Origin of the sequence: Vibrio mimicus CAIM 602 (genome assembly GCF_000338875.1) — a bacterium.
Taxonomy (GTDB): Bacteria; Pseudomonadota; Gammaproteobacteria; order Enterobacterales; family Vibrionaceae; genus Vibrio; species Vibrio mimicus.
On the sequence record NZ_AOMO01000025.1, the window covers coordinates 1 to 51,065 of the forward strand.

Consider the following 51,065-nt stretch of genomic DNA (forward strand, 5'->3'; position numbering starts at 1 on the left):
CTTCTCATCCAGTACGAACAGTTTACCCGCCCCCCATTTGTGCCAACACCATAGGCAGCTCGCTGCGATTAAGTTCTTTCACTGCGGCTTGAGCACCTAATTTAGCGATCACTTGCTGTCTATCTGGCGTGAGTTCAAGAATCTCTTTCCACATAACGCTTTATCTTTTACGGTACAGAATATCCATGAATTCAGTGTATAAGAAGAATGCGAATTGCTGAACTTCATAGCCCGCAAATTCAGGCTTATGTCACTCTGTGAATAAGGGAAAAAGGTTTTTGAAAATCAAAGTTAAGGCTAGGCATGTTTCAGGCCACATGGCATGACACTTAAACTTAAGCAGCATAAATGGAGGTTTACACTGTAAACAGCAAGCAAACCGCTTACGTGCTTACAACAGGATGTCTTTGTGAACAAAAGAATAGACTGCCGTAACGCGGCGGCCTTGATTTGAGTATTCCAGTGATTCGCACAACTGTTTTGCTAACAGAATGCCTCGACCATAGGTTCTTTCATTGGGCACTTCGTTCACTATGCTGCAATCAAACCCTTTGCCACTGTGCTCTAAATCTATCTCTATACGCTGCTTTTCAGGTTGGTAATTTACTTTGAGGATCAACCAGTGATAGTCAGGTAAGGTTTTTAAGCGTCTATCTCTTAATTGATAGAATTCAAAAAAGCCATCTGGTGTATCTTTCAGTGACGAATCCAGTTCCAATAAGCCATGTTCAATCGCATTAGCAAATAGCTCGGAGAGCACAGAACAGAGCAGGTCGAGGTGTTCTCCGCCGCTCACAATCCCCGTCAGGAAACGACGTACTTCATTCATCAATGTGATTTTGCGTAAAACATCTGCCGGGAAATGCAATTCGGTTTGCAGCGGGATACAACTCTGCACCACTTTAGGTAAGGCTTTATCACTCTGATTACTGTTGGTGATAGGGAAAGTCATGGTCAAAATGGACAGATCATCCCCTTTGCCTCGGTTGGAGAACTTTTTAACGGCATCATAAAGCGTGGGGATTAAGGCTTCCGAGTAGGCTTGTGTGAGCACTTGTTCAAGGCGGCCTTGACCAAAATGTTCACCCTTCTCATTCATCGCTTCGATGATCCCGTCCGTGTAACAAACCAATTTTTGGTTCGGCTCTAATTTGAAGTGCTGCACATCCGCTTCAAACTCATTAGAAGGCAATACGCCCAGCGGCATGTGATTTGACATCAGACGGCTGACAATTTTTCCTTCATGATCGATCAAATACGCTTCAGGCAATCCACCTCCCCACCAAGAGATTTCAAAGCCGTTTGCGCGCACTTCAAACACACTAGCGGCAAGCATCATGCCCATGGGTAAGAAGCGTTCCAACGAGTGATTAAGCTCAATCACCATTTCCCCAAGCGATAAGCCTTTTTGCGCGGTTGAGAAGAAAGTGCGTGTCGCCGGAATAGTCGAAATCGCCGCAGGTAGCCCGTGGCCGGTAGCATCCGCGATCATCACATACACACCGCCATGGGGTCGGTTAGCCACCACGATCAAATCACCATTGAAAATGGTCGAAGGGGTCGAAATGTAGTGAATACCGAAGATGTGCTCGACTTGGTGACACATCTCCTCCATCAGGTTGGTAAAAATCGATTCTGAAATGGCGTAGTCATACTGAACTTGTTCACGAAAATGACGCAGTTCATCACGCTGTTCCATCACCTCATTGTGCATTTTCACAATGCGATAATGCGCCTGAACTTTGGCAATCAGCACACTGCGTTCAACGGGTTTGAGGATAAAGTCGTCGCCCAGTGCCAGACATTTTTCAAATGAATCGCGATCATCCAATACGGTAAGGAAAATAATCGGGATATGGTGCTTTACAAACCCGTGACGGATCTCCTTCGCGGTCGTAAATCCATCTTTAATCGGCATCATTACATCGAGCAGAATCACATCAGGGAGGGCTTCCATATCACGCATCGCGTCCAGTGCTTGCTGCCCATTTTCATAAGTATCAATATGTGATGCGATGTGCGCCAAGATGAAGCGACACAATTCACGATTCGTAGCATGATCATCAACAATCATTACTCTCACAAAACAGCTCCTATGGCTCTCTGTCACTCGATATCGAATTTTTTATCAAAGCGCGATATCAACAGAATTTTCCTCACTTGAGGCAAGATATTGACGATTCGGATCATGCCGTCACCCTGTTCTAGGTATTTCTGCATATTGAGCAGCATGCCAAGCCCTGCGCTATCAATATAGTCGACTTTACGCAGATCAATCGTGAAACGATGATCATGGCGTTTTGCATAACTCGCACGAAAATCATGCACAAGGTTGAAGCAAAAAGCGCCTTCGATCGAAACGGTGATGTGTTTATTATGGCTATCGATATTGGTATGGATTGTCATCTCGTTCTCCCTAGAATAGCTCGACTTCGCCTTCATCTATGCAATGTTGATTGGCTGCTAACGCACTACGATTACGAGAGCGTTCCTGTAAAGCAGCAATGCTTTCCGTGATTTGATGGATATTTCGTGAGCTAGAATGAACGGCTTTAAGCAAACTCGTTGCTTCTTGTAAAAAGGAGAGAGAACCCAATGCATACTCCCCTTGCTGAGAAACAATATCGGTGAACTGTAATGCCCGTGTGCCATCACGAACTTGTAGCGTAAGTTTTTGCCCCAACTGCTGAAGTTTATTCACTTCTTGTTCTATTTCGGTATTAAGCTGCTGAACACCACGCAGCATGTAATCCACTTTTTCTTTTGATTCTATTGCCTTGGTCATATCGAATGAGCCATCTCGCCCACGGTGCGATTGGCGATGGAAACCGTGTCTTGAGCCACCATCATTTCTTTTTCAATTTGGCTGTTTAGGCTGTCCGCCTTAATCGATAGATCACGGACTTCTTGTGCCACCACGGCAAAACCGCGTCCTGCCTCTCCCGCTCGCGCGGCTTCAATTGCCGCATTGAGGGCGAGCAAGTTCGTTTGCTCTGAAAGACCACGCACTTGTCTCAGCAGTTTGAAAACCACATCCAGTTTCTGTGACATATCGTGAATGCTATGCACGGCCGAAATACTCTTCTCCGAAACATCCACCAGAATTTGTACGAATTGCTGAATGATCGCTTCGGTTTTGGGCAGCACTTCCATTAAGTCAAATTCACTGCCTTGGTTGGCCATTAAGTTATCCACCAACTGGGTCGATACTGCCGATTGTTCTTCACTGACACTTTGCAGACCAAAGAAGCTGTGATTGATGGTTTCGGCGGATGTGAGAACAATTTGGCGCTGCCTTTCCAAGGGATCCGAAATGCGCTGAATATTGTCTTTTAAAATCTGTTCAAGCTGACTTAATGCCTGTTTTTGATCCGCAGACAAAGGGGTGTCGGTAGCTTGTTGAGTAGCATTCCCAATAGCACTGGCGGGTTGAGATTCAAAGCTCATCCACCAAGGCAAAGCCGCACTCAGTGCCGCAATCAAGATCAGCCACCAAACAACTCCAAACTGAAAAAGCCCCCACAGTAGGAGGATTTGCCCTATTAGTATCAGCGTAATTTTATTTTTTCTGGTTATCATCCTGAACCTCGCGACGCCCTACTGAAGTGATTTGGGTCTTTTTTGTAATTGCTCAACGATCCATGGAGCCATTAAGCCTAAAGGTTTTACGGCACTTGCTGCCCCTAACTCAATCGCAACTCGCGGCATACCCCACACTACGCTTGATCGCTCATCCTGTGCTGCCGTCACTGCACCTTGTTGATGCATGGCCAGCATGCCTTTCGCACCATCTTGCCCCATCCCAGTCAGCAAAATTCCCAAGGCTTTATTACCAACACTTTGGGCGATGGAATCAAACATGACATCGACAGACGGCTTGTGCCGATTCACCGCAGGTCTATCGTCAAGCTCTGCATATAATTTTCCGGAACGTTTCACGATCACGATATGTTGATCGCCGGGGGCGAGATAGGCACACCCCATCTCCAATGGCGTGATCTGCTGTGTGACTTCTTGAACATGCACAGCACTGCTGTCATTGAGTCTTTTGGCTAAAGAAGGGGTAAACAGAGCACTGATGTGTTGAGTCATCACAATCGGTGGTAAACCCGCAGGTAATGCAGACAACACCTGTTTTACTGCCTCTGTGCCCCCCGTCGATGAACCAATTGCAATCAACTGATAATCGCTAGCCACCTGACCTGAAATATGGTGTGAAGGTGCAGCACTCTGCGCGCCTACGTTAGCTTGTGCCGCCACCTTAATTTTTTCGTTAACCAAGGCTTTGTAACTGAGCATCTCTGCCGGGTTATCCGATGATGGTTTGGGGAAATAATCCACGGCCCCCAACTCCAGTGCCGCCAAGGTTGCCTCTGCACCGTGTTGAGTTAAGGTTGAAATCATCACGACAGGCAGAGGGTGCAGACGCATCAGGTTTTTCAAAAACTGCACGCCATTCATTTTGGGCATTTCCACATCCAAGGTCAGCACGTCGGGTTTGTGGAGTTTGATCAACTCGCGAGCTTGATAAGGATCTTCCGCACTGGCAATCACGATCAACTCAGGATCGCTATCAATGAGCTGAGTGAGCAGTGCTCGAAATACAGGGGAGTCATCAACAATCAACACTTTGATTTTTTTCATTGAAACAGCTCCACATCATCGGAAGTGATCTGTTTGTCGATAGTGTGCTGATACTCTTCTTCATCATGCTTAATGGCATGTGCAGAGCTAAACCCAATCCGTTTAATCCACGCTTGACCAGTTTGCGGATCAAACAGCACTTTTCTCGGCAAAGAACCCCCTAAGTCTTGAGCAACCACATGCAAGTTTTCACGGTGGGCATACTCAAGAACAAACTCGACATTCTTCTCTCCAACCTGAGATTGGTAGCCCATCAAATGAGCGCCACCAAACAACTTAAAACTCAACCTTTCCCGTTCTGCACCCATGGACAATAAACGATTAATCAGCAACTCCATGGCATAGCATCCATAACGAGAGGTATCCGACAGTAAGGCTTGAGGGTGCCAATGATGACTCTCAAACTGGCTGTGAAAAGGCAGCAGAAAATGATTCATTCCCCCGACCCCGATCTGAACATCCCAAGCACAGACTGAAACGCAGGATCCTAATCCAGTGTGTATGATTTCGTGATCGGCAGTAGCATAAACACCGCCAGGCATCACTTTTACCCAATGCCGCAGATCGCTAGGATGATTGAAGCGATGGTAATGACCATTTGCCTCTTCCTGCTTCAGTTTACGTTTGGTGGCGAGTTTACTGTCTGACATAAATGGTGTGCCCCAGATGATGGAAAAGAGAGAGGCAACGCCCCACGCTTTCCGAATGTCCCAACATTAAAATCCCACCCGGCTTAAGTTGCTGATGAAAGCGTTCAATCAGCTGTTCTTGGGTTGGCCGGTCAAAATAAATCATCACGTTACGGCAGAAGATCAGATCCAGCGGTTGTTTAAATGGCCAGTCTTGGATCAGGTTTAACTGACGAAAATCAATGTAACGCTGCAGCTCCTGTTTAATTTTCATCTTGCCCTGCTGCCCTTTCACGCCACGAACAAAGCAGCGGCGCAGGTAAGGAGCCGGAATAGAGTTTTGCAATTCGATCGGATATATCCCCGAACGCGCTTTTTCTAGCACTGCCGTATCCAGATCCGTCGCCCAAATCTTCACATCAGGCAAAAGCCCATGACACCCGCATTTTCGAGTACTGAAACGAGGGTATAAGGCTCCTCACCCGTCGAGCATCCGGCTGACCAAAACCGTAACTGGCCAACGCGCTCTTTACGCCACTCTTCAACCAGTACTTTTTCAATGAAATCAAAGTGGTGACTCTCACGGAAAAACTCTGTTTTATTGGTGGTCAAGGTATTAATGAAGTGAATGCGTTCCTGCTCATCACTTTCAATAAGATCCCGGAATTCTTTAAAGCGACGCAGCCCCCTGCGGCGCATCTGCCGACTCAGGCGGCCATACACCATGGCACGCTTTGAGTCCGGCAGATAGATCCCGACCGTCTTATGCATAAACCATTGAATGAATTTGAAATCCTTATCGGTGAGTTCAAATTCTTGCTCATTGACCGCCAACATACCTTATCCCTGCATTAGAACTCTTCCCACTCATCACCCTCTTCCGCAGCCCGAGGTGGCATTTTGTGCACGGCTTGATGAACCGGTGCTTTATGCATACTGACGGCAGGCTTCGCTTTGGGAGGCGATGTGGGTTGACGTGTTTTTCGCTCAAATGTGGTGACGTTGTTTTCTGTCACAAAAAAGTTCATCAGATTAAGCAACTCTTTCCCTTCATCTTTCAGTGACTGACTCGCCGCAGAAGTTTCCTCAACCAAAGAAGCATTTTGTTGGGTCATTTCATCCATCGCGGCAATCGCACGGTTGATCTCATCAATACCGGTCGATTGTTCAACGCTGGAAGCGGCAATCTGCGCGATCAAATCTGACACTCTCGCCACCGCTTCAACGATCTCTTTCAATGTGGATCCTGATTCGTTCACTAAGCGTGAACCTTCATTCACCTTGTCGACGCTGTCGTTGATCAACCCTTTGATCTCTTTGGCCGCTCCGGCGCTTCGTTGCGCCAGATTGCGCACCTCGCCCGCTACCACAGCAAACCCACGGCCTTGTTCTCCGGCACGCGCCGCTTCAACTGCGGCATTGAGCGCTAATAGATTGGTTTGGAAGGCAATTTCGTCAATCACGCTAATAATGTCGGCAATTTTCTTACTCGCCGTGTTAATGGCCCCCATCGCACTGATGGCTTCACCGACCACTTCCCCACCGCGCGTCGCTTTTTTCGCGGCATCGGTAGCAAGAACATTGGCATCCTTCGCGTTATCAGCGTTTTGGCGTACCGTTGCGGTGATCTCTTCCATACTCGCAGCGGTTTCTTCTAGGTTAGAAGCTTGAGCTTCCACGCGTTGGCTCAAATCGTTGTTGCCATCCGCAATTTCGGTGGAAGCCGTAGCAACGCGAGCAGAAGAAACGGTAATTTTGTCGACCATGTTGCGCAGGTTCACGATGGACGCATTGACTGCGCTCGCTAGCCGACCAAATTCGCCTTGGTACTCTTCAGACATACTGGTATTGAGATCGCCTTCTGCGACTCGGCTCATCACGGTAATACATTGTCCTAAAGGTTCGACTAAAGTGTTGAGCAAGTTATTGATGCCGTCACCGAGTTCACGCATGAAGCCGGAGTAAACGCTCGTGTTGATTCTGTCATGCAAATCGCCCTTGATGGCCTTTTGGATCAAGGTTTCCACTTGGCGCTGCCCGTCACGCTGCTCGGTAATGTCCACCCATTGCAGCGCAGGGCCAATGTATTCACCTTTGGCGTTCCGCATGGCGATACAAGTGAGGTTAAATTCCAAAGAACCCACTTTGATCATCGAGCTAAAAGGCAAGCGATCGGGGTTATTGATAATAGAGCGCTGATGCGCTGGGTTTTTATGGAAAATATCGATATTTTTGCCCACCAGATCGGAGGCTTTAAATCCAGGAAAGGCTTGAGCCAATTCCGGTTCGCGATGGGTCAAAAGCTGTAACAGTGCCGGATTAAGATACTGAATAATCCCGTCTTTATCGGCCATCATCAGGTTAGTGGTCATCCCTTCCACGGCAGAAGCCAGGCGACCAATTTGCTGCTCACGTACGATTTCTTCTGTCACATCACGCCATTCAAGGGTGTTACCGATATAGGAACCACGATCGTCGATGATCGCTCCAACATTGAGCTCAATTTTGACCCCTTTGATGTTGATCACCGTGGTGTAGGGAAGATTTTTGGGATCGGCGAGCATACTCCGCTGGTGGCGAGGATTGATATGGAAATTATCGATACAGTAGCCCTGTAAAAAATTGGCTTCGGCTCGAAAATCAGGCCATACGCTGCGAAACAGAGTTTCATGCACTTTGAGCAACTTGAGTGTTTGATGATTGAAATAGGTGATTCGAAAATCACGGTCGATCATCATCAAGGCTGTTTGCGCCGCATTGAGTGCGGACAAAAGCTGGTAGTTGGATATCCCACCACTTGTCTCTGTTTCCTCAAACTCACTGGTTGCACTCTCTTTGGCTGGCTCAACAAACTGAGGCACAACCTGTTGCTTACGATTCCAAAATGCCATGTGTCTTCCCTCATTGTGTGCTTTCAGCAATGGTGCTTAAGCGCAGCGCCTCAACATCAAACAGCGCATCAATATCAATTAAAACTAAGTGTCGGTTTTTGATTGCCGCAATCCCTTTCACGTATTGATTGCCAATCACTGTTGAAATACTGGGTGCGGGCTTAATCTCTTGCTCAGACAACGCATAGACTTCTGCCACGGCATCCACAATCAGGCCTAACGGCTGCTGGTTAGCAGCATTGATCACCACCACCACGGTAGTGGCATTGATCTCCACAGGTACCAATCCCAAACGTCGCTTGAGATCGACGATCGGAATGTATTCCCCCCGAATATCCAGCAACCCCAGCACAAAAGGTGGTGCGTTAGGCAGAACGCGTACCGGGTTCCAACCTCTCACTTCACGCACTTCCAGTATTGGGATGCCATACTCTTCATCATCTAAAACGAAGCTCAGAAACTCTCGCTGTATCATGCCTGTCCCTCACTGAGGATTCTGTCCATATCCAGCAACGCATCACCATCAAGCAGGGACATCACTTCGTCCCCAACATTCAAAATTCCGCTTAAGAAAGGCACGACAACACTCTCACCTACCGCGGGGTGCAGGGAGGCATCCCCTTGCCCAAGAACATCGCTTACGGAGTCCACCACTAAACCCATGAGGCGTTTTTGCTCTTGTTGGTAAGCTCTCAGAATCAGCACCACGGTTGTCGGTAAGTAATCGTATTGGTCTAAACCAAAGCGCTGGCGCAAATCTATGATGGGGACAATCATGCCGCGTAAGTTAATCACCCCTTTGACAAAATCAGGCGATCTTGGGATTGGTGTGGGCTTCTCCCACACTCGAATTTCTTCAACATGGGAGAGCGCCACTCCGTAAAGTTCCATACCGAGAATGAAGCTCAAAAAATCCGCGCCACCAGTTAACCCCATATCCATCGAAAGAACTGGCATGGGCTGCGAGGCTGGCGATGTATTGAGATCCGCTGAATTCATACCTGCTCCTTACGCCGCTTTGCCTTTGTTGGTGGAAGTGGCCGTCCGCTTCATAAAGTGCGTAATCAAGCCGGGAATATCGAGGATCAACGAGACAGAGCCATCGCCTAGAATGGTGGCACCAGAAATGCCAGCGACTTTGGCGTAATTGGATTCAAGGCTTTTGATCACCACTTGTTGCTGATCGAGCAAATCATCCACCAACAACCCAACACGATGCCCTGCAGATTCCACAAAGCAGAGCAGGCGTTTTTCCAAGCTGCCACTGCGCCCCATGGCGAGTTCATCTTGCAAACGCAGAATCGGGATGTTTTCTTCACGCAGACGATAGAGTTCAATCCCACCGGCGGCGTGTTTCACACTACCGATGTTGATTTGAATGGATTCCACGATAGTCAGCAGCGGGATGACATAAACCTGATCGGCAACTTTCACTAACTGACCATCCAAAATGGCCAATGTCAGCGGAAGACTGATGGTAAAGCGACTACCGCGACCAAGTTCTGATTCCACTTCGATTTGGCCACCAAGCTCTTCAATATTGCGTCTCACCACATCCATGCCGACGCCACGGCCTGAGATATCCGAAACTTGCTCTGCGGTGGAAAAACCGGGCGCGAAAATCAAATTGATGATTTGTTTGTCAGTCAGATCGCTGCGCTGGGTCTGCGGCTCCAGCACACCTTTTTCTACGGCTTTGCGCCACAATTTGTCACAATCAATACCAGCGCCATCATCACTGATTTCTACGATGATGGAGCCGCCTTGATGGAAGGCTTTCAGGGTAATCACCCCGGTTTCTGGTTTGCCTTTGGCAAGCCGAACTTCTGGCATTTCAACCCCGTGATCGATGCCATTTCGCACCAGATGCACAAGTGGGTCGACAATACGTTCCAGCACCGTTTTATCCAGCTCGGTCTGCTCACCTTGGATTTGTAAATCGACTTTCTTGCCTAAGCGACCACACAAATCGCGCACTAAACGTGGAAAGCGGCTGAAAGCAAAACTCATCGGCAACATGCGAATATTCAGCACGTTTTCCTGCAAGTCTTTGCTGTTTTGCAGCAGTTGCGCCAAACCCGCTTTTAACTTATCCAGCTTGTCCATCGAGAAGTCATTACCCAGCTCAGTCAGCATGGATTGCGTAATCACTAACTCACCGACAAGGTTGATCAGGTTATCCACTTTCTCAATATCGACGCGGATCGAAGAAACACTCGATTCCATTTTGGCAGGTTTATTCGCAGCCTCGGTTTTGCTTGGAGAGGAAGCGACTTCAACCAGTGGAGCTTTTTCAGGTGAGGAAGGCTCACACGCCACCACGGGATGAGGTGGCTCTTCGGGTTCAGTTCTAGCGGAGGCGAGTTCGGTTTCCGGTGTTTCAGCACGTTCACTGGCTTCGGTATCGGCAAGCTCTTGCTCTGAGGAATGCAAAGGCTGTAAGGTTAAGTCGCACTCATCCTCAACCCATTCGAACAGTTCACGAACCTCATTTTCGGATACATCACCCGTTAAACGAATCGTCCAGCTCAAATAACACAGTTCGGGATCCAGCTCCGCCAGTTCAGGCAAGGCCTGATGGTGCATCTCAATTTGGCATTGCGCACCCAATTCACGTAGCTCACGCAAAATCCGTAACGGGTCATTGCCGCTATAGAACAGAGTTTGATGAGGAACAAAATGAACTTGCCAGCCTTCTGTGGCCATGGAATCAGCGGTGTCCGTCGCAGCAGCGGAATGGGGTTGATCTGGTTCTAATTCTGCTGAGACGGTAGAAGTTTCCGCTAACAGAACTTGTAACTCAGCACTGACTTGCTCTTTTAAAGCTTCATCAATCTCCGTCTGCTGTTCACGGCTATCAAGCATGTCACGGATCACATCACAGCTTTTAAGTAGAGTATCAATGCCTGGAGTGGTCAGCTGTTTTTTCTGGGTACGGATCAGGTCGAGGTAAGTTTCAACGGCGTGGGTAAATTCGCTGATTTCGTGCAAATTAAAAGTGCCCGCTCCCCCTTTGATGGAGTGAGCAGCACGAAAGATAGTATTCAGCACTTCAAGATCCATCTCAGAAGGATCCAGTTGCAGTAATTCCCTTTCCAATGTCTCAAGATTTTCCCTGCATTCAACATGAAAAATCTTACGGAGTTGCTCCATATCTAAAGCCATAACTCACCCGCCGACTGAATTGTTTTGATTATTTTTAGAGCTCAGCTTTTTATAAAACGCGCTGCAAAGTTTTTAATAATGTCTCTGGGTTAAAAGGCTTTACTAACCATCCGGTTGCCCCTACCGCTTTACCTTCTTGTTTTTTTTCAGGGCTAGTCTCTGTCGTTAGCATCAAAATGGGAGTGAACTTGTACTGGCTTTGCATACGAACGGCTTTCACAAATTCAAAACCACTCATCACAGGCATGTTGACGTCTGAAATAATCACATCAAAGCGCGATTTTTGCGCCTTGGTTAATGCATCACGCCCATCTGTTGCGGTTTCCACTTCATAGCCCGCATCCTGAAGGGTGTGAGAGACCATTTGTCGAATCGAAATTGAATCATCCACTGCCAAAACTCTAGCCATAACGTTTCCCTCATTCACTTTCAGCTTGCATCAGGTGTGTCATCCCCAATAGAACAAGCCCTTCCTCTAATACGTCAGATAATTTTTCTAAATGGATCTCAAGCCCATTGTGTTGTGCAGTCATAAATAAAGAAGCAAGCAACTGAACTCCCGCAGCGTCGACTCGCACCACCGCCGAACCATCAATCAGAATTGGCTCACCTTTGGCAATCCAAGGCAAAAAGAGCTCTTTACACTCCTGCACATGCGCAATGTCCAATGCTTCATTCAATATCAACATGAAAAATCCGATCTTTAAGATGAGATGAATAATCAACCATTTTCGTACTTCACGATTTGAGTTTAGGAGGGATTAGCCAATTATCAAACTCAACTAAAATATCTCGTACCAAAGAGGTATTCGGCTTGGATTTCCTGAGACGACCGATGAAATTAGCCATGAACAAAAGAGTTCTGTTTTTTCCTCTCACAGATATAGACATGATTTTTATTCTCATGATTTAATTGATTGTTATGTTATAACATTTCAATTAAGGATTTTTTGATGAAAAAACCGATGTTGCTCAGCCTGATTACCGTATTGGCGGGCATAACTTTTTGGCTAACCAAAGCGGAGCCTGCACCAACTTCTCTAGAAATTTCAGGCCCTTTTGAGTTCAACAGCCAAGATTTGGCCAAAGATGGATACCTATTTTCGCGCTTACAAGTGGTTGAAGCCTTGGTGGGGATCGATGAAAACTCACAACCCTACCCTTTGCTGGCAAAAAGCTGGAACGTGAGTAACCATGGATTAGTGTGGCGCTTTACTCTGCGTTCTAGTGTGCAATTTCATGACGGAACCCCTCTGACAGCAGAGGCCGCAGCCAATGCGCTCAATCACGCATTAAGTAAGCCGGGCGTTGTTAAACAAGTGCCCATCAAATCCATTCGTGCTGAAGGCGATGAAGTGGTGATTGAGTTGAATTCCGTCTATCGCCCAATGACTGCGGTGTTGGCTCACTACTCACTCGCGATTGCTTCGCCTGATTCTTATGACGCAAACGGCAATATCATCCAACTTTCAGGAACTGGCCCTTACAAAATTGCCGAGTTACAAGTCCCTCATAAAGCGAGTGTGGTGCGTTTTACTCCGTATTGGGGGACACCAGCCAGCATAGAAACGGTGAATTACTTAGCCGGACACCGTTCAGAAAGCCGTGCGTTGTTAGCCCAAACCGGACAGGCCGATCTGGTTTACACGCTTGATCCGATCAGTATTCCTTCTCTGCAACAGAGCCAAGATTTGGATCTGTACATTGAATCTATGCCTCGCACAGTGCTGATCAAACTGAACAATGAACATCCGTTGCTGAACCACCCCGATGTTCGTCAAGCCATCAGTCTGGCGATCAACCGTGAAGGCATTGCTCAATCTGTTTTGAAATTGCCGGGTTCTGAAGCTTATCAACTCTTCTCTCCAGCACTCGGAGCATGGCATTTACCAGAAAAAACACCGCCTCAACGTAATTTGGATACCGCGAAAACGCTTTTAGCCAACCAAGGCTGGACGATGAATTCCCAAGGTTTACTGGAACGTGAAGGCCAAGTTTTTCGAGTCCAATTACTGACTTATTCCGATCGCCCCGAACTGCCTTTAATTGCCACCGCTCTGCAAGCTCAACTGAAAGAAGCGGGAATTCAGGTAGATATCTCGATTGATAACTCAAGCGCTATCCCAGCCAAACACCATGATGGCACCCTACAAATGGCGCTGATTGCGCGCAATTTTGGGACTATCGCCGATCCACTGCCACTCTTGCTCAGTGATTTCGCGACTCATCAAGGCTCTGACTGGGGGCCGACCAATTGGTCATCGCCACAATTTAGCCAATTGCTGGCAGAGCTTTCGACGGAGTCAGACAACGCGCGTTACCAGCAACTTACTGGCCAAGCTGCTCAGCTATTGGCTAATGAAATGCCGCTTATCCCAGTCACCTACTACCGCCAGATTGTTTCGGTGAATAAACGAGTCGCAGGCTTTTCCTTCGATCCTTTTGAAATTAACTACCGCGTCGCACAGATGAGTTTCAATGACTAAAATTCTTCTTCATCGTTTTTACCAAGCCCTTTTTGTGGCCTGGTCAGTGGGCACACTGACGTTTATCTTAATGCGTTTTATCCCGGGCGATGTGGCTTACCGCATTGCGGCAGGTCGTTATGGCTATGATTACGTGAATGCGGAAGCCGCTCTGGCCGTGCGTGCTGAACTGGGGTTGGATCGTTCGGCCTTTGAACTTTATTTGCAGTGGTTGTGGGATCTACTGCATCTCAACTTGGGAAATTCTTTGGTCAGTGGTGAGCCTGTCATCCATGCCATTGTGCATAACCTTGGGCATAGCCTTTTGCTGGCGTTTGCGGCCACGCTGATTTCGCTCCTCATCGCGATCCCGATTGGGGTGTATTGCGGTAAACGCACCAATCAGTGGGCCGATCACCTTGCCTTACTGATGTCGATAGTGATCAAAGCACAACCCGTTTTTTTGATTGGTTTAGGCCTAGTCATCCTCTTCGCGTTACAACTGAACTTGTTGCCCGTTGCTGGTTTCGGACACCCCAAATTCCTGATTCTGCCCGCATTGGCATTAGCACTGGGGATGGCGGCCATGTCGAGCCGGATGATCCGTAACTCCACCGCACAAGTGCTGCGCTCCCCGTATTACGCTTTCGCACGTTTAAAAGGCCTAAATGCCGAACAGGCTTTTCAGCGTCACGCACAGCGTAATATCGCCCTTCCCGTCATGGCATTTGTCGGTATTCAAGCTGTTAGCTTGGTAGAAGGTATTGTGATGATTGAATCGCTCTTCTCTTGGCCGGGAGTCGGTCATGCCCTATCCCATGCCATTTTCCAGCGTGATATTCCGATGATCCAAGGCTCAGCACTTTTAATGGGTTTGCTGTTTGTCGCCCTCAATACGCTGGTGGATTTAGCCCAATACGCACTCGACCCTCGTTTGCGCTTAAGCCGCCATTCACAACAGGAGGCCAGAGGATGAAACCCCATTTCTCTCCATCACAATGGGTAGGGTTTAGCCTACTCTTCTTGTTGCTTTCACTCGTCGTTATCGAAAATCTGGTATACGGCGGCGATCCAGCCCAACAAGATTTAAGCCAAGCCTTAGCCACTCCCACTTGGGATGAGCCGCTAGGAAGAGATCACTACGGGCGCAGCAATTTCGCGCGTTTAAGTTCAGCCATCGCCACCTCTTTCGCCATGGCAGTAGCCTGCGTTTTCAGTTCTGCTTTACTCGGTTTAATCACGGGCATCGTTGCCGCATGGAAAGGAGGCTGGTGGGATAAAAGCTTCTCTTGGCTACTCAATATGCTGCTGGCAATGCCCGGTTTAATTTTGGTGTTGCTGTTTGGCGCTATGGTGCCAGGCTCCTTTTTCATCCTCTATCTCGCGATTGCATTAATGCTTTGGGTGGAATTTTTCCGCGTGGTACGCAGTAAAACACTCTCTTTGCTGGAGCAACCACAAATCGAGGCATCACGCCTGTATGGTTTCAATGCTTGGTATCTGTTTCGTCGCCATCTTTGGCCTGAGCTGCGTGAAGACTTGTTTACGCTCGGCTGCTTTGGTGCCGGAAACGCGATTTTAGCTCTCGCCTCTATCGGTTTTCTTTATGTTGGGCTTAAGCCGCCACAAGCGGAATTAGGCATGATGATGGTGGAACTGTTTCGCTACTACCACCAAGCGCCTTGGGTGCTCGCCCAACCGATTTTGGTGGTGTTTACCTTAGTTCTCAGTTTTCAATTGCTCGCGAAAGGAAGAATATCGTGACTGCTTTACTTTCTGTACAACAGCTTTCCATCTCGAGCGTGCAAGAAACTCTGGTTGAAAGCTTGTCGTTTGATTTACACCCTCATCAAGCACTCACCATTTTGGGGGAAACAGGATCCGGAAAAAGTTTATTGGCGAATGCCATCATCGGAAATTTGCCGGATGGAGTGCGTAGCCAAGGCAGTGTGAGGCTGTTTGGACACTACCAGCATTTACGTTCGCAAGCTGAACGCGAAGCACTATGGGGTAAACAGTTAGCCGTATTGCCACAAGAACCATGGCACGCTTTAAACCCCATTATGCCGGCGGGTGAACAAGTAGCAGAAGTTCATCGATGGGTGATGGGTAATCACGATGGCAGTGCTGAATTAACGGATTATGCTTTTCAGCAGGTCGCGTTAGCTCATGACCAAGCCAAATATCCGCATCAACTATCTGGTGGAATGGCGCAGCGTGTCGCTTATTTATGTGCCACTCAAACTAAAGCGCCCTTGCTGATTGCAGATGAACCAACCAAAGGGCTCGATGCAAGCCGTCGCGATCAAATCATCCACCTGCTACAAGCGCAATTGACCCGTGGCGCTTTGCTAACCATTACCCACGATATTGAAGTGGCCGAGAAATTAGGCGGCACGATCATGGTGATGCGTAAAGGCGTGATTCAAGAGCAAGGGCCGGCGCAGCAGGTGTTGAGCAATCCGCAATCGGATTATGCGAAAGCGTTAATCAACGCCGATCCCAGACATTGGTCAGCAACGCAGCTCTGCACTATGGGTTCGCCACTGCTTAAGGCAGAAGATCTCGCGATGCGCTGGGGAGAAAAACGTTTATTTGATTCATTGAATTTCACCCTCCATGAAGGCGAAATTCTTGGGATCAGTGGTGATAGTGGTTGTGGAAAATCAACCCTCGCTGACTTATTGCTCGGGCTGCTCAAACCAACGCAAGGCAAGGTAACACATTTGCAAAAACTAGAACTGGGTAAGGCACTTAAGCTGTATCAAGATCCGCCAAGTGCATTAGCCAGAAGCGTGACTTTGCACACCTTGTTGGATGATGTTTGCCAGCGGCACCGTGTAGACAAAAGCCAAATTCCGCACTTACTTGAGCGGTTAGGTTTATCCCCCAAACTGCTGTCACGCAAAGCCAACCAAGTCTCGGGGGGAGAATTACAACGCTTTACCATTCTGCGAGCTTTACTGACTCGCCCTAAGATCTTAGTGGCGGATGAACCTACCTCTCGGTTGGATCCCATCACAGCCACCAGCACCCTCAAACTGATTATCGAATTAACTCAAGAAATTGGCTGCGCATTGGTGTTAATTAGCCATGAAAAAACCATGCTTGAGAAAACTTGTCATCGCATCCTCACTTTATAACCCACATGAGGCCAAACGGCCTCATTCATCATCCCACCCTTTTACAGTGTAAATGGACTGAGATCATGTACATAGATTGCAGTTATTTTTGCAAATCACACCACTTATCAATTTATATGTGAGCAAACGCATAGGCCGCAATTGATTTCTGGTTTCTTAAGGTTTTATTAAGAAACCGTTGCTAAGTTTCTAATTAGTTTAGGTGAATTTACTCATATGGGTTCATGTGTAAAAGCTCATGTTGAAAATTTCCCACCTCATTCGCTTGTACGGAGATCTTCTTTACCACTCTTCGTTGAGTTTTTCAGTGTTGTATCGCCAGGAAACCGTTGGGAGTCAGCATCTATCAATGGAATCGCAATTTTGAGGTATGCATGCGAATCATGAAGCTAAAAGCCTTTTCATATAATCAGTTGGTATTTCTGCTGGCAGTCTATTTCGCATTGCCGATCAATCTACCGGTTTACGCCAAGTTAGAGCAAATCTTCACTCAGGCTTCTCAAATTCATTGGGGGTTTGCTCTTTCTATTCCGCTTTTTTTCCTGTTTGCGCTGAACTTTATTTTCCAAATATTTAGTTGGCCTTACCTGTTCAAGCCATTCTTCGCCGTACTCTTGGTGGTATCGGCCTTGATAAGCTTCGCGGGTTATCAGTATGGCACCATTATCGATCAAGACATGTTGGTCAATGTGTTGGAAACCAACAGTAGTGAGGCGGGTTCTTATCTCACTATTTACTCTGTGCTGTGGTTGCTGTTTTTAGGTGTATTGCCGGCGCTCTGGTTGCTGTTAACCCCCATTCGCCAAGAGAAAGGCGCGCTTCGCTTTTTGGCGAAAAAGGGGTTATCGATGCTGATCTCTCTACTGGCGGTTGCACTGATCGCTGGGCTTTATTACCAGAATTACTCTTCAGTGGGACGCAATAACAGTTCCCTCAAGAAAATGATCATCCCAACCCATTTCATCTACAGCACTTTTGGCTTGGTGAAACAGCGCTATTTCACCGAACCTTTGGTTTACAAAATGATTGGAACGGATGCGAAACAAATACCGAGCGCAGTACCGACTGGTGAAGCACAAAAACCAACTTTAGTGTTTTTCATACTTGGCGAAACAGCACGGGTTCAGAACTATCAATATTACGGTTACCCACGAGACACCAATGCGTACACCGAGCCTTATCAACCGATTTTCTTTAAAGATGTGGCCAGTTGTGGAACAGCAACAGCCATCTCCGTTCCTTGCATGTTTTCCAACATGACGCGCCATGACTTTGATCGCAACCGAGCAGATAACCAAGACAATGTGTTGGACATTTTACAGCGTGCTGGCATCAGTTTGCTGTGGAAAGAGAATGACGGTGGCGATAAAGGTGTAGCCAAAAATATCCCCTTCATAGAGCTGGCAAGAGATAAGCGAGAAGGATTCTGTGATGGCGATACTTGCTACGATATCGCCATGTTAGAAAATTTGGATCAAGAGATCGCTCAAGCAAAAAGGCAACCGCATGATCTTCATGCACTTCATTGGTAGCCATGGCCCGACTTACTTTCAGCGCTACCCGAAAGAGATGGCCACTTATCAACCTGACTGCCCAAGAGCGGATATTGAAAACTGTAGTGTTGAACAGATCGTCAATACTTATGACAACACCATACGCTACACCGACTATGTAATGGGGCAGCTGATTGGCAAACTGGAATCACTGCAAGATCGCTACAACACGGCGTTGGTTTATGTTTCCGATCATGGTGAATCACTGGGTGAAAATGGGCTGTTTTTACACGGTATGCCTTATAACTTAGCACCGGATTACCAAACTAAAGTGCCGCTGTTGGTTTGGATGTCGAAAGGCTTTAGCCAAAGCAAGGGCATTGATACTAACTGCCTGCGCAGCAAAACAGAGTCATCATACAGCCACGATAATCTGTTTCACTCATTGCTCGGCATGATGGATATTTCGACGGAGGCTTACCAGCCTAATTTGGATCTGTTTGCGCAGTGTAGGGCAACGAAGTCTTAACACCACCAATATGGACTGGATCTGCAGTGCCGGACTCGGAATCATTTTCCGAGTCCGTTTTTTTATTCGATATCTCGAAAACGAACCACTAAGGTATTACGCTCATCGCTACGTGGCAAAAGCATAACCTGCCCACCATGCAGCGCGGCAATATCACGGCAGATGGACATACCAAGCCCAGCGCCATCCCCTTTTTGGCTGTTGGCACGATAGAAGTTTTCAAACATTTTTTCGCGGGTAAGGTCATCAATCGGTACGCCAGTATCCGACACTTGTACCTCAATCTCATCATCATGGTAGCTAAGCTGCACTTCTATCTGGCTGGCATGGCCGGAATAGCGGATTGCATTATCCAGCAGGTTTTTAAATAAAATCCCCAGCAGTAGTTCATCCCCCCACAAACGCGGGCTTTCACCACTAAAACTCAACTGTTGATCCTGCTTAAATGCAATGGGAGCCAAATCAGCAATCACTTGTTTGATCACGTGTGCCAGATCGACGGGCTGTTTCGCCAAGGTTTGTGTGCTTTCTACTTTAGCTAGCATCAAGAGTTGATGAATCAGACGATCGGTACGCTCAATCCCTTTCAAAATGCGATCTAAATCGTGTTTGAGCTGTTCCGGGTTGGTGCTGCGCAGTGCATTTTCGGCATTCAATCTCAGTACAGTGAGCGGCGTTTTCAGTTCATGTGCCGCCATACGGGTAAACCGTTTTTCGCGTTCCCATGCTTGTTCTAACTCACTGAGCAGTTGGTTGAGTGTTTCCACCAAAGGGGATAACTCAACCGTTGGCTCTTCAACATAGATGCGATCCAATTTGTGTACACTGCGAATAGCAATAGCGGATTGGAGTGATTGTATAGGTTGAAAGCTGCGTTCAATCAGCACAATCAAAACCACAATCAAGCAGAAGATTAGAATCAACTGAGGAAGCGCTGTCGAAGACGCGATCTCATTAACCGCTTCATCGCGGATGCTTTGCTTTTCCGCTACCAAAACATACTCGTCGTTATACCCTTCCGGCTGTGAGAGTTGAAAGTAGCGCCAACGTTCACCATTGAGGTTGATATCGAAAAAGCCCATCGCTTCTTTGTCTGAACTCAACGGAGGTAAATGAGCATCAGAGCTGAACAGCAGCTTTCCATCGCGATAAAACTGAAACAGGAAATATTGCTCGTAAGGGTGACCAAATAAGGTGGCAACATCATCGTTGGCTTTGGAAAGGCGCTGGATGTTCTCCATCCACTGATCGAAATGTTTTCGCTGATCTTGGGCGGCAAGTGCTTTGCCCGAGACGGAAGTTGCCATGAGTAACAATTTGGCTGATTGCCCAAGGCGGGCATCATACACTTCTGCCACTTCATGTTTTGCGTTGGTATAACTGAAATAGAGGGAGATCAGCATCAACCCCGTACTAAGCAGCACAGAGGTCAGGGTGAGTCGACGTTTAATAGAAAATAGGCGTTTATTTTTCAATCATATACCCCACACCTCGTACGTTTTTAATCAGATTGTCCGGCAGTTTTTTTCGCAGATTATGAATGTGCACTTCTATCGCGTTATCACTGCTGCCTTCATCCCATCCGTGTAAAGCTTGCTGCAGCAGCTCTTTGCTCATCACTCTTCCGGCTTGCGTCATCAAACTGGCGAGGATTTTGTACTCATTGCGAGTCAATTTAAGGGCTTGCTGAGCGTAATAGATTTCTTGTTTGGAGAGTGAAAGATTGAGTTCCCCGACAGAGATCAGCTCTTCCGCACTCCCGGAACTGCGCCGAATGATGAGCCGCAAACGGGCAAGCAATTCTTCTAGGGCAAAAGGCTTACCTATGTACTCGTCTGCCCCACCATCCAGACCTTTAACACGATCACTGATGTCATCACGAGCGGTCAAAATCATCACAGGTAATGTATACCCCGCGCGCCGGATTTGGCGGAGCACTTCCAAACCATCCATATCCGGTAGGGTGAGATCCAAAATCAGCGCGGTAAATTGTTCGGTTTTCAATGCGCTGGCAACACCAGCGCCTCTTTCCAACCAATCTACCGTGTATCCTTGTCGGCTCAAGGCCACTTGCATCGATTCGCCGAGTAGCGTGTCATCTTCAACTAATAATAAACGCATAACTTTATTTGAGGCTCTCCAATAAATGCGCGATTTCTTTCTGGCGTCCGGCATCCGCTACCTCTCGTTGAGGTCTCGCGGGAGCCTGTTGTGCTTGCAGCAGGTAGTGCTTCGCTTCGGTATCACGCCCTTGCTGCACCAAAAAATCACCGTAAAAATAATTGGCATCAATGCCATTAGGATTCATGTCCAGCGCTTGCTTTAGTAACTGCTCGGCTTTTTTATCATCACCAAACGCTACTGGCCAGCCTGGCACTTTATAGTATAACGTTCCCAAACTTGTGTAAGCAGAGCCATCTAATGTGCTGGGCGCTTGTGCAATCACTTCTTCAAATAAGCTTTTGGCTTCTTTCACCAAGGATAGTGCGCCTAAGCCGCCTTTAACACCCGCTAATGAAGATTGGTTGATCGCAAGCCATACTTTCAACTCAGGATTGTCTCCGGCCATATTCAGCTCTAAACGAGTACGAGCAATAGTCCGTTCAAAACAACTTTCTTGCTCATCAGCCGAAGGGGTTTGGTATTGGCATTTGGCCCAATCTTTCTGCACTTGTTCTAATGGGGTAATCGCGTAAGCCGCGGTAACATTCCCTACTAGCAAAGTGCTGATACTCATCCATTTAAACATAGTGTTCATACACTGATCTCCTTGAACTATCACGCTTTAGTGATTTAAAGCCTCAATGGTTTAAAACTTTAGTGGTTTAAAGCTTTAGCGGTTTAAAAATGACAATAGAATGTGTTGCTGCTTTTTAATGGCTCGGGAAACCAAGCTCGGCAACAGTTGATTTAGACGGACAAACAGCTTTTCAGGCCACCCGATCCACATGACGGTTTGCTCAGTTTCAATCATTTTCGCGACTTGTGCTGCAACGACTTCTGGCTCATCACTCTGATTGCCAAGGGCACGATTCAACTGGTTAACCGCTTCGGTATTAAGTGACGTGTTGGTGGCTCTCGGAGCTAGATAGAGTACGTTAACTCCCGTGCCTTCTAACTCACGGCTCATCGCTTCACTGAATCGGTGTAACCCTGCTTTGGCCGCACAATACGTGGCATAACCGGGATAACCAATGGCTCCCAAGCTTGAACCAATGTTCACAATCAGTTCCGGTTTACTTACCCACTGCAAAGCCAAATGGGTAATTTGGATCGGCGTAAATAAATTGAGTGCCAGTTCGCGTTGCACTGACTCCATCGGGCGTCGGGCAAACAAGCAGAACTGATTGGTTCCGGCGTTATTGATGACCACGCTGATCCGCTCGCCACGCTGACTAAACTGTTCAGCCAAAGTCTGAAGCTGGGCAATTCCTTCTTCGCGACTTAAATCAGCACTGAGGGTGAGGTGCTTTTCAGCCATCGGCAGTGATTGGCGCAGTGATTCCAGCTTTTGGCTGTCGCGAGCCACCAAAATCAGCCATGCTCCACGCTCTGCCAATACACGGGCAATTTGCTCACCAATTCCGCCGGTCGCTCCGGTCAACAACACGTATTGCTGTTTAATGTCCATCGCTTGCTCCTACGCAGCCTTCTGATTGGTGAGTGGTACTAACTCACGCAGCATCTGGCCATAGAGGTAAAACACCTGATTAGCCGAATGGATAATCGCTTGCTGATCTTCTTCCGATTCAATCTTGTTCATCAGGGATTCGAAAAAGCGAATATGATCCTGATCGAGCTCACTGTGTGAGGTGAGATAACTCATGGCTTTATTTGGTAAATTCAATTGCTGTTTGACCAAACGAGCAATATTGCCGCCTACGCCAACACTGGTTCCTTCAAGCACCCAAACCATGCCAAAAAATCCCATAGGATTGCCGCGATCAATTTGGTGGTACAGATACGCCACCATCAACTCAATCGGAGTACTCACTCGGCCTTCACCTTGGTTATTCCGCACCGCTTGCGCATCACTCCCACAAGCTTGAATGTCATTGAGTATCCACTCTTGGTGGCCTTTTTCTTCATCAATGTACTCGGCAATCGCCGTACGCACCCATTCATAGCGATCATTCAATCGACTGCCACAAGCCATCAAAAGCGGAACGGTGTGCTTCACGTGATGGTAGGCTTGCGTCAAAAAGCGTACGTACATGCTCAATGTGATTTCACCTCTGGCACACGCTTCAAACACAGGGGCTTGTAACATTTGCTGCTGTGCCGCTTGAGTCTCGATTTGTAAACGTTGAAAAAATGAAGTCATGATCATTCTCCTAACTGTGAAGAGGTTGAGGTTGTGAACGACAACTGTTGCCAGCCACAACTGGGAGCAATAAGGCCAGTGCGAAAATCTCGCTGCGCTTGTTCAATCAGTGCACGCTTTGGGCGACCATTGGCGGTTAACCAGGTTTGCCAAGTGCTCGGCTGATTCACTAAAAGTAAACTTTGGATTTGAGCGTAATCGGGCAAACTGCGATTAAGCTGCTGTACTCGTTGTTCCATCTCAGGCAAAGGTCGGTCGATAACTGCGGTTAACCCCTCGTCATCATCCCCTACCACCACCAAACGGCATTCAGGCATCCACACTAAAGCGCGAGATTCGACCCACTCTGGTGCGATGTTGCGACCAAAACGCGTGATGATGAGATTCTTCTTACGCCCAACAATGCACAGATAGCCGTTCGTATCGAGAGTGGCGAGATCACCCGTTGCGAGCCATTCGTCCGTAAATGGTTCACCGATATAACCCAGCGCGCGGTTACCACGCACCCACAATTCGCCATCATCCGCCAATTTGATTTGCAGATGGCTCAGCGGCTTGCCACAACTGCCCGGTTGATCCTGTTGCGGAGTATTCATGCTGACGACAGAAGCACATTCTGAAAGCCCATAACCTTCATAAGCGGGTATACCCAATGCGCGGGAGGAATGAATGAGTTCAGCCGCAACTCGGGCGCCGCCCACTGCCACCCACTGCAAGGATTGAGCAAGCTCTGGGGCTTGCTTAACCACATGAATCAAGGCAATCAACAAAGCAGGAGTGAGCACTAAGCTGGAAGGCTGGTATTGCCCGAGAGCCTGAGCAAAGCGAACCGGAGAAAACTGGCTGGAACCCGATAAGCCCACTTCGTCCCCAAACAGTACTGTCGAAGTGACTCCCAAGAACAGCGGCACATAAATTCCTGTAATGTTTTCCAGCAGTGTCGATAACGGCAACATGACTAAGTGCTGCTTGACTTGGGCACACATCTGCTCCGCAATGGCGATGGTGACTCGTTCTAAGTTCTGCTCACTCAGACACACACCTTTAGGCGTCCCTGTCGAACCCGATGTGAAGGTAATTTTTTGAGTATCGGGCAGAACACGATTCGGTTTATCACTTTGATAGTGCCAAGCGTTATACCCTTCTAACTGCACGGTTGGCTCACCCAATTCTGACCAATCACCCATACAGAGATCGACATCCGCTTCATTGAGCAGATGCGAGACTTGCTCAGGCGTAAAGAAAGTGGGGACGGGAACCATGACGATGTGTGACCACATAGCGGCTAAATCCATCACGACCCAATCCACGCTATTTTCAGCGCGTAGCGCAATGCAATTGACTTTCAACTGCTGCAAGTGGTCTGCGGCCTGCTCTACTTGCTCTAACAACTGCGAATAACTTAGGCTGACGCTTTCTTGCTGCGCGTTATGACCAACGAACGCGATCTGCTGAGGTTGATACTGAGCATGCTGCTGCAAGGCAGCGAGAATTCGATTCATCTTTCATCACTCACGCTTGTTTTTGATTAAGGTTTAACTGGTTTAAACGCGCACAACCTTGCACCAGATTTCCTGCCAGTATGCGAGGACTGTGCTGATAGTAAGTGCCCCACACTTGAGAGGCATCCGGGATACGAGTGGGCGAAGCTTTAGCAATCAGAGTCGGTTGCAAACCAAAGCGACGCATCAAAGCATGTAGCGGATCGGTCGCGGTAAAAATGCACCACTCGAATCCCATCGCGACTAACTGCTGTGCCATCAACCGGAAATGATATGCCGAAAGTCCGCGGCCAAAGGAAGCAAGGTGGCCGAACTCAATTAATCGGGAACGCGGAATTGAGCAAGCAAAGCGGTGGGCAAGAATCACGTCTGCGGGTTCATCAAGGTATTGCTCAAGAAACAGAGGCTCTTGCTCGGCAATGCGAAAACCACACACAGATTTCATCTCATTTTGGTCAAGTAACGCCAAATAGGCGGGCATGAATGACGTGAGATTGGCGTCAAAGGCTTGTTGATAACGCTCATGCACCAGAGCTATCGCCTCATCCCAGCGTGGATGAGTTGGATTAATCACTTCTAATTTGAGATCAGATAGACAAGGTAAGTGTTTCATCTGCGTTTCCCTTTGCTTACTCTCTAAGTCAAAAGTAATCCGCTTAACTTAAGAATCCCTTAGTACCTAACTAAGAAACTAAAAATCTACTGCACCAAAAGATAAGATAAAACTTCAGCGCCGTGTAAACATTCACGACGCTGAAAAGACTGAAAATGAAATGACGATAAGCAGACAAGGCCGACTAAAAAGAAGAGGCTATTTACAGTGTAAATTACTAAGCAGAGTCAACATATCCGCTCGCAGTGTTTGTTCGACCTGTCGTTTGCCATTTAACTGAAATTGCTCAGCACACTGTGCCCAACTTTTGCGTTGAAGAATTTTACCGATCAGTAGAGGCGAAGGAATGTGCGGTGTTGAAGTCGCTACATCCACTAACCAAGCAAATAACCACACCGCGACGCTCTCATAATTCGCGCCACCCTGTGCATAGCGTTCAATCAAGGCCGGAGACTGAAATTGGCTGTGGGGTTGAACACAATACGGCAGCAACTGCTGAACAATTTCTGGCTCTAACGGTTGCAGTGAATCGCTGAGTTCAAAAATCCAATGCGCGCTGAACTGCTGCTGAGCTTGCTCTAACCATGTAAGTTCATCACAGCGCACCATCAAAATGGAGTAGCAGCCACTGGCTTGATCTCGATGCGAACCAAATTTGACTGGAACAAAATTATTCGTTAACCAGAAAGGAAGCAAATCCTCGCTCACTCCGAAGCTGGTGGCGTAGTAATCCGCGTGATGCTGTTCAGTGAATTGATTGAGTAACTGGCTGCCAATACCTTCACGCTGGCAATCCGGATGAACAGCAATTCTTAACACGCGGTAACAAGACTGATGCGCCGCCTCTGCAATCCCTAATTGATTCGCCAAGGTCACAGGCGCTAAATGCCCTTTAGGGCGACGAGTGCCAAGCTGAATCGCTTCAATCAAGGCTTCATCCAACTCCCCTTCCTTAACAGCAAGCAGGCAACCCACACACCGCTCAGCACGATACGCAACAAAAAGCGTCATCGCTTCATCATTAAGTAACGAGAACAAATCATTCGGAGAAGTTTGATAGTGCGCATTTACCAGTAACGCAAACACTTCCGCTAAACGCTCGGGCTGCTGGACACAGTCGGTTTTGGTGAGACAAACAAACTTAAGTGGCTCAGTTCGTTCAACAGTAAGCTCAGGTAACTCACTTTGCAGCAGAAAAACTCGGTTTTGCCATTGTTCAAGTGCATCGCCCGCTGCCCAGCGAATGGGTTGATCAAGGTGCAGTGCGCGCATCTGTGGACGCTGTGTGTGCAACCACTGTTGAAATTTGAGGGAGAAGCCACGTCCGCAGCCTTCATAACCATGAATCGTCGAAGAGAAAACGATGCGGTGATATTTATCCACCAGACGTTTTAGCAATGGCAAAGGAAGCGCGGCGGCTTCATCAACCAGCAATAAATCACATTCCGGCTGAGTACGAAGCAGTTCGTCAGGCGCAATAAAACTCAGCGTTGAATTCTCCCACTGCATATGGCCACGTTTCGCATTGGCTTGGGTAAGTTTGCGCTGCGCATGAATAAACAGAGGATCAACGGATGCTAACGCAGGAGCTGTCACTAAAATCCGCACTGAACGCGACTGCATGAGTTCAGCCGCTGCGATACCGAGCGCGCTGGTTTTTCCACGCCCACGATCGGCCGTTAACACTAATGGACGTTTACGATGTCCGGTTACGACTTTGATGATGCTCTCAATCGCGAGTTCCTGCTGCGCATAGCTCATTTCAGGTAATGCGATCACACTCTGAGGCAATGGTGGGATCCCTTGAGGACTAATCACCAACAACTCATCCAATGCTTTTTCCAGCCAAATACGAGCTTCTTGTTGAAGTGAACTCGCCTCTCCCGTAACAATCAGGATCCCACTACCGGCTAATGTACCCAGTGAAGCATTAAAACTATTGGCATCCCAACCTTGGGTTAAATCGCAGATTAACAGTTGGCATTCTTTACCCAACCACTGCTGACCTTGGCGATAGTCGACACAAGTCACACCATCTAACTCAGTATCGCCTAACATAAATACCGATTGATTGGCAAAGTGGCTGATCAGTGGTTTTAGCGTACTGTGCAACCATGGTGTATCACCACGTAACCAGCATCCGAAGCGGGTGTTTTGCTGTTGGGCCAGTTGCTGAAGTTGCAATAAGTAGGTGAGTGGCTGAGTCATAACAAGCGATATCCCGAAAATGATGCATCATGTTAGCACAAGCAACACTGATCGCTGTAACGCCTTGAAACACATCACAAGGAATGCAGTTCTTTGTTAATAGAAGGCTAAAATATTTTTTCTTAACGACAAATTATATTTGCTTTATCCTAACAAAGAATTCACTAATTATGCACTCGAATCCCGGCATTGGGCTGGGCTAAAAAGGAATCAAAATGCAATGAAAACTTTCATTAAAGGATTGGTACTTTCTGCAGTCGTTGCCTCTTCTCAGGTTTATGCCGAGCAAACTCTTAACGTTTACGCGTGGGGTGGCTATTTACCAGAAAAGTCGCTCAAAGCTTTTGAACAACAAGAAGGCGTTACCATTAACTATTCAACCTTTGAGAATAATGAGTCAATGTACACAAAACTCAAACTTCTGAAAGGCACTGGTTACGATGTCGTGTTTGCGTCAGCTTATTTTATCGAAAAGATGGGTCGCGAAGGGCTGCTAGCAGAAATCGATCATAACCAAATCCCGAACATGAAAGATGCAATGCCAACGGTTCTCGGTTTAGCACACGATCCTCAAAACAAATATTCGCTGCCATACATTTGGGGTATTACTGGTCTTTACTACAACTCTGCCCTACTGCCTAACGGCATCACCAAATGGGCTGATCTGTGGGATAAGCAATACGAACAGCAAGTTATGCTGATCGACGATATTCGTGACGTTTTTGGTATGGCGCTTAAGCTTAATGGTTTTAGCATCAACACCAAAAATGAAGATGAAATCAAGAAAGCATACGAATCTCTGGTAGCGTTGAAAAATAACGTTCTGCTGTATAACTCAGACGCACCACATGTTCCTTATGTATCAGGTGAAGCGACACTGGGTATGCAATGGAACGGTAACGCGTATCAAGGCCAAGTTGAAATGCCTGAGCTGAAATTCGTCATGCCTGAAGAAGGTGCGGTACTGTGGATGGATAACTTCACCATCCCTTCTGGCAGCAAAAACATCTCGTTGGCACACAAGTTTGTGAATTTCATGTACCAACCAGAAAACCAAGCTGAAATCGTGAAAAGCTTAGGCTACGCTTCAGCAACCAATGGTGGCCGAGCTCTCCTACCGCCAGAGTTGCGTGATAACCCAACCATCTTCCCGTCTGAAGAAGACATGAAGAAAGGCGAATTTACTAATGATGTAGGCCCAGAAACTCTGGCGATCTACGAAAAATACTGGCAGCGTCTAAGAAACCAATAAGACTTCGCGCCAAAAACGCACAAAGCCCGCATTAAGCGGGCTTTGTTATTAGAGAAAGCGATTAATTCAGTTTGCGCTGTACAAAATCCAGAATGTCTTGCATCAGATCATCATCAATTTTCTTCAGATTCAGCACTAAATTGCTGCCTTTACGCGCATAGCTTGCACGACCTTTAATCAACTCCACTTTAGGCGTTTCATTGCGTTTCGGTGGCAGAACATCTTGGATCCAGCTTTCGATGGTTTCCGTCACATCTTTCGTAATACGTGCAACACCTTGAGCTTGAGAACGCTGCCAAACGAAGCCATTGGTTTGATGGCATTTCGCCAGTAATTGCTCACGCTGAGCCTCATTCAACTCATTAAATTGCTTGTGCAATTTCACGATAGTTGGACGCCCTAACTCAACCACACTGGGATAAGCTTGCAGAAGCTCCAGCGGCAGTGCTGCCGCTTTTAATGCACCACTAACCAAAGCTTCGCTGCACTGGAACATTTTCGCGAGTGCTTTTTGATCTTCCGCTTCACCGCTATCGAGCTTAGCCTGCATCTCTTTACCTTTTTCATACAGAGAAAGAGGTTTATGAGCATTCGCGACATCAGACAGAAACTTAGCATGTTCAGCATTAATGTTTTCTGCAACGTAAACCAGAAACTCTTTGCCGGCCAAGATACAAGACATTCTGCGTCGGCTACCATCGAGAACCTCAATCTTACCCTCAGCTGTCTTACGGCCAACAGCCGGGTACTGCTGACCACGTTCGCGCAAGGTTGTCAGCACATCGGATAGTGCATGCTCAGTCAAGAAAGCCTGTTCACGGGCATTCTGAGCAAATACGACAGTCTTTTCAGCGACTTCCTGTGCGGGAATACGCACCAGTTCGAATGTAACGATCTCTTCACCAGCAACAGCCAGTTCAATCATTTGTGCTTGCGCTTTCGCAGCCGATTGAGCTTCCGCAGGCGTGGTAGCGCGGCGTTTATCCGCCTTCCCAAAAAGTTTTGCATTGAGTTCAGAAGTTTTAATTGCCATAAGTTACTTACCCCTGATTAAGTGAAGGCCAATGAGAATGAAGTACGCGTTCTAGCTCTAATGCGCTTTTCTGAACGGCATCCTGAGCGGTGGCTAGCGTTTTTTTGCCGCCTTCAAAGTCGTTAACGGTCAAATCAAACACTGTGCTGTAGGTATCTGCACAAGTTTCAAAAGCACGGCTACGTGGGATAGTGGCCATCATCACTTGATCGCCTAACAAGTAGTTCATTTCGGTCAGTACCGATACTTGTTTCTTGTTGTCATCCTCAAACATAGTCGGCATCAAACGAACAAATTCTAGCCCTTTCCAATCTTCAGGGAACATTTCATAAACCGTCGGTAAATGCTGGAAGAAGTTCACTGTTGAAGCCCAGTCCAATCGTTTCGCCGCACATGGGATCAGTAAAGCATTCGATGCGTACATAGCATTCCACACCAGTGGATCAACGTGTGGACCAGTATCAATCATGATGATGTCAAAATCGTCTGAAATCTTGTCGATCAGCTTCTCTTTAAGCAAACGAACGATATCTAATGATTGATTTTGCGATAAATATTGCCACGCTTCTGCATTGAACATGGCATCTTCAGGAAACGCAGAAATGGTTTTCAAGTTTGGATACTGCGTCGGCAACATCACGTTCTTGCGTAAGAAATCAGCGTCTACTTGCACGTCATCTGGCACGTTATCCAACATAATATCGACTGCTGAATAGATATTGGTGTGCTCAGCTAGGCTGATTTGTGGATTCAAAAATAAACGCAGTGAGCCTTGCGGATCCAAGTCAATCAGGCAGATACGGTAGCGTTTATCTAAATTGAGTGCCAAGCAAGCGGCTAAATGCACTGCTGTCATCGACTTGCCTGTACCACCCTTTTGGTTTTGCACATTGATGATCCAAGGCTTGTTGTCGTTGTTCTTCTTACGCTCATGAAACTTAGGAACGCCCGCCGCATCCATCAGCATATGTGCTTCGGAAAGAGAGATAGAGTAGTGGTTAGCGTTATTTTTAGTAAATTGATGCCCCGCTTCTTCCATCTTCGCAATCGCTTCATCCAGCTTGCGACGAGTTAAACCTGAACGAGTTTCCATCAGTGCTTTTGACATCGGAGGAAAATGCTCATCACGGCGCTCCTCTAATACAATCTCAATACGATCAGCCTGCACTTGTTGGGTCAGTTGTGCAAGCTGGTAGAGATTCTCTATCGTTTGTTCTCTTTTCATTGCCAATTTCCGTTATTAGGGCTTAAAACCAATTGTACAGCATAGATTACTTAAAACAACAAAAAGGTGAACGTAAAACTATGAATTAAAATCACACATATTGGACTCTTAACAGAAAATTGATATCAAATGAACAAAAGAACTCATCAAAAATAGTTTTCGATAAGAAGGTAATGCGTCAAAAACGGTTATAAATTTAAAATATTACAACGTCACTTATTTACAATGTAAAGTAAGGATAAATATGTATAGCAATGACAATATACGGAACGATTAAATACAGCCACTAACTTACGGTTAATGCTATTTACATTTCGATTACTCTTCAAATTAAGCCAAAAGTCTACACTGAGAGGAAATCCATCATGTTTCCAGCAGCCCCGAAACGATGATCAAGAGAAACATCATGATCATGCTTCCGAACAAAATCAAAGAATATGGAAAGATGATCAAGAGAGTATCAGCTCTAGAAATAGGTTAAATATGATCCTTCATTGATGATCCTTTTGCGGATCGATGATCAAGAGTTCTGTCAGCACGGAAGCATGTAAATTTTCCATACTTTTACGGGCAATGTCAGATAGAGAAAGGCTTCTGGCTCTAATAGGCTTGAAATCCCCGACACAAAAAGAGATGGGTCTTAATGAGATACGCAAACTTACAACCATGATCATGCTTTCGTAACGAGCAAAACTCTTCAATAGAGGCAAAGCGGTGAATGTGCATTGTCCATTTGACATCAAATCAGAGAGTATTCTAAAAAATTGCTTAATATTAAGCCTGCTCTTGATCATCTTTCCGAAACGAAAGTGGCTCTGTATGAGTGGAACCAACCGTAAATTACGCAATAACAAATAGGTTCTGTGGATAAACTGTGTGACTACCTTGATCATGCTTAGCGCATGCCTTTGATCATAGGTGCGATCGTCATATGATCATGCTTTAGGAAAAAAATGATCATGCTTTCGATCTGGCATTGATCATGGTTTCAATACCCCTATGATCATGCTTCTGACGCGATAAAAATAATTCGCTTATATTACATAATGTTAGAGCAGAATTCGCACTCAGATCATTAGATCACTCTAATCATAATTAATCATTTAAATCAGAAAGATCAGTTATTTAAAAACAACAAATTTTTCTTTATTTATGATCTCTTTTTCTTTATTCTCGTGGAACTATAGTGATATTACGGTAAGTGTGATACGGATCTAACCATGAGCTCAGAAGAAAAACTCTTGATCAAGTTGCCAAGAACTCACAAAGATGGTCATCTTTTTGAAGTCTCTGAAGCAGCAATTGACTGGATTGAACAGTATCAACACTTCAAAGGTGTGACTAAAAGTATCGTTGAATTATTGAATCTCATCTCATTGCGTGGATTACGCAGCAAAGATGGATTAGTTTCTACGACAGAGTTGATTGATGCCACTGATGGTCAATTGACCCGTGCGGCAATCCAACAGCGCTTAAGAGCCGCGGTGGCTACTGGGTTATTTAAACAAATACCGGTTCGATTTGAAGAAGGGTTAGCAGGTAAAACCATGCTGCATCGCTTCATCAATCCTAATCAATTGATCTCAGTACTAGGATCAACCAGTTTAGTTACTGAGTCTGTAAAACAAAGCGAAAAGCAAAAACGTTCCAAAGCTTTAGCACAGACTCAAGTCAATCAACGTTTGTTGCATGAACATGGCTTAAATACGCCACCAGCAATGAAAGATGAATCCGAGCAATTTGTTGTCTCACCGACCAACTGGGCTGGGATCATTGATCAAGCGTTAGCGCCACCTCGCACACGTAAAAGTTACCAAAAGTCCATGGTGTCTATTTCTGGCACGCGCGCGGTGATTGAAACGCGATCGTCAAAAAATATAATGACCGTTGATGATCTGATGACCTTGTTTGCGTTGTTTACTTTGACTGTTCAATACCATGATCATCATCAAGACGATTATCATTTCAACGCAAAACAAGCACCGAATAAAACACCACTCTACATCACGGATATTCTGTCCTTACGTGGTAAAAAAGACAGTGGGCCTGCGCGCGATTCGATCCGTGACAGTATTGATCGCATTGAATTTACCGATTTTCAGTTGCATGAACTGACTGGCCGCTGGCTCAGTGAGAACATGCCTGAAGGTTTTAAGAGTGATCGTTTCCGGTTTTTAGCTCGCACCATCACCGCTTCAGAAGAAGCTCCTGTTGAGGGAAGCGATGGCGAGATCCGGATCAAACCCAACCTGTACATTTTGGTGTGGGAACCCTCATTTTTTGAAGAACTGCTAACGCGTGACTACTTCTTCTTGTTTCCACCGGAAATCCTGAAGCAACACACTTTAGTCTTCCAGCTTTACTCGTACTTCCGTAGCCGTATGTCACGTCGTCATACTGATGTGATGCTGCTCAGTGAATTGAATCAAAAACTGGCAAGAAACATTGAATGGCGTCGTTTTTCAATGGATCTGATCCGTGAGCTTCGCCGTCTTTCAGAAGGGAAGGGGAGTGAGGATCTGTTTGTCGTCAACCTGTGGGGTTATCACCTCACGGTCACCACAGTGCAAGAAAAAGGCAAAGTGGTTGATTACCAAGTGGATATCAAATGCGATGTGGAAGAAGTACTGCGTTACTCTCGTGCGAAAACCACTAACGCAGGCAAACGCAATATGGCTCCAACCTTGCCAAACCCACTTCGTAACGAGTTAGTTTCTAAACAAAAGTTGGCTGAGCTTTCGAGCATTATTGACGGTGAGTTTGAACCTATCCAGCGTAAAGCGCCGTCACCACGAGGACGATTGGGCCGCCGTGTGAAACTGCGTAAACATCTGGTTGAGATCAATGCTGACGAGATAACCATTACCTTATCTCGTTATACCTCTTCAGAGGCGCTAGAACGTAGTATAACGGCTTTAGCTGCAATGACTGGGCATGCCCCTTCATCCATCAAAGAAGAGTGCGTAGAGCTGATTGACAAGCTTGATTGGCTGCGTGTCGAAAATGATGTGATCCAATATGAGACCCTGAGTAAGCTGTTGGAGCTGTATAATGGTCAAAATGAGAGCAAACACCTTTCGATCGAGAAACTGATCGCCGGTTTAGCTGTGCGCCGTAAAGTGTGCAAAATGGTTCAGGATGGCCATGTTGACGAAACCGTGTACCGTGCTTTGGATGAAATGGCTGCTGGGGTTTAAGCGCAAAATGGCGAGATTTTTGTGACTTAAACCTGACAGCAGGCTGACATTTTGCCTAATGGCCGTGGCTACACTGTTTCTCGAATAGACAACCTTTTGTCCTATCTGATGAAATTGTAGATTGGCTCATATGTTTTTAGCGAGTTTGAATAACTCGCTATTTTTTTGTCTGCAATTTGGCAAGCACAACAATGTCTTCAGTTTTTACCGAGCTCATGATGAACAACGCCTTGATCATCGTTCCAAGCATGGAATGCCATAAACTGCACATGCGCCTCAATCAACGCCTTGGACTGTATTTGTCCATCCGGTTGATGGTTGAGATGTTCAAGATTGATCACCATCAGTTGCTGCATACGCCTCATACACCAAGATTTCAGTTCCAAATCACATTCAGGTTGTGTCACACATAGCTGAAAACGGCCATAAGCTAGATTTAAGTATTGCTGCGCCTGAGCGGTATCTAAGTTTCGATAATGTTCAAATTGGCGTAAACAAGCGTCAAGCCAACAAGCGATGGCTTTGCTTTGGGTCTCATTCACTTCAGGTCCCCAGATTTGATCGGGAACGTTGAAGATCAATGGTTGTAGCATGACGACATGTTCACGGCTTTGGCTTTGATACCAATCGTGAACCTCACTTAACCAAAGATGTAATTCATTCATGTAGCAAGATCCCATTAACAAAATGGCTTGATCCGGTTTGATCAATACGACCAGGACAAAGATGCTGATGGCTCGGATCAACGGCGACGATATCGAAAGTTTGGCCCACGATTCAGTAATTTGCCATTTGATGCATATCGGCCGAGGAAAAAATAAAAATCAGGGATCTTATTGAAAAGGAACAGAGTTGAGGGCTGGAATAAGGTCATTATTTGGCAGGGCAGCCCACTAATTTAGCGATGTGCTTGTGGATTGGCAAAAAGAATATCTATAGTTTAATTGATAAGATTTCTGAAGTATTGCCACAGTCACAATACGGATTAAATCTACTTAACAAAGTACAGCCCCTTTGCTACAGATTAGTTGTTCCTAGCATGGTTTTTCGGAGGTATTTATGTCCATCAATTCAATTGACCATGATGACATGACGAACATTGCCAACAAATGGGATTCCGTTGAGGAAATTGAGTCACTGAAACCTGTAAAAAACGTGAAGTCTGCGGAGGCCCGTCGCCGTATCGAAACCTTACGTGAGATACGTGAAAGCGGGCTTACTATTGAAGAAGCCAAAGAGCTTGGATTACTACACTAGCACTTGGCGTTACGCAAAATCGATTAAGGGTGACTTAGGTCACCCTTACTTATTTTTACCGCTTTAGTTGATTTGAAGCAGCCAAAGCAACATTTTGACTCTTAATTTTCTGCATTCCTATGCTATATTTCGCTTCACGATTTTATTGACTGTGGGCTTACTAATGTCTTTCAACCTTGCATTACTGACTGCGGAAGAAAAAAACAAAGTAGAACTTGATAAACAAGCTTCTTTTCTTGTTTGGCGACTTAAGCAAGTAAAATCAGGACCGGAAGAGATCACTAAGCAGATGGCCAAGATTGCTTCTGAAAGCGAAAAACAGTGGTTTCAACAGTCGATAGAGAAGTACAAAAGAGTGATGGGCGTTGCGTAGCGTCTATGCTCTGCAGGTGGCAAACACCAAGCCTTCTGCTAAAATCCGTCGCAACAAATTGAATTAGAGAGAACATCCCAATGGGAAGAAGTTTTGAAGTGCGCAAAGCCTCAATGGCGAAAACTCAAGGCGCAAAAATTAAAGTTTACTCAAAATACGGTAAAGAGATTTACGTTTGTGCGAAAAACGGCGGTACTGACCCTGATATGAACTTGTCGCTTCGTCACCTGATCACGAAAGCGAAAAAAGACCAAGTACCAGCACACGTTATTGAAAAAGCACTGGATAAAGCCAGCGGTGGTGCAGGTGAAGATTACCAACCAGCACGTTACGAAGGTTTTGGCCCAGGTGGCGCAAGCGTGATCGTTGACTGTTTGAGTGATAACGGTAACCGTACTTATCAAGATGTTCGCCAATGCTTTGTGAAAACAGGTGCGAAAATTGGTACCCCTGGTGTGGTTGCTCACATGTTTGATCACCAAGCTGTTTTCCAATTCCAAGGCGATGATGAAGAAGCGATTCTTGAAGCGCTGATGATGGCTGATGCTGAAGTGACAGACATTGAACTGGAAGATGGCGTGATCACAGTATTCGCACCAAACACCGAGTTCTTTAAAGTGAAAACCGCTCTGAACGAAGCATTCCCAGACCTGACTCTGGATGTGGAAGAAATCACTTTCGTTCCACAAAACCGCACAGTAGTCAGCGGCGAAGACGCAGAAAAGTTCCAGAAATTCCTAGACATGCTGGATGACTGCGATGACGTACAGCAGGTTTACCACAACGCTGATATCGAATAATCGTTATCTTAAAAGCCGAGCGAAAGCTCGGCTTTTTCTTTTAGGATAAGAACAAAAACAATAAGGAGAAAAAGATGAAAGTCAGCTTTATTGGATTAGGCGTTATGGGCTATCCCATGGCGGGGCATTTGCAAAAAGCGGGTTTTGAGGTGACGGTGTTTAACCGTACTCAAGCGAAAGCCATAGCATGGGCAAAGCAGTTTGGCGGCCAATATGCTGCAACAGTTGTGGAATGCGTTAGGGAAGCCGATGTCGTGCTGACTTGCGTAGGTAATGATGATGACGTACGCAGCATGACCACGGCACCTACAGGCGCTATACCAGCGATGAAGCCGGGCGCGGTATTGATCGACCACACCACGACCTCCGCACTGCTTGCAGAAGAGCTCTCAGCGGCTGCGCAACAAGCGGGTTTACGTTTTATGGATGCACCCGTTTCGGGTGGTCAGGCTGGGGCTGAGAATGGCGTCTTAACGATCATGTGTGGTGGTGATGCTGCGCTTTTTGATGAGATGCAACCAATTTTTGCCGCTTACGGACGTTCTTCTGTATTGATGGGGAAAGCAGGGCAGGGGCAGCGCGCTAAGATGGTGAACCAGATTTGTATTGCGGGCGTACTGAATGGCTTGTCTGAAGGATTGCTGCTGGCAGAGCAAGCTGGGCTGGATATTCCGAATCTGGTTTCCTGTTTGAAAAATGGTGCGGCAGGGTCTTGGCAGATGGAAAATCGTGCGCTCACTATGAGCCAAGAGAAATTTGATTTTGGCTTTGCGATTGACTGGATGATCAAAGATTTAGGTTTCTGTCTGGATGAAGCTGCGCATTTAGGCTTGAAGCTGCCGATGACAGAAAGCACGATCGCGGCATATCAACGTCTTTCCCAACAAGGGTTGGGCCGTATGGATACATCGGTGCTGATCAAAGCGATTAAAGAGACAAACGGTTAGTAACTTTTCGATGAAACAAAGCGCCTCAATTGAAGCGCTTTGTTTCGTTATCTTTGACCCTGATTGTTTCAATATCAACTCTTAACGATGCATTAAGAAACCATAGAGAATCAATTTACACTGTAAACATCTCATACCTTAAAGCGTGCCACCAACTCATACAGCTCATGAGCGCGTCCATTCAAGGTTTGGCTACCTTGGCGGTTTTGATTTGCGAGCGTCGCAGATTCGCTACTTTGATCGGATATCACCACAATACGTTGTGAGATTTCTTGGCCGACGATGCTTTGCTCTTCGGTTGCTGTGGCGATCAGTGCGTTCATGTCCATAATGGTGCCAATGGAAGCTTGGATTTTTTGTAGCGCTTCGGCTGCAGCATTCGCCTCTTGTACGGTAGAAATACTGCGTTGCTGACTTGATTCCATGGCTTTAACTGCTGCATCTGACCCAGACTTTAGCTGTTGGATCATGGTATGGATCTCTTGCGTGCTTTCTTGGGTACGGCTGGCAAGTTTGCGTACCTCGTCAGCAACCACGGCGAAGCCGCGTCCTTGCTCGCCCGCCCTTGCAGCTTCGATTGCGGCGTTCAGTGCCAACAAGTTGGTTTGCTCTGCAATGTCTTGAATGACCGCCAGTGAAGAGGTGATGTTGTTGACATCGCCTTCCAGTTTGGCAATCACGCTACTGGCGTCCGCTACTTCTTCCGCTAGCGACTGAACGGAACGTGCAGCGGCGTTAACGATCTTGTGAACATCGGTTGCGTTGTCTTCGGCATCACGAGCGGATTGAGCGGCATTATTGGCATTGCTTGAAATTTCTTGCGCTGTGGTGGTCATTTCTGTCATCGCGGTCGCCACTTGCTCTGTCTCTTCACGTTGATTGGAAGCCAAGCTATCTACTTGTGCAGCACGTTGACTCATTGCATTGGTTTCTTCAACGACCTGTTGCCCCACCTGATTCACCCGTTTGATGATATTTTGCAGGCTCTCTACAAAGCGGTTGAAGTTGGAGCTCAACTTAGCAAACTCAGGAACACTAAAGTTCTCCATTCGGGCGGTTAAGTCGGCATCTCCACTGGCAAAAGAGCTGATTGAAGCATCGAATAGCTCGAGGGGGCGCATGATGCTGCGGTTGATAAGAATGGCCATGATACTCACCAACACCACAATGACGGCTGTAATACTGCCAAGTGTGTATAACCCATGCTCGAGTTGCTGTTCAGCACGGGCTTCCATGGCGGCTATTTCGGCGTCGACATCATCGGTATAAAACCCAGTACCTATGGTGAGATCCCACTGAGGAAGATAAACGGAGTAACTCAGTTTGGGTAATGGTGTTTGTTCGCCCGGTTTTGGGAAATAGTAAGTTGTGAACTGATCTAATCTGGCGTTTTTGATTAAGTCTCGGATCAGATAGTTACCTTGGGTGTCTTGCATATTCATAAAATTCTCGCCCAATCCATTGGTGGATTTACCCAGTAGTAAGCGAGTGCCTTGAGAATCGTATCCAAAGATATAACCATTTTGTCCAAACTGGATTTCACTTAGCACAGTCAGTGCCTCATCCAGCGATGCTTGGCGTGCTTTGAGTGGATTCAGTGCAGTATCGGCAATCTGTAGATAGGATTTGAGTTCGGCCTGTTTCATTTCCATCATCGCTTCGCGGGTATTGCTCATTTGCTCTTGGCTTAACAGGCGGGTTTCATTAAAGCTAAAGTACATCATACTTAGCGCTATTATGAGCAAAGGCACCAATGAAAGGATGTACAAGCGTTGTCGAATGGTTAGGCTCATAATGGGTACTCAGATAGTTAGTTGTGATGAGAACTTTCTTAATAAGCCTAGTTCAAAAGAGAGGCTTGTGTAGTTTGAGGCAGGAAGTTGTTTGGGTATTCGTCCATTTACCATGCTATACTCTGCGCCCTTTCTGTTCGATAGAGCGACAATCATGAACCTCAAAACCGATATTCAACAACTCAACAATCGCATCGATACTTGCCGTCGTAAGTTGGATGCCGCAAAAAGTCGCGCCGATTCAGAGATGATCAGCAAGTTCACCGATGAATTAGAAACTCTGACTAAGCGATTGAATAGCGTGAAAGGAAAACAAGATTACGATCTGAATAAAATGCGTAAAACGATCGCCGATATGCCTTTCTCGCGTGAACTCACTAAGCTTGAGCAAGCGGATTTGGGTAAGCTGAAAAAGTCGGTGAAAGGCTTGGTGATCGTGCACCCAACCACCAAAATCGGTAAAGCATTGCGTGTCGAAGTGATGACGGGCTTCGCGCCTAAGCCATTCTAAATACGGCAAAGAATCGAGATAAAAAGAGCCAGCGTTTGCTGGCTCTTTTGCGTTTGTTTGACTCAAATTTAGTAGCCCATCAATTGCAATAACTGCTCGGCGGTGTGTACCGCTTCTTTGCGATTGGCGATATTGAGTTTCTGATACAGGTTACGAATGTGCGTTTTAATGGTTGTACCCGCCACATCCAACTCATGGGCAATCTGCTCATTACTGAAACCGGAATAGATAAGCCCAAGCACTTGCCATTCACGCTGCGTGAGTGGGCTGGTGCGCACCAGTTCGGGAATATTCGGATGATTGACCAGCTTTTCCACAAACTCTTCGTCAAAGTGGATGGAGCGGCTGCGTTGAGTCGTTGAGATCTCTTTGAGCAGCAGATGTGCGCGATGGCGCTCCAAATCCCCCAGCTCACCTTTTTGAACCAGTTTCTCCAGCAAATGACCAATTTTGCCACCATCGATCAGAAAGTTACCAATCATGCCGGTTTGGTTGGTCAGGCGCAGTGCTTGTTTTAACTTGTCACTGGCTTGTTGATCATCCCCTTCAGTAATGGCCAAAAGCGCTTCCACAATCAGGTTACGATTGGTATCGGTGACTAACTGATATTTCTGTGCTTGCTCCTGAATAAATTCTAGAGTCGCACGTGCCTCATTCAGTTCACCCAATTGGATCTGCGCGCGGGCGATATTGCGCCACTGCAATTGGAAGAAGTGGTTACACGCTTTATCGGGACGAATGCTGGATTGCAGCCATTGGCGGATCTCGGTGCTGTTCTCTTTGGCTTGCCAGTAGAGCAGCAAAGAGAGCGAAGCATTTGCTGTCCAATCCACATGGTAAGTAGATTGCTTGAGCAGGTGTTGGATCTGCTCAATAAAGCGTCCGGCTTTATCCAGCTCACCTCGGCCAATAGCGATTCTGGCCAGCATGGAATAGCAGTGCAGGTGTTTATTTTGGGAATGGTTTTCTAGCACGCTCAGCCCTTGGTAAGCGGCTTGCTCGGCTTCATCCAAGCGGTTCCAGCACCATAAAATTTGCGCGCGGATGCGCAGCAAAAATTCATGCAACGGAACTTGGTGCAGCTGTTGCTCTTCAATTAACTTGAACGCGTTATCCTGCACTTCGTATGCGGCTTGCACATAACCCTGCGCCAGTAGGATTTCGCTCTGCTGCAGCAGTGCCCACAGAGCTTGGTGATACACCTGATATTGGCGCGCCAGTTTTTCCGTTTGCTGCATCATGGAGAGTGCGCGGCTGAGATGACCTAATACGTGGTTCACTTCGCCAACCACAGAAGTGGCGACAATACGGCTGCGATACGTGGTGTGGTCAAGCTGGCTTAAGGCCAGTTCGGCGAGTTCCAGTGCTTTTTCTGGCTCGTTTTGGTTAATGGCGACTTGCGCACGCAGCGCGTTAAATTCGCCTTGCTCTTTGGTTGAGAGTTCGACGTTAAGCGCTTTCATCTCTTTCGCTGCTTTGGCCAGTAATGCGCTACATCGTTATAGCGGTGCTGACTCTGTGCCAGCCACGCTTGCAGCATGCACAATTTTGGCTCGCTATACAGTTGAGTTGGAGTCAGTTGATTGATGGCTGCTTCCAACACTTCGAGCTCACCTTGGTTAAACATCTTCCAACCAAACTGGCTCAAAATGCTCGCCAGTAGCTCACTATCTTGCGCTGAATGCGCATGACGCAGGGCTTGGTGAGGGGTTGCGGCTTCTAACCATGCTTTGGCGGCGGCGCGTTGCAAATCTTGCTCTTGCTGTGGAATGCGTGCTTGGCGTTGGTGTGCTAAGAATTCGGCAAACAGATTATGGAAGCGATACCAGTTGGTTTCCCCTTCCAGTGGCGAGATAAACAGTCCAAATCGGTTGAGAGACTCAATCATCGCCAAGGCATCATCACGCCCAGTCAAACTACTCACCAAGGCATCGTCAAAATGGTCGAGTACCGAACACTGCATCAAGAAATAGCGTGTTTCATCATCGAGCAGATCAAACACTTCTTCGACCAGATAATCCCAAAGGTGGGCATGATTAAAATGCGAAACCGATTCGATGGTTTGAGCCAGCGTGCGGTGTTGATGCTGCGCTTGTAGAGCGATGAGCTGCATTGCTGAAGGCCAGCCTTCCACATAATCGCGCAGGTGATGGGCGGTCAGTGCATCAATCCCATCGGAAACGCGTTGGTTGAAAAAGCGCGTGGTTTCTTCGGTATCAAAAGCCAAAAGCTCATTGCCGATCTCAATCATTAAATCACGTACGCGCAGATTGGCGGTACCCAAAGGTGGCGTTGAGCGGCTCGTCACCACCAGCGTTAAATTATCTGGCATGTGTTTTAAGAAAAAGCGCATCGCTTCGTGAATGGCTTCATCGCTGATCAGATGGTAATCATCCAGCACTACATAGCATTCGCCGTGGTAGTCAGCCATCTCGGCAAACACTTCACTAAACAGCGAGTGTAGTGAGGAAAACTGACGCTTCTCCGCTAATTTTTGTGCGTTGGGGCAGGCATTGTGGGTCGCTTTATTAATGGCTTGCAGCAGATAGTTCATGAAGCGAAACGGATCGTTGTCGCTATCATCAATACTGTACCAACCCACATTGGGCTTATCCGAAAGCCATTGAGCCGCCATGGTGGTTTTGCCGTAACCCGCCGGTGAGCGGAATAGCACTAATTTGTAGCAGGTGGCGTGTTGCAATAATTCCAGAACACGGGGGCGGACGATGGCGTTATGCAAACGTCCCGGGCGAGTCAGTTTCGAAGGGATCCACATCTTCTTTCTCTCGTCTATTTCAGTCAGAGCCTCATGCTCTTTTAACTTGAAACGCAAGTTTCAAGCGTAGGGTGGAGGTGAATACGCGAGGCGTATCACACTCAGATGGACGAATGTTACTTGAAGTCATTCGGTGCGTTTATAGATCCATACTGAGTTTTCTGGGTCCTTCACGTTTCGCTCACAACTACGCCCCATATTTGTGATTTTCATCACTAATCAATCTTCCTGTGAGCAAGGATATTGTCTAGGCCTCTACGTAATGGAGTGAAACTTCGGTAACAGAAGCAAAATTATTGTGATCTATTTAGCAGAGTGGACAAATGTCATGCTCAGTGTTTTCCGAACTTTCATAAAGCCTAGCTATGGTTAATCGGCGGGTGGTGTGATCCGAATCACTGCTATCTCTGGCTGCACTGAGCATTGATGGGAGCTAGATCACTCACTACCGGACTCCTGCGCCTCTACGCCTTGGTTCCTCCTCCCAATTGATGAGAAAAGTAGGAGGATGTTTTGCCAAAGTCGTAAAGGCAGGATAGAGCTCAGATGGATTAGAACCAAAAAGTGAGAGTTCACAATGAAACCTACTCAACAGAAACAGTTTGACAAGAAGTTGTTCCAAGAAAACGTGAAGCGCCATTTAACCGCGACCTACGCCACGACGGTAGAGCATGCTTCGGCGCGTGCATGGTACTTGGCGATGGGACGAGCCCTTGCTGAATTTACCACCTTTGATTTGCTGCAAACCGAGCAGGATGAACGCATCCTCAATAGTAAAAGTTTGAACTACCTATCGCTGGAGTTTTTGATTGGCCGCTTAACCGGCAACAACTTGATCAGCATGGGTGTGTACGAAGCGGTTGCTCAAGCAATGGAAGAACTCGGCCAAAACCTGACTGACTTACTGGAAGAAGAGCGCGACCCATCATTGGGTAACGGTGGTTTAGGGCGTCTTGCCGCTTGTTTTATGGATTCTTGTGCGGCGCAAGAATTCCCAACCGTAGGCTACGGTCTGCACTACGAATATGGTTTGTTTAAACAGTCTTTCGAAGAAGGCCGCCAAAAAGAAGCCCCTGATGCATGGTGTGGTGTTGAAGGCTACCCATGGGAAGTGGCGCGTCCTGAGCTGAAGCAAGAAATTGGCTTCTACGGCCACGTTGAAGTGGTCAACGACAATGGCAAAGAGCGACGTCGTTGGGTGCCGGGCATGTTAGTGCAAGCCATGCCATGGGACTTGCCGATCGTTGGCTACCAAAGTGATACGGTTTACCCGCTGCGTTTGTGGGAATGTCGCGCAATCGCGCCTTTCTCACTGGAAAGCTTCAACAACGGTAACTACTTTGAAGCGCAGCACGCGTTGATCGATGCAGGCAACATCACCAAAGTTCTGTATCCAAACGACAACCACGAAAAAGGCAAAACCCTGCGTTTGATGCAGCAGTATTTCCACAGTGCAGCATCGGTGCGCGATATTCTGCGTCGCCATGAAGCCGTAGGTCATGCATTGGCGGATCTGCCGAAATACGAAACCATTCAGCTTAACGATACGCACCCAACCATCGCGATCCCTGAGCTGATGCGTATTCTGATCGATGAAAAGCAGATGTCTTGGGAAGCGGCGTGGGCGATCTGTTCGAAAACGTTCGCGTACACCAACCATACTTTGCTGCCAGAAGCATTGGAAACCTGGAGCGAATCGTTGATCCAACGCTTACTGCCACGTCATATGGAGATCATTTACGAGATCAACCATCGCTTCTTGCAAGAAGTGCGTGCCAAATGGCCGGGTGATGTCGCGAAACAGCAAAAGCTCTCCATTATCGAAGAAGGCTTCCACCGTATGGTGCGTATGGCCAACCTGTGTGTGGTCGGCTCTTATGCGGTGAACGGCGTAGCCGCGCTGCACTCTGAATTGGTGAAGCGTGACCTGTTCCCTGAATTTGTTGAGCTCTATCCGGGCAAAATCCAGAACGTGACCAACGGTATCACGCCGCGTCGCTGGCTGAAGTTCTGTAACCCAGATTTGTCTGCGCTCATCTCCGAGAAGATTGGTCAGGAGTGGCCAGCGAAATTGGATCAACTCACCAAAGTGGCACAGTACGCGGAAGATGCCGCGTTCCAAAAACGCTTTATGGAAGTGAAAAAAGCCAACAAAGCGCGTTTGGCCGATTGGGTGAAAGATCACATGGGCATCGAGCTCGATACCAATGCAATCTTTGATGTGCAGATCAAACGTCTGCATGAGTACAAGCGTCAGCACCTCAATATGCTGCACATTTTGTCGCTCTATCACCGTCTCATCAATGATCCAAGCTTTGACATGCATCCACGTGTGGTGTTCTTCGCGGCGAAAGCGGCGCCGGGTTACCACTTGGCGAAAGAGATCATCTACGCCATCAACATGATCGCGCAGAAAGTGAATAACGATCCGCGTATCGGCAACAAACTGAAAGTGGTGTTCATTCCGGATTATCGCGTCAGTATGGCGGAAATCATCATTCCGGCGGCAGATGTTTCTGAGCAGATCTCAACCGCAGGTAAAGAAGCATCCGGTACTGGCAACATGAAGATGGCGCTCAACGGTGCTCTGACCATCGGAACGATGGACGGCGCGAACGTCGAAATTCGTGAAGAAGTGGGCGATGACAACATCTACATCTTCGGCTTAGAAGTGGATGGCGTAGAAGCACTGAAAGCGCGTGGCTACAACCCATACGATTTCTACCATGCCGATCCGCTATTGAAAGCGTCACTGGATCTGCTGGTGGGCGAAGAGTTTACGCCGGGTGCTCCGGGCAAACTGCGTGCAACGTTTGACAGCTTACTCGATGGCGGTGACCCATATCTGGTGCTGGCGGATTTCGCCTCTTACGTGAAAGCGCATGCAGCGATCGACAAACAGTATCGTGACCAAGCGGGCTGGGCGAAGAAAGCCATCCTCAATACCGCGTTAGTGGGCAAATTCAGCTCCGACCGCAGTATCCGTGATTACGTGAATAACATTTGGAAACTGAGCGCGGTTCAGCGTTAAGCCCCTTTGGTGAGTCAGATCCTTCTGGCTCACCTTTTTCTACATACCCTACATAGAAGGGTAAAGCAGTCCCTTCGGAGAGAGCGATGAATCAAGACAATGCATTAAAACAAGTCGCTGAAATGGCAAAAATTGCCGATCGATATGTCAGCGCGTGGGGCAGTGAAGCTCAAGTAGAAGATGACACGATCCGTCATCTTTTGGCGTCTCTTGGCTATGACACCAGCAGCGATGAAGCCCTGCTGCAATCGGCTGAGAAAAAACACAAGAAAGATGTGGTGGATCCGGTACTCGTGGTGCACCAAGGTGCGGCGATTGAAGTGCCGCTTTATCTCGGCGTCAGTGCGCGCGAAAGTGAATTTGATTGGCGCTTGCAGACCGAGCAAGGCGAGGTGCTGGAAGGCTATCTGCAATCACAAATTGTACGTGATGAGCGCGCTGAAGGCGGCCCATTAGTGTTTGCGTTGCCCAATGATCTACCGCTCGGTTATCACACCTTATTGATTGCCCGTAAGCGCCGCAAAGCACCTTACGAAATGGCGCTGATTGTTACGCCACAAGCTTGCTACAAGCAACCAGCCTTGGCACAAGGCAAAAAGCTATGGGGACCGAGCATTCAACTTTATACCCTGCGTACTCAGCACAACTGGGGCATGGGTGACTTTGGCGATTTGAAACAGTTGGTGGCGGATATTGCTTCGCGCGGTGGCGATTTTGTCGGGTTAAACCCGATTCACGCACTATTCCCAGCCAACCCTGAGGGCGCCAGCCCGTACAGCCCATCCTCTCGCCGTTGGTTGAACATTCTGTACATTGATGTCAGCTCTGTGCCTGAGTTCGCACTCAGTGCCGAAGCGCAGCAAAAAGTGGGGAGTCCAGAGTTCCAGCTGCGCCTGCAAAAAGTGCGTGATGCCCATTGGGTGAACTACAGCGAAGTGGCTGAGCTGAAAATGAGCGTGTTACCGCTGTTGTTTGCTGAGTTCAAAAAGCGTCATCTGGATAAACATTCTGATCGTGCTCATGCTTTCTTGAATTTCGTGGAACAGGGCGGTGAGAGCATACTGCATCAAGCGGCATTTGATGCGCTGCATGCCGAGTTGCATGCGGAAGATGCTTCAGTGTGGGGTTGGCCAGTTTTCCCTGAGAAATACCGCCGTTTCGACAGTGCTGCGGTACAAAAATTTATTGATGAGCAGAAAGATCAGGTTCATCTCTACATGTATTTGCAGTGGATCGCTGATGCGCAGATCCATGAAGCGCAATCATTAGCGGAAGAGAAAGGCATGGCCGTTGGCCTGTATCGCGATCTCGCGGTTGGCGTGGCCGATTCTGGCAGCGAAACCTGGGCCGATCAGGGCAACTTGCTGCAAGATGTCAGCATTGGTGCGCCGCCAGATGTGCTTGGGCCTTTGGGGCAGAACTGGGGTTTACCGCCACTCAATCCGCAAGTGCTGCAAGCGACTGCGTATGACGCCTACATCAAATTGCTGCGCGCCAATATGAAGCACTGCGGCGCCTTGCGTATCGACCATGTGCTTGGTTTGCTGCGCTTATGGTGGATCCCGAAAGGTGAAAACGCCACCAAAGGCGCGTACATCTACTATCCAGTCAAAGATATGTTAGCGATTTTGGCTCTCGAATCTCACCGCCACCAGTGCAGTGTGATTGGTGAAGATCTGGGAACCGTGCCGGATGAAATCGTTGAGCTACTGCGTGATGCGGGCGTGCATTCGTACAAAGTGTTCTTCTTTGAAACGTCGAAGGAAGATGGCGGTTACGTTTCTCCGGCGCATTACGCGGAGCAATCGATGGCGGCACTCTGTACCCATGATATGCCAACCCTACGCGGTTTCTGGCACTGTGATGATCTCAAAATGGGACGTGAAATTGGCCTCTATCCGGATGAAGAGCAGCTGCAAGGTTTGTTTGACGATCGCCTGAAATCCAAACAAGGCATTCTCGATTCTGTGGCTTGGCACGGTTATTTGCCAGCCGGAGTGGGGCGTGATGCCACGCAGGTTCCGATGGATTCCTACCTGAGCGAAGCACTGCAACTGCATGTAGCGGCAGGTTCCTCCGCGCTACTGAGTGTACAGTTGGAAGATTGGCTAGAGATGGATAAGCCGGTCAATATTCCGGGAACGGTGAACGAATACCCGAACTGGCGACGTAAGCTCTCCATGAATCTGGACGAGATTTTTGCGCGCGAAGAAGTGAACCGCATTGCGGCTCGACTGACTGAAGTCCGCGGTAAAGCCAGCCAATAAGGAACTCAGTGACCAATTTCTTAACTATGACCCAAAGAAGTTGAGGGTTGGTCACTCTTTCCTCCTTGATAAGTCCGGTAAGATGGACACACGCTTTGCCCGCGGTTTGCGGGCTTTCTGCTATACCCAAACAACTTAAAGATATAGACCCAGAACCACACAAATCTTTAAGCCGGAAGGGAATGTTTCGCTAGCTAGGTTAGGAGTTAGGTTTGAAGATCACAAAAAAGCCATTTAAGGCTGAACGGATTTATGATCAGTTAGCGCGTGCTGCGTTTGCTGATCCCTTTTCATTTTTAGGCCCTTACATTCCCGCAGAACAAGGCGCATTGCGGGTCTGGATGCCGGGAGCAAATAAAGTTGAGCTGGTGGTTGAAGGGGAACCACGTGTTGCGTTAGAGCGTGAAGGTGAAGGCGGCTTTATTCTGAAAGATGGCCGTAACCTGCGTTTTACCCGCTACCAATTGGCTGTTGATTGGGAAGGTACTGAACAGTTACTGGACGATCCGTACCAATACCACACCATTTATGCCGAATACGATGATTTGCACACACCGAAGCAGATGTATCACCACATGGGTGCGCAATTTGTCACTTTAGAACGCGATGGCGAAGATGTCTCAGGTGTACGCTTTTTGGTGTACGCTCCTCACGCCGCAGCGTGCAGTTTGATTGGCGCATTTAACCAGTGGGATGGACGTCGTCACCCAATGCAACGCCTTGATTACGGCATTTGGGGGATTTTTATCCCCGGCTTACTGGAAGGCACTCAATATAAATTTGAGTTGAAAGGTCCACACGGAGAAGGCTTACCGCATAAAGCCGATCCGTGGGGTTTTTATGCCGAGCAATACCCTTCTTTTGCTTCCGTCACATACGATCATCAAAGCTATCAGTGGCAAGACAGTGCATGGCAGCAACGCCCTGTGACCGAAAAGCGTAAACAAGCGCTCTCGTTTTATGAGCTACATGTTGGCTCATGGAAGCGGGGCGAAAACGGCGAGTTCCTCAATTACCGTGAATTGGCCGATCAATTGGTGCCTTATCTGGCTGATATGGGCTATACCCATGTTGAGCTGATGCCCGTGGCGGAGCACCCATTTTATGGCTCTTGGGGCTATCAACCGGTTGGTCTGTTTGCGCCCACTAGCCGTTACGGTTCGCCAGATGATTTCAAATATTTTGTCGATTTGTGTCACCAAGCGGGGATTGGTGTGGTGCTTGATTGGGTGCCTGCACATTTCCCATCAGATTCTCACGGTCTGGCCAATTTTGATGGCACGCCGCTATTCCATGATCCGGATCCACGCCGCGGCTGGCACCAAGACTGGAATTCTTATATCTATGATCTAGGTCGTGAGCATGTACGCCGTTTCTTAGTTGCTAATGCGCTGTATTGGTTTGAGATGTTCCATATCGACGGTATTCGTGTTGATGCAGTGGCTTCGATGCTCTATCTCGATTATTCGCGCAGTCACGATCAATGGATCCCGAACATTGATGGCGGGCGTGAAAACTACGACGCCATCGCCACCTTTAAGTGGATGAACGAGGAAGTGTACAAACACTTCCCGAATGCGATGACGATCGCCGAAGAATCGACGGCTTTCCCCGGTGTTTCTGCGCCGACCTTTATGGGCGGGTTAGGTTTTGGCTTTAAGTGGAACATGGGCTGGATGCACGATAGTTTGTCGTACATTAAAGAAGATCCGGTTCATCGCAAATATCACCACAATACCCTGACTTTTCCGCTGATTTACGCGTTTAGTGAAAACTACGTGCTCTCTTTGTCACACGATGAAGTGGTGTATGGTAAGCGCTCACTCATGTACAAGATGCCGGGTGACGAGTGGCAGCAAACCGCCAACTTGCGTGCTTACTTGGGCTATATGTATGGCCAGCCGGGTAAAAAGCTCAACTTTATGGGCACCGAGTTAGGGCAGACCGCCGAGTGGAATCACGATGGTCAGTTGCAGTGGTTTTTGACTCAGTTTGAACGCCATGCTGGGGTTCAGCGCCTAGTGCGTGATTTGAACCATCTGTACCAATCACAAGCCGCACTGCATCAGCTTGACTGCGATCCGCGTGGCTTCGAGTGGCGTTTGCAAGATAATGCCGATCTCAGTGTGATCGCCCATGAGCGTATGGATGAAGCTGGCGATCGCGTGTTAGTGATCACCAACTTCACACCTGTTCCGCAGCAGGAATTCCGCTTAGGTGTTCCCAAAGAGGGGCGTTACCGCCTGCTACTCAATACCGACGCCAAGCAATACAATGGTAGTGATTACTCTGTGTTGCAGGAAGTCAGTAGCGAAGCCGTGGGCAGTGAAGGCTTAGATCAATCCCTGTTATTGCGTGTTCCTCCGCTTGCGACGCTGTTTTATCAGTGGATGGCGGAGTAAGTCTCGCGACTTTTCGATATTTCCTCATCAAACAATCAACCGCTACGGCGGGTTGGTTTTTTATCGCCGATGGTGGGATTTTTCAGAGAGATCGGTTTTCGCTCTGCCGAGACTTTTTGCCCACCAAGCAAGATCTTGCTCAAGGACAGGCAGGTTTTTGCTTTATTGATGGAGATGATTGAATAACACATTGATTTTAAATGGCAAGTAAGTTGGCATCGACCTTGCTCTTTCTATGGCGACGGTGCGCTTAGCGCGTTAACGCTTTCATTTTATTTAATGATTTTTTAGAAAGGAAATAGCCATGCCAACTCCATGTTATATCTCTATCGATGGCCAAACTCAGGGCCTTATCACTGCGGGCGCATGTACTGCAGACTCTATCGGTGATTCATTCGTTGAAGGCCACGAAGATGAGATGCTGGTGCAACAGTTTGACCACGTCGTGACCGTACCGACTGACCCACAATCTGGTCAGCCTTCAGGCCAACGTGTGCACAAGCCATTCAAATTCACTGTCGCGCTGAACAAAGCGGTTCCTCTGCTGTACAACGCACTGTCTTCAGGTGAGAAGCTGAAAACCGTTGAGCTGAAA

General features: G+C 47.4%; 35 protein-coding genes and 8 pseudogenes. 16 read left to right on the forward strand and 27 right to left on the reverse strand.

Annotation, left to right across the window (positions count from 1 at the left end; genetic code table 11):
• Positions 1–22 precede the first annotated feature (22 nt).
• From D908_RS22935 to D908_RS12375, 14 genes and pseudogenes are all read right to left on the reverse strand, one after another.
• Positions 23–154 carry a hypothetical protein gene (locus D908_RS22935; protein ID WP_005523746.1) on the reverse strand — a complete coding sequence of 44 codons (132 nt, stop codon included), beginning with the start codon at positions 152–154 and terminating at the stop codon, positions 23–25.
• 237 nt (positions 155–391) lie between these two features.
• Positions 392–2,074 carry an ATP-binding SpoIIE family protein phosphatase gene (locus D908_RS12420; RefSeq protein ID WP_005523747.1) on the reverse strand — a complete coding sequence of 561 codons (1,683 nt, stop codon included), beginning with the start codon at positions 2,072–2,074 and terminating at the stop codon, positions 392–394.
• Positions 2,075–2,106: 32 nt separating this feature from the next.
• Positions 2,107–2,406: an STAS domain-containing protein gene (locus D908_RS12415; protein ID WP_000152376.1), complete on the reverse strand. Its 300-nt coding sequence runs from the start codon at positions 2,404–2,406 to the stop codon at positions 2,107–2,109.
• A 10-nt stretch (positions 2,407–2,416) separates the two neighbouring features.
• Positions 2,417–3,579, reverse strand: a pseudogene (locus D908_RS0119140) (methyl-accepting chemotaxis protein).
• Between the two features lie 18 nt (positions 3,580–3,597).
• Positions 3,598–4,644 (reverse strand): protein-glutamate methylesterase/protein-glutamine glutaminase, encoded by a 1,047-nt coding sequence (locus D908_RS12410; RefSeq protein WP_005523749.1) that lies wholly within the window; start codon positions 4,642–4,644, stop codon positions 3,598–3,600.
• On the reverse strand, positions 4,641–5,294 hold the full coding sequence (gene cheD, locus D908_RS12405; protein WP_001284061.1) for a chemoreceptor glutamine deamidase CheD: 654 nt from the start codon (positions 5,292–5,294) through the stop codon (positions 4,641–4,643). Before cheD ends, D908_RS12410 begins: the two co-directional genes overlap by 4 nt.
• Positions 5,281–6,110: pseudogene (locus tag D908_RS0119145) on the reverse strand (CheR family methyltransferase). Before D908_RS0119145 ends, cheD begins: the two are co-directional and overlap by 14 nt.
• A gap of 14 nt (positions 6,111–6,124) precedes the next feature.
• Positions 6,125–8,164, reverse strand: coding sequence for a methyl-accepting chemotaxis protein (locus tag D908_RS12400; RefSeq protein ID WP_000896400.1), 2,040 nt, complete (start codon positions 8,162–8,164; stop codon positions 6,125–6,127).
• A 10-nt stretch (positions 8,165–8,174) separates the two neighbouring features.
• Complete coding sequence (locus D908_RS12395) at positions 8,175–8,639, reverse strand: chemotaxis protein CheW (RefSeq protein ID WP_000615984.1); 465 nt, start codon at positions 8,637–8,639, stop codon at positions 8,175–8,177.
• Entirely contained in the window at positions 8,636–9,163 is a 528-nt protein-coding gene (locus D908_RS12390; protein ID WP_001083246.1) for a chemotaxis protein CheW, read from the reverse strand. The genes D908_RS12395 and D908_RS12390 overlap by 4 nt, the downstream gene beginning before the upstream one ends.
• A 9-nt stretch (positions 9,164–9,172) precedes the next feature.
• Positions 9,173–10,858, reverse strand: a pseudogene (locus D908_RS12385) (chemotaxis protein CheA); the annotation flags it as partial.
• A gap of 83 nt (positions 10,859–10,941) precedes the next feature.
• Positions 10,942–11,329, reverse strand: a pseudogene (locus tag D908_RS23185) (Hpt domain-containing protein); the annotation flags it as partial.
• Between the two features lie 49 nt (positions 11,330–11,378).
• A complete protein-coding gene (locus tag D908_RS12380; RefSeq protein ID WP_005523753.1) occupies positions 11,379–11,738 on the reverse strand; it encodes a response regulator in 360 nt (119 codons plus the stop codon).
• 10 nt (positions 11,739–11,748) lie between these two features.
• Positions 11,749–12,018: an STAS domain-containing protein gene (locus tag D908_RS12375; protein ID WP_005523755.1), complete on the reverse strand. Its 270-nt coding sequence runs from the start codon at positions 12,016–12,018 to the stop codon at positions 11,749–11,751.
• Between the two features lie 264 nt (positions 12,019–12,282).
• On the opposite strand from D908_RS12375, the gene D908_RS12370 reads away from it, so the two are divergent.
• From D908_RS12370 to D908_RS0119150, 5 genes and pseudogenes are all read left to right on the forward strand, one after another.
• A complete protein-coding gene (locus D908_RS12370; protein ID WP_005523758.1) occupies positions 12,283–13,815 on the forward strand; it encodes an ABC transporter substrate-binding protein in 1,533 nt (510 codons plus the stop codon).
• A complete protein-coding gene (locus D908_RS12365) occupies positions 13,808–14,770 on the forward strand; it encodes an ABC transporter permease (RefSeq protein ID WP_000161499.1) in 963 nt (320 codons plus the stop codon). The genes D908_RS12370 and D908_RS12365 overlap by 8 nt, the downstream gene beginning before the upstream one ends.
• Complete coding sequence (locus tag D908_RS12360; RefSeq protein WP_005523760.1) at positions 14,767–15,558, forward strand: ABC transporter permease; 792 nt, start codon at positions 14,767–14,769, stop codon at positions 15,556–15,558. Before D908_RS12365 ends, D908_RS12360 begins: the two co-directional genes overlap by 4 nt.
• On the forward strand, positions 15,555–16,937 hold the full coding sequence (locus tag D908_RS12355) for an ABC transporter ATP-binding protein (protein WP_005523762.1): 1,383 nt from the start codon (positions 15,555–15,557) through the stop codon (positions 16,935–16,937). Before D908_RS12360 ends, D908_RS12355 begins: the two co-directional genes overlap by 4 nt.
• 374 nt (positions 16,938–17,311) lie before the next feature.
• Positions 17,312–18,959, forward strand: a pseudogene (locus D908_RS0119150) (phosphoethanolamine transferase).
• A 62-nt stretch (positions 18,960–19,021) separates the two neighbouring features.
• On the opposite strand, the gene D908_RS12350 reads toward D908_RS0119150, so the two are convergent.
• The 8 genes from D908_RS12350 to D908_RS12315 form a co-directional block, all read right to left on the reverse strand.
• Positions 19,022–20,362, reverse strand: a complete 1,341-nt coding sequence (locus tag D908_RS12350) for a sensor histidine kinase (protein WP_032467566.1) — start codon at positions 20,360–20,362, stop codon at positions 19,022–19,024.
• Between the two features lie 61 nt (positions 20,363–20,423).
• On the reverse strand, positions 20,424–21,080 hold the full coding sequence (locus tag D908_RS12345) for a response regulator (protein ID WP_001238033.1): 657 nt from the start codon (positions 21,078–21,080) through the stop codon (positions 20,424–20,426).
• Between the two features lie 4 nt (positions 21,081–21,084).
• On the reverse strand, positions 21,085–21,717 hold the full coding sequence (locus D908_RS12340; RefSeq protein ID WP_005523767.1) for a tetratricopeptide repeat protein: 633 nt from the start codon (positions 21,715–21,717) through the stop codon (positions 21,085–21,087).
• A gap of 75 nt (positions 21,718–21,792) precedes the next feature.
• Positions 21,793–22,590, reverse strand: coding sequence for an SDR family oxidoreductase (locus D908_RS12335; protein ID WP_000351952.1), 798 nt, complete (start codon positions 22,588–22,590; stop codon positions 21,793–21,795).
• Between the two features lie 9 nt (positions 22,591–22,599).
• A complete protein-coding gene (locus tag D908_RS12330) occupies positions 22,600–23,283 on the reverse strand; it encodes an iron-containing redox enzyme family protein (RefSeq protein ID WP_005523769.1) in 684 nt (227 codons plus the stop codon).
• A 2-nt stretch (positions 23,284–23,285) separates the two neighbouring features.
• Positions 23,286–24,785 carry an AMP-dependent synthetase/ligase gene (locus tag D908_RS12325; protein WP_005523771.1) on the reverse strand — a complete coding sequence of 500 codons (1,500 nt, stop codon included), beginning with the start codon at positions 24,783–24,785 and terminating at the stop codon, positions 23,286–23,288.
• Positions 24,786–24,795: 10 nt separating this feature from the next.
• Positions 24,796–25,398, reverse strand: coding sequence for a thermostable hemolysin (locus D908_RS12320; RefSeq protein ID WP_005523774.1), 603 nt, complete (start codon positions 25,396–25,398; stop codon positions 24,796–24,798).
• Positions 25,399–25,596: 198 nt separating this feature from the next.
• Positions 25,597–27,606, reverse strand: coding sequence for a tRNA(Met) cytidine acetyltransferase TmcA (locus tag D908_RS12315; protein ID WP_005523776.1), 2,010 nt, complete (start codon positions 27,604–27,606; stop codon positions 25,597–25,599).
• Between the two features lie 220 nt (positions 27,607–27,826).
• On the opposite strand from D908_RS12315, the gene D908_RS12310 reads away from it, so the two are divergent.
• Complete coding sequence (locus D908_RS12310) at positions 27,827–28,858, forward strand: ABC transporter substrate-binding protein (RefSeq protein ID WP_000846698.1); 1,032 nt, start codon at positions 27,827–27,829, stop codon at positions 28,856–28,858.
• Between the two features lie 61 nt (positions 28,859–28,919).
• On the opposite strand, the gene D908_RS12305 is transcribed toward D908_RS12310, so the two are convergent.
• Complete coding sequence (locus D908_RS12305; protein ID WP_005523778.1) at positions 28,920–29,891, reverse strand: ParB/RepB/Spo0J family partition protein; 972 nt, start codon at positions 29,889–29,891, stop codon at positions 28,920–28,922.
• A gap of 7 nt (positions 29,892–29,898) precedes the next feature.
• Positions 29,899–31,116, reverse strand: a complete 1,218-nt coding sequence (locus D908_RS12300; protein ID WP_000817994.1) for an AAA family ATPase — start codon at positions 31,114–31,116, stop codon at positions 29,899–29,901.
• A gap of 1,220 nt (positions 31,117–32,336) precedes the next feature.
• On the opposite strand from D908_RS12300, the gene D908_RS12290 reads away from it, so the two are divergent.
• Complete coding sequence (locus D908_RS12290; RefSeq protein WP_005523788.1) at positions 32,337–34,313, forward strand: replication initiator protein RctB domain-containing protein; 1,977 nt, start codon at positions 32,337–32,339, stop codon at positions 34,311–34,313.
• A 197-nt stretch (positions 34,314–34,510) separates the two neighbouring features.
• Here D908_RS12290 and D908_RS12285 read toward each other — a convergent pair whose 3' ends face one another.
• Positions 34,511–34,978 (reverse strand): hypothetical protein, encoded by a 468-nt coding sequence (locus D908_RS12285; RefSeq protein ID WP_005523790.1) that lies wholly within the window; start codon positions 34,976–34,978, stop codon positions 34,511–34,513.
• A 394-nt stretch (positions 34,979–35,372) separates the two neighbouring features.
• On the opposite strand from D908_RS12285, the gene D908_RS12280 reads away from it, so the two are divergent.
• The 4 genes and pseudogenes from D908_RS12280 to D908_RS12265 form a co-directional block, all read left to right on the forward strand.
• Positions 35,373–35,570 carry a PA3496 family putative envelope integrity protein gene (locus tag D908_RS12280; protein WP_000026550.1) on the forward strand — a complete coding sequence of 66 codons (198 nt, stop codon included), beginning with the start codon at positions 35,373–35,375 and terminating at the stop codon, positions 35,568–35,570.
• A 163-nt stretch (positions 35,571–35,733) separates the two neighbouring features.
• On the forward strand, positions 35,734–35,943 hold the full coding sequence (locus tag D908_RS12275; RefSeq protein WP_000009504.1) for a DUF3283 family protein: 210 nt from the start codon (positions 35,734–35,736) through the stop codon (positions 35,941–35,943).
• 80 nt (positions 35,944–36,023) lie between these two features.
• On the forward strand, positions 36,024–36,743 hold the full coding sequence (locus D908_RS12270; protein WP_000533703.1) for a YebC/PmpR family DNA-binding transcriptional regulator: 720 nt from the start codon (positions 36,024–36,026) through the stop codon (positions 36,741–36,743).
• 47 nt (positions 36,744–36,790) lie between these two features.
• A pseudogene (locus D908_RS12265) lies at positions 36,791–37,690 on the forward strand (NAD(P)-dependent oxidoreductase); the annotation flags it as partial.
• A 131-nt stretch (positions 37,691–37,821) separates the two neighbouring features.
• On the opposite strand, the gene D908_RS12260 reads toward D908_RS12265, so the two are convergent.
• Positions 37,822–39,483: a methyl-accepting chemotaxis protein gene (locus tag D908_RS12260; RefSeq protein WP_005523794.1), complete on the reverse strand. Its 1,662-nt coding sequence runs from the start codon at positions 39,481–39,483 to the stop codon at positions 37,822–37,824.
• Positions 39,484–39,637: 154 nt separating this feature from the next.
• Between D908_RS12260 and D908_RS12255 the strand changes: the two genes are divergently transcribed.
• The gene (locus tag D908_RS12255; RefSeq protein WP_005523795.1) at positions 39,638–39,994 is read left to right on the forward strand and encodes a YibL family ribosome-associated protein; all 357 of its coding nucleotides are present in this window, start codon (positions 39,638–39,640) and stop codon (positions 39,992–39,994) included.
• A gap of 68 nt (positions 39,995–40,062) precedes the next feature.
• On the opposite strand, the pseudogene malT reads toward D908_RS12255, so the two are convergent.
• A pseudogene (gene malT, locus D908_RS0119155) lies at positions 40,063–42,770 on the reverse strand (HTH-type transcriptional regulator MalT).
• 577 nt (positions 42,771–43,347) lie between these two features.
• On the opposite strand from malT, the gene D908_RS12250 reads away from it, so the two are divergent.
• The 4 genes and pseudogenes from D908_RS12250 to hcp-2 all read left to right on the forward strand — a co-directional run.
• Complete coding sequence (locus tag D908_RS12250; RefSeq protein ID WP_005523796.1) at positions 43,348–45,801, forward strand: glycogen/starch/alpha-glucan phosphorylase; 2,454 nt, start codon at positions 43,348–43,350, stop codon at positions 45,799–45,801.
• Between the two features lie 86 nt (positions 45,802–45,887).
• Entirely contained in the window at positions 45,888–48,068 is a 2,181-nt protein-coding gene (malQ, locus tag D908_RS12245; protein ID WP_005523797.1) for a 4-alpha-glucanotransferase, read from the forward strand.
• 212 nt (positions 48,069–48,280) lie between these two features.
• Positions 48,281–50,470: a 1,4-alpha-glucan branching protein GlgB gene (gene glgB / locus D908_RS12240; protein ID WP_005523798.1), complete on the forward strand. Its 2,190-nt coding sequence runs from the start codon at positions 48,281–48,283 to the stop codon at positions 50,468–50,470.
• Positions 50,471–50,774: 304 nt separating this feature from the next.
• A pseudogene (hcp-2, locus tag D908_RS12235) lies at positions 50,775–51,065 on the forward strand (type VI secretion system effector Hcp-2); the annotation flags it as partial.

Excerpts from the sequence above, each read along its gene's own strand:
- D908_RS12290 (WP_005523788.1), top strand. The coding sequence starts at position 32,337 with ATGAGCTCAGAAGAAAAACTCTTGATCAAGTTGCCAAGAACTCACAAA.
- D908_RS12345 (WP_001238033.1), bottom strand. The coding sequence starts at position 21,080 with ATGCGTTTATTATTAGTTGAAGATGACACGCTACTCGGCGAATCGATG.
- D908_RS12260 (WP_005523794.1), bottom strand. The coding sequence starts at position 39,483 with ATGAGCCTAACCATTCGACAACGCTTGTACATCCTTTCATTGGTGCCT.
- D908_RS12330 (WP_005523769.1), bottom strand. The coding sequence starts at position 23,283 with ATGACTTCATTTTTTCAACGTTTACAAATCGAGACTCAAGCGGCACAG.
- D908_RS12310 (WP_000846698.1), top strand. The coding sequence starts at position 27,827 with ATGAAAACTTTCATTAAAGGATTGGTACTTTCTGCAGTCGTTGCCTCT.
- D908_RS12360 (WP_005523760.1), top strand. The coding sequence starts at position 14,767 with ATGAAACCCCATTTCTCTCCATCACAATGGGTAGGGTTTAGCCTACTC.
- D908_RS22935 (WP_005523746.1), bottom strand. The coding sequence starts at position 154 with ATGTGGAAAGAGATTCTTGAACTCACGCCAGATAGACAGCAAGTGATC.
- D908_RS12320 (WP_005523774.1), bottom strand. The coding sequence starts at position 25,398 with ATGAAACACTTACCTTGTCTATCTGATCTCAAATTAGAAGTGATTAAT.
- cheD (WP_001284061.1), bottom strand. The coding sequence starts at position 5,294 with ATGTCAGACAGTAAACTCGCCACCAAACGTAAACTGAAGCAGGAAGAG.
- D908_RS12300 (WP_000817994.1), bottom strand. The coding sequence starts at position 31,116 with ATGAAAAGAGAACAAACGATAGAGAATCTCTACCAGCTTGCACAACTG.
- D908_RS12370 (WP_005523758.1), top strand. The coding sequence starts at position 12,283 with ATGAAAAAACCGATGTTGCTCAGCCTGATTACCGTATTGGCGGGCATA.
- D908_RS12380 (WP_005523753.1), bottom strand. The coding sequence starts at position 11,738 with ATGGCTAGAGTTTTGGCAGTGGATGATTCAATTTCGATTCGACAAATG.
- D908_RS12325 (WP_005523771.1), bottom strand. The coding sequence starts at position 24,785 with ATGAATCGAATTCTCGCTGCCTTGCAGCAGCATGCTCAGTATCAACCT.
- D908_RS12400 (WP_000896400.1), bottom strand. The coding sequence starts at position 8,164 with ATGGCATTTTGGAATCGTAAGCAACAGGTTGTGCCTCAGTTTGTTGAG.
- D908_RS12415 (WP_000152376.1), bottom strand. The coding sequence starts at position 2,406 with ATGACAATCCATACCAATATCGATAGCCATAATAAACACATCACCGTT.
- D908_RS12395 (WP_000615984.1), bottom strand. The coding sequence starts at position 8,639 with ATGATACAGCGAGAGTTTCTGAGCTTCGTTTTAGATGATGAAGAGTAT.
- D908_RS12365 (WP_000161499.1), top strand. The coding sequence starts at position 13,808 with ATGACTAAAATTCTTCTTCATCGTTTTTACCAAGCCCTTTTTGTGGCC.
- D908_RS12350 (WP_032467566.1), bottom strand. The coding sequence starts at position 20,362 with ATGCTGATCTCCCTCTATTTCAGTTATACCAACGCAAAACATGAAGTG.
- D908_RS12270 (WP_000533703.1), top strand. The coding sequence starts at position 36,024 with ATGGGAAGAAGTTTTGAAGTGCGCAAAGCCTCAATGGCGAAAACTCAA.
- D908_RS12340 (WP_005523767.1), bottom strand. The coding sequence starts at position 21,717 with ATGAACACTATGTTTAAATGGATGAGTATCAGCACTTTGCTAGTAGGG.
- malQ (WP_005523797.1), top strand. The coding sequence starts at position 45,888 with ATGAATCAAGACAATGCATTAAAACAAGTCGCTGAAATGGCAAAAATT.
- D908_RS12335 (WP_000351952.1), bottom strand. The coding sequence starts at position 22,590 with ATGGACATTAAACAGCAATACGTGTTGTTGACCGGAGCGACCGGCGGA.
- D908_RS12420 (WP_005523747.1), bottom strand. The coding sequence starts at position 2,074 with ATGATTGTTGATGATCATGCTACGAATCGTGAATTGTGTCGCTTCATC.
- D908_RS12375 (WP_005523755.1), bottom strand. The coding sequence starts at position 12,018 with ATGTTGATATTGAATGAAGCATTGGACATTGCGCATGTGCAGGAGTGT.
- D908_RS12255 (WP_005523795.1), top strand. The coding sequence starts at position 39,638 with ATGAACCTCAAAACCGATATTCAACAACTCAACAATCGCATCGATACT.
- D908_RS12305 (WP_005523778.1), bottom strand. The coding sequence starts at position 29,891 with ATGGCAATTAAAACTTCTGAACTCAATGCAAAACTTTTTGGGAAGGCG.
- D908_RS12315 (WP_005523776.1), bottom strand. The coding sequence starts at position 27,606 with ATGACTCAGCCACTCACCTACTTATTGCAACTTCAGCAACTGGCCCAA.
- D908_RS12390 (WP_001083246.1), bottom strand. The coding sequence starts at position 9,163 with ATGAATTCAGCGGATCTCAATACATCGCCAGCCTCGCAGCCCATGCCA.
- D908_RS12410 (WP_005523749.1), bottom strand. The coding sequence starts at position 4,644 with ATGAAAAAAATCAAAGTGTTGATTGTTGATGACTCCCCTGTATTTCGA.
- D908_RS12285 (WP_005523790.1), bottom strand. The coding sequence starts at position 34,978 with ATGAATGAATTACATCTTTGGTTAAGTGAGGTTCACGATTGGTATCAA.
- D908_RS12250 (WP_005523796.1), top strand. The coding sequence starts at position 43,348 with ATGAAACCTACTCAACAGAAACAGTTTGACAAGAAGTTGTTCCAAGAA.
- D908_RS12280 (WP_000026550.1), top strand. The coding sequence starts at position 35,373 with ATGTCCATCAATTCAATTGACCATGATGACATGACGAACATTGCCAAC.
- D908_RS12275 (WP_000009504.1), top strand. The coding sequence starts at position 35,734 with ATGTCTTTCAACCTTGCATTACTGACTGCGGAAGAAAAAAACAAAGTA.